At 59.8% G+C, this 53,986-nt stretch carries 39 protein-coding genes, 4 tRNA genes and 6 rRNA genes (1 of these 49 cut by a window edge); 28 read left to right on the top strand and 21 right to left on the bottom strand.

The annotated features are described in order from the left end of the window. Together B9Z34_RS06595 and B9Z34_RS06600 are read left to right on the top strand one after the other, a co-directional pair. On the top strand, positions 1 to 877 hold the 3' portion of the coding sequence (locus B9Z34_RS06595; RefSeq protein ID WP_108427313.1) for a phenylacetate--CoA ligase family protein. 386 nt of this gene lie to the left of the window's left edge; only the last 877 of its 1,263 coding nucleotides appear in the window; its start codon lies beyond the left edge, outside the window; its stop codon occupies positions 875 to 877. A gap of 160 nt (positions 878 to 1,037) precedes the next feature. Beyond that, complete coding sequence (locus tag B9Z34_RS06600; RefSeq protein WP_108427314.1) at positions 1,038 to 2,024, top strand: tripartite tricarboxylate transporter substrate-binding protein; 987 nt, start codon at positions 1,038 to 1,040, stop codon at positions 2,022 to 2,024. A 133-nt stretch (positions 2,025 to 2,157) separates the two neighbouring features. On the opposite strand, the gene B9Z34_RS06605 is transcribed toward B9Z34_RS06600, so the two are convergent. The 6 genes from B9Z34_RS06605 to B9Z34_RS06630 all read right to left on the bottom strand — a co-directional run bounded on the left by B9Z34_RS06605 (position 2,158) and on the right by B9Z34_RS06630 (position 7,249). Continuing rightward, positions 2,158 to 2,589, bottom strand: a complete 432-nt coding sequence (locus tag B9Z34_RS06605; protein WP_108427315.1) for a biopolymer transporter ExbD — start codon at positions 2,587 to 2,589, stop codon at positions 2,158 to 2,160. An 18-nt stretch (positions 2,590 to 2,607) separates the two neighbouring features. Beyond that, a complete protein-coding gene (locus B9Z34_RS06610) occupies positions 2,608 to 3,036 on the bottom strand; it encodes a biopolymer transporter ExbD (RefSeq protein ID WP_108427316.1) in 429 nt (142 codons plus the stop codon). Continuing rightward, entirely contained in the window at positions 3,036 to 3,857 is an 822-nt protein-coding gene (locus tag B9Z34_RS06615; RefSeq protein WP_108427317.1) for a MotA/TolQ/ExbB proton channel family protein, read from the bottom strand. Before B9Z34_RS06615 ends, B9Z34_RS06610 begins: the two co-directional genes overlap by 1 nt. Positions 3,858 to 3,921: 64 nt before the next feature. Further along, positions 3,922 to 4,620, bottom strand: a complete 699-nt coding sequence (locus B9Z34_RS14790; protein ID WP_108427318.1) for an energy transducer TonB — start codon at positions 4,618 to 4,620, stop codon at positions 3,922 to 3,924. A 95-nt stretch (positions 4,621 to 4,715) separates the two neighbouring features. Further along, complete coding sequence (locus B9Z34_RS06625) at positions 4,716 to 5,168, bottom strand: hypothetical protein (protein ID WP_108427319.1); 453 nt, start codon at positions 5,166 to 5,168, stop codon at positions 4,716 to 4,718. Further along, positions 5,165 to 7,249, bottom strand: coding sequence for an ATP-dependent helicase (locus B9Z34_RS06630; RefSeq protein WP_108427320.1), 2,085 nt, complete (start codon positions 7,247 to 7,249; stop codon positions 5,165 to 5,167). Before B9Z34_RS06630 ends, B9Z34_RS06625 begins: the two co-directional genes overlap by 4 nt. 182 nt (positions 7,250 to 7,431) lie before the next feature. On the opposite strand from B9Z34_RS06630, the gene B9Z34_RS06635 reads away from it, so the two are divergent. Then, complete coding sequence (locus B9Z34_RS06635; protein ID WP_108427321.1) at positions 7,432 to 8,400, top strand: AEC family transporter; 969 nt, start codon at positions 7,432 to 7,434, stop codon at positions 8,398 to 8,400. A gap of 14 nt (positions 8,401 to 8,414) precedes the next feature. On the opposite strand, the gene priA is transcribed toward B9Z34_RS06635, so the two are convergent. From priA to B9Z34_RS06650, 3 genes are all read right to left on the bottom strand, one after another. Beyond that, positions 8,415 to 10,520, bottom strand: coding sequence for a primosomal protein N' (gene priA / locus B9Z34_RS06640; protein WP_108427368.1), 2,106 nt, complete (start codon positions 10,518 to 10,520; stop codon positions 8,415 to 8,417). 396 nt (positions 10,521 to 10,916) lie between these two features. Further along, complete coding sequence (hemE, locus tag B9Z34_RS06645) at positions 10,917 to 12,029, bottom strand: uroporphyrinogen decarboxylase (protein ID WP_108427369.1); 1,113 nt, start codon at positions 12,027 to 12,029, stop codon at positions 10,917 to 10,919. Positions 12,030 to 12,223: 194 nt separating this feature from the next. Beyond that, the gene (locus tag B9Z34_RS06650) at positions 12,224 to 14,566 is read right to left on the bottom strand and encodes a protein-disulfide reductase DsbD family protein (protein WP_369907612.1); all 2,343 of its coding nucleotides are present in this window, start codon (positions 14,564 to 14,566) and stop codon (positions 12,224 to 12,226) included. An 83-nt stretch (positions 14,567 to 14,649) separates the two neighbouring features. On the opposite strand from B9Z34_RS06650, the gene B9Z34_RS06655 reads away from it, so the two are divergent. Next, complete coding sequence (locus tag B9Z34_RS06655) at positions 14,650 to 15,489, top strand: creatininase family protein (protein ID WP_108427371.1); 840 nt, start codon at positions 14,650 to 14,652, stop codon at positions 15,487 to 15,489. A 13-nt stretch (positions 15,490 to 15,502) separates the two neighbouring features. Here B9Z34_RS06655 and B9Z34_RS06660 read toward each other — a convergent pair whose 3' ends face one another. The 8 genes from B9Z34_RS06660 to B9Z34_RS06695 form a co-directional block, all read right to left on the bottom strand. Then, complete coding sequence (locus tag B9Z34_RS06660) at positions 15,503 to 16,666, bottom strand: hypothetical protein (RefSeq protein ID WP_108427322.1); 1,164 nt, start codon at positions 16,664 to 16,666, stop codon at positions 15,503 to 15,505. Between the two features lie 84 nt (positions 16,667 to 16,750). Beyond that, positions 16,751 to 17,425, bottom strand: coding sequence for a histidine phosphatase family protein (locus B9Z34_RS06665; protein WP_108427323.1), 675 nt, complete (start codon positions 17,423 to 17,425; stop codon positions 16,751 to 16,753). Between the two features lie 87 nt (positions 17,426 to 17,512). Next, on the bottom strand, positions 17,513 to 18,481 hold the full coding sequence (locus B9Z34_RS06670; RefSeq protein ID WP_108427324.1) for a threonine dehydratase: 969 nt from the start codon (positions 18,479 to 18,481) through the stop codon (positions 17,513 to 17,515). A gap of 34 nt (positions 18,482 to 18,515) precedes the next feature. Beyond that, positions 18,516 to 19,451, bottom strand: a complete 936-nt coding sequence (locus tag B9Z34_RS06675) for a PhzF family phenazine biosynthesis protein (protein WP_108427325.1) — start codon at positions 19,449 to 19,451, stop codon at positions 18,516 to 18,518. Between the two features lie 20 nt (positions 19,452 to 19,471). Continuing rightward, complete coding sequence (locus B9Z34_RS06680; RefSeq protein WP_108427326.1) at positions 19,472 to 20,656, bottom strand: PLP-dependent aminotransferase family protein; 1,185 nt, start codon at positions 20,654 to 20,656, stop codon at positions 19,472 to 19,474. Continuing rightward, on the bottom strand, positions 20,653 to 21,591 hold the full coding sequence (locus B9Z34_RS06685) for a DMT family transporter (protein ID WP_108427327.1): 939 nt from the start codon (positions 21,589 to 21,591) through the stop codon (positions 20,653 to 20,655). Before B9Z34_RS06685 ends, B9Z34_RS06680 begins: the two co-directional genes overlap by 4 nt. 48 nt (positions 21,592 to 21,639) lie before the next feature. Then, a complete protein-coding gene (locus B9Z34_RS06690; RefSeq protein WP_108427328.1) occupies positions 21,640 to 22,257 on the bottom strand; it encodes a LysE family translocator in 618 nt (205 codons plus the stop codon). Between the two features lie 63 nt (positions 22,258 to 22,320). Further along, on the bottom strand, positions 22,321 to 24,228 hold the full coding sequence (locus B9Z34_RS06695; protein WP_108427372.1) for an ATP-binding cassette domain-containing protein: 1,908 nt from the start codon (positions 24,226 to 24,228) through the stop codon (positions 22,321 to 22,323). 452 nt (positions 24,229 to 24,680) lie between these two features. Here B9Z34_RS06695 and B9Z34_RS06700 point away from each other — a divergent pair. The 18 genes from B9Z34_RS06700 (at position 24,681) to B9Z34_RS06785 (ending at position 44,555) form a co-directional block, all read left to right on the top strand. Further along, a 16S ribosomal RNA gene (locus B9Z34_RS06700) occupies positions 24,681 to 26,211 on the top strand. A 98-nt stretch (positions 26,212 to 26,309) separates the two neighbouring features. Next, positions 26,310 to 26,386 (top strand) — tRNA-Ile (locus B9Z34_RS06705). 46 nt (positions 26,387 to 26,432) lie between these two features. After that, positions 26,433 to 26,508, top strand: a tRNA-Ala gene (locus B9Z34_RS06710). 436 nt (positions 26,509 to 26,944) lie between these two features. Beyond that, positions 26,945 to 29,821, top strand: a 23S ribosomal RNA gene (locus B9Z34_RS06715). A gap of 160 nt (positions 29,822 to 29,981) precedes the next feature. Next, positions 29,982 to 30,094: ribosomal RNA gene (gene rrf, locus B9Z34_RS06720) — 5S ribosomal RNA — on the top strand. A gap of 328 nt (positions 30,095 to 30,422) precedes the next feature. Beyond that, positions 30,423 to 31,953: ribosomal RNA gene (locus B9Z34_RS06725) — 16S ribosomal RNA — on the top strand. 98 nt (positions 31,954 to 32,051) lie between these two features. Next, positions 32,052 to 32,128: transfer RNA gene (locus tag B9Z34_RS06730), tRNA-Ile, on the top strand. Between the two features lie 46 nt (positions 32,129 to 32,174). Then, positions 32,175 to 32,250: transfer RNA gene (locus B9Z34_RS06735), tRNA-Ala, on the top strand. A 436-nt stretch (positions 32,251 to 32,686) separates the two neighbouring features. After that, positions 32,687 to 35,563 (top strand): 23S ribosomal RNA (locus B9Z34_RS06740). A gap of 160 nt (positions 35,564 to 35,723) precedes the next feature. Beyond that, a 5S ribosomal RNA gene (gene rrf / locus B9Z34_RS06745) occupies positions 35,724 to 35,836 on the top strand. The 16S, 23S and 5S rRNA genes sit together here with 4 tRNA genes alongside, the layout of an rRNA operon. Before the next feature lie 210 nt (positions 35,837 to 36,046). Then, the gene (locus tag B9Z34_RS06750; RefSeq protein WP_108427329.1) at positions 36,047 to 38,380 is read left to right on the top strand and encodes a bifunctional salicylyl-CoA 5-hydroxylase/oxidoreductase; all 2,334 of its coding nucleotides are present in this window, start codon (positions 36,047 to 36,049) and stop codon (positions 38,378 to 38,380) included. 120 nt (positions 38,381 to 38,500) lie between these two features. After that, complete coding sequence (locus B9Z34_RS06755) at positions 38,501 to 39,292, top strand: SDR family NAD(P)-dependent oxidoreductase (protein WP_108427330.1); 792 nt, start codon at positions 38,501 to 38,503, stop codon at positions 39,290 to 39,292. Further along, the gene (locus B9Z34_RS06760) at positions 39,289 to 39,792 is read left to right on the top strand and encodes a MarR family winged helix-turn-helix transcriptional regulator (RefSeq protein ID WP_108427331.1); all 504 of its coding nucleotides are present in this window, start codon (positions 39,289 to 39,291) and stop codon (positions 39,790 to 39,792) included. Before B9Z34_RS06755 ends, B9Z34_RS06760 begins: the two co-directional genes overlap by 4 nt. A 14-nt stretch (positions 39,793 to 39,806) precedes the next feature. Beyond that, positions 39,807 to 40,667 (top strand): enoyl-CoA hydratase family protein, encoded by an 861-nt coding sequence (locus B9Z34_RS06765; RefSeq protein WP_108427332.1) that lies wholly within the window; start codon positions 39,807 to 39,809, stop codon positions 40,665 to 40,667. 3 nt (positions 40,668 to 40,670) lie between these two features. Next, positions 40,671 to 41,855: an acyl-CoA dehydrogenase family protein gene (locus tag B9Z34_RS06770; protein WP_108427333.1), complete on the top strand. Its 1,185-nt coding sequence runs from the start codon at positions 40,671 to 40,673 to the stop codon at positions 41,853 to 41,855. Between the two features lie 19 nt (positions 41,856 to 41,874). Then, entirely contained in the window at positions 41,875 to 43,527 is a 1,653-nt protein-coding gene (locus tag B9Z34_RS06775; protein WP_199220088.1) for an AMP-binding protein, read from the top strand. A gap of 10 nt (positions 43,528 to 43,537) precedes the next feature. Beyond that, positions 43,538 to 43,933: a RidA family protein gene (locus B9Z34_RS06780; protein ID WP_108427335.1), complete on the top strand. Its 396-nt coding sequence runs from the start codon at positions 43,538 to 43,540 to the stop codon at positions 43,931 to 43,933. 199 nt (positions 43,934 to 44,132) lie between these two features. After that, complete coding sequence (locus B9Z34_RS06785) at positions 44,133 to 44,555, top strand: hypothetical protein (RefSeq protein WP_108427336.1); 423 nt, start codon at positions 44,133 to 44,135, stop codon at positions 44,553 to 44,555. Here B9Z34_RS06785 and B9Z34_RS14465 read toward each other — a convergent pair. The 4 genes from B9Z34_RS14465 to B9Z34_RS06800 all read right to left on the bottom strand — a co-directional run bounded on the left by B9Z34_RS14465 (position 44,547) and on the right by B9Z34_RS06800 (position 46,747). After that, on the bottom strand, positions 44,547 to 45,329 hold the full coding sequence (locus B9Z34_RS14465) for a hypothetical protein (protein ID WP_158268705.1): 783 nt from the start codon (positions 45,327 to 45,329) through the stop codon (positions 44,547 to 44,549). The two genes, B9Z34_RS06785 and B9Z34_RS14465, sit on opposite strands and share 9 nt — an antisense overlap. 105 nt (positions 45,330 to 45,434) lie before the next feature. Continuing rightward, positions 45,435 to 45,728, bottom strand: coding sequence for a DNA-binding transcriptional regulator (locus tag B9Z34_RS06790; protein WP_108427337.1), 294 nt, complete (start codon positions 45,726 to 45,728; stop codon positions 45,435 to 45,437). A gap of 12 nt (positions 45,729 to 45,740) precedes the next feature. Further along, the gene (locus B9Z34_RS06795; protein ID WP_108427338.1) at positions 45,741 to 46,202 is read right to left on the bottom strand and encodes a MarR family winged helix-turn-helix transcriptional regulator; all 462 of its coding nucleotides are present in this window, start codon (positions 46,200 to 46,202) and stop codon (positions 45,741 to 45,743) included. Then, the gene (locus B9Z34_RS06800) at positions 46,199 to 46,747 is read right to left on the bottom strand and encodes a flavin reductase family protein (protein WP_108427339.1); all 549 of its coding nucleotides are present in this window, start codon (positions 46,745 to 46,747) and stop codon (positions 46,199 to 46,201) included. The genes B9Z34_RS06795 and B9Z34_RS06800 overlap by 4 nt, the downstream gene beginning before the upstream one ends. Positions 46,748 to 46,842: 95 nt before the next feature. Here B9Z34_RS06800 and B9Z34_RS06805 point away from each other — a divergent pair, with 95 nt between their 5' ends. The 6 genes from B9Z34_RS06805 to B9Z34_RS06830 all read left to right on the top strand — a co-directional run bounded on the left by B9Z34_RS06805 (position 46,843) and on the right by B9Z34_RS06830 (position 53,724). Next, entirely contained in the window at positions 46,843 to 47,928 is a 1,086-nt protein-coding gene (locus B9Z34_RS06805; protein WP_108427340.1) for a peptidase M29, read from the top strand. A gap of 145 nt (positions 47,929 to 48,073) precedes the next feature. Further along, complete coding sequence (locus B9Z34_RS06810) at positions 48,074 to 48,856, top strand: alpha/beta fold hydrolase (protein ID WP_108427341.1); 783 nt, start codon at positions 48,074 to 48,076, stop codon at positions 48,854 to 48,856. Positions 48,857 to 48,876: 20 nt separating this feature from the next. After that, a complete protein-coding gene (locus B9Z34_RS06815) occupies positions 48,877 to 50,121 on the top strand; it encodes an acyl-CoA dehydrogenase family protein (RefSeq protein WP_108427373.1) in 1,245 nt (414 codons plus the stop codon). After that, the gene (locus B9Z34_RS06820) at positions 50,121 to 51,659 is read left to right on the top strand and encodes a class I adenylate-forming enzyme family protein (RefSeq protein WP_108427342.1); all 1,539 of its coding nucleotides are present in this window, start codon (positions 50,121 to 50,123) and stop codon (positions 51,657 to 51,659) included. Before B9Z34_RS06815 ends, B9Z34_RS06820 begins: the two co-directional genes overlap by 1 nt. 83 nt (positions 51,660 to 51,742) lie before the next feature. Continuing rightward, the gene (locus B9Z34_RS06825; protein ID WP_108427343.1) at positions 51,743 to 52,753 is read left to right on the top strand and encodes a tripartite tricarboxylate transporter substrate binding protein; all 1,011 of its coding nucleotides are present in this window, start codon (positions 51,743 to 51,745) and stop codon (positions 52,751 to 52,753) included. Next, complete coding sequence (locus B9Z34_RS06830; RefSeq protein WP_108427344.1) at positions 52,753 to 53,724, top strand: alpha/beta fold hydrolase; 972 nt, start codon at positions 52,753 to 52,755, stop codon at positions 53,722 to 53,724. The genes B9Z34_RS06825 and B9Z34_RS06830 overlap by 1 nt, the downstream gene beginning before the upstream one ends. The last annotated feature ends 262 nt before the right edge of the window (positions 53,725 to 53,986 follow it).

Here is a 53,986-nt window from a genome sequence, read left to right on the forward strand (position 1 = left end):
TGAAGCTGGTGACTTGGTTCACAACTGTTTCAGTTACCACCTGACGCCAGGTGCATGGATCATGGAGAGCGGAGCCCATGCTCTCGGCTGTGCGGTGTTTCCCGGAGGTGTTGGTAACACGGAACAACAGCTTGCTGCCGTAGCTGATTTGCGTCCGGTCGCTTATGCCGGTACCCCTAGTTTTTTAAAAATTTTGCTTGAAAAAGCCCAAGAATCTGGTCACAAGTTGTCTTTTACCAAAGCGTTGGTGTCAGGTGAAGCTTGCCCGCCATCTTTGCGCGACTGGTTTACACAGCGGGGTGTGGCTGTTTTTCAGTGCTATGCCACGGCCGATGTGGGTTTGATTGCCTATGAAACCGCTTCGCGTGAAGGCCTGGTGCTGGACGAAGGCGTGATCGTCGAGATCGTGCGTCCTGGCACAGGGGACCCTGTGCCTGATGGTGAAGTAGGTGAAGTGGTCGTCACAGTCCTTAACCCCGATTACCCCATGATCCGTTTTGGCACAGGCGACCTGTCGGCCATCTTGCCCGGCACCTGCCCCACGGGCCGCACGGGTTTGCGCATCAAAGGCTGGATGGGCCGCGCCGACCAGACCACCAAGATCCGGGGCATGTTTGTGCACCCCGGTCAGGTGGCCGAAATCGTCAAGCGCTTCCCCGAGGTGCGCAAGGCCCGCCTGGTGGTGACCGGTGAGATGGCCAACGACCAGATGGCTTTGCATGTCGAGACCGATCACCTGAGCGATGAGGCGCTTAAGGCCCGGGTTTCTGAAGCGGTGCGTGATGTCACCAAACTCCGTGGCGAGGTGCATCTGGTCCAGTCCGGCAGCCTGGCCAACGATGGCAAAGTGATCGAAGACGCTCGCAGTTACCAGTGAGCCCCTGTTTTCAGGGTTTTGGCAACGCCATGTTGTGGCCGCGGGCGGCCCAATTCCTTAATGAAATCAAGGTCATACAAGGGTTAGCCGCTAAGTAGTTTCCGCGATTTCGTGACACTCTTGAAGTTTTAAACTGTACAGTCAATTTCAGGAGTGTTAGATGAAGCAATGGATCGCTCTGGCCGCTTTGGCCGCTGTGTCTGTGGGTGTTCAGGCCCAGACTTTCCCCGGTAACAAACCTGTCTCAATCGTGGTGCCGTTCACCGCAGGTGGCCCGACAGACCGGGTGGCACGCGACTTGGCCGAAGCCATGCGCAAGCAGATTCCCGGCAGCAACTTCGTGGTCGAAAACGCCGCGGGTGCAGGCGGCACGATTGGTGCCACCAAGGTGGCCAAAGCCAATCCCGATGGCCACACGCTGTTGCTGTTCCACATCGGCATGGCCGCCACACCCGCCCTGTACCGCAAGATTGCCTACAAGCCGCTGGAAGACTTCGAGTTTTTGGGCATGGTCAATGACGTGCCCATGACCTTGATCGGCAAACCACAGCTGCCCGCCAACACTTACCGCGATTTCGAGAACTACATCCGCGCCAATGCGGGCAAGTTGAACATCGCCCACGCAGGTCTGGGTTCCGCCTCGCACATCTGTGGGTTGCTGTGGCAATCCAATCTGCAGACCAAAGACGCAATGACCACCATCCCGTTTGGCGGCACCGCGCCCGCCATGACCGCCTTGATCGGTGGCCAGGTCGATGTCATGTGTGACCAGACCACCAACACCACCAGCCAGATCGAAGGCGGTCGCGTCAAGGCTTTTGCGGTCACCACCGCCAAGCCCCTGGCCAGTCACCCTGTGCTCAAGCATTACCCCAGCTTGCAGGAAATGGGTTTGAAGGGTTTCAACTTGACCATCTGGCATGGTTTGTATGCCCCCAAAGGCACGCCCGCAGCGATCACCAAGACCCTGAACGACGCTTTGAAGAAAGCGCTGAAAGACCCCGAATTCATCAAGAAGAACGAAGGCCTGGGCGCTTTGGTGGTGACCGACAAGCGTGTCGAGCCTGAAGAGCACAAGAAGTTTGTGGCCGCCGAGATGATCAAGATCAAGGCCGCGGTTGACGCGGCTGGCAAGTACGCCGACTGATCCGGGTTCTCTCCCCTTGAAAAGCCGCTCTCGAGCGGCTTTTTTCTTTGGGCGTGACATCCAGCGTGGTCATGCCCCACTCGATCGGGCATCCATGGCGGGTGAGCGGCGCTGCCAGCTTCTGGTGTGCCGGTTACGGGCTGGCGAAGCGTTCGGTGCCGACGATGCCCAGCTTGGTCAAGCCCAGCCGCTGGGCACTGGCCAGCACCGCTGCGGTGGCTTCGTATTTGGCTTGGGCATGTGAGCGGATGTGCAGCTCCGGTTGCGGCTGCACGGCGGCCGCTTCGGCGAGGCGGGTCTCCAAGGCTTGTCGGTCGCCCAGCAGCTGACCGTTCCAGCGCAGGCTGGCGTCAGCGTCGATGTCCAGCCGGATCACCACCGGATCTTGCTTTTTCGCCGCAGCAGCGGCCACAGGCATGTCCAAGTTGACCGCGTGCAACTGCGCCGGGATGGTGATGATCAGCATGATGATCAACACCAACATCACGTCGATCAGGGGCGTGGTGTTGATGTCCATCATCACGTCCGGTTCGTCGCTGTGGCTGGTGCCCAGATTCATGGCCATGGTGGTGTCCTAAGGGGGTCAGCGGGCCGGGTCGGTGATGAAGCCGACCTGGGTGATGCCCGCGCGTTGCACCGCGTACATGACGCGCCCCACCGATTCGAAAGCGCTTTGCGCATCGCCCCGGATTTGCACATCGGGCTGCGGCTTCATGGCGCCAAACTTTTTCAAGCGTTCGACCAGCTCGCCAGGCGTTTTGACGGGCGTGTCGTAGAGGTAGATTTGCCCTGCCTGGTTGACCGAGATGATCACGGTGTCGGGTTTGGCCTCGCGCACCACGTTCTGTTCTTTGGGCAGCTCCACCTTGATCGAGGTGGTCACCACCGGGATGGTGATCAGAAAAATGATCAAGAGCACCAGCATCACGTCCACCAAGGGCGTGGTGTTGATGGTGCCGATGACCTCGTCATCGTCCTGATTGCCCAGCGTGGGGCCGAGGTTCATGCCCATTATTTTTGGCCTGAGGCCAGCAGCACGGCGTGCAGGTCGGCACCGAAGGCGTTGACTTCATCCATCGCCGCTTTGTTGCGGCGCACCAGCCAGTTGTAGCCCAGCACGGCGGGCACGGCCACAGCCAGGCCAATGGCGGTCATGATCAGCGCCTCGCCCACGGGGCCCGCCACCTTGTCGATGCTGGCCTGGCCCGACATGCCGATCTTGACCAGGGCGTGGTAGATGCCCCAAACCGTGCCGAACAAGCCGACAAAAGGCGCAGTAGAGCCCACGGTGGCCAGCACGGCCAGGCCGTTTTGCAGGCGGTTTTGCACCGTGCCCATGGCCCGCTGCAGTGCCATCGTGACCCAGGTGTTGAAGTCCACATTGCCCAGCAGGCCTGGGTGTTTGCTGGCACCCTCCAGGCCTTTTTCGGCGATGAAGCGGAAGGGGCTGTCTGCTTCCAAAGCCTCGGCCGCTTGCCGCACAGAGCCCGCCGCCCAGAAGTTCGCTTGCGCGGTTTTGGCAAATCGGTGCAGCTTGGATTGTTCGGTGAACTTGGTGAAGATCACATACCAGCTGCCCATGCTCATGAGCACCAGAATCAGCAAGGTGCCCTTGGCCACTGCATCTCCCTGCGCCCACAGGGCACCCAGGCCATAGGGGTTGTCCTGGACCGAGCCGGCCTCGGCGGGTGCCAGGCTGGCGACGGCGGAGGTCGTGCTGCTGGTCGTGACGTTGGCGGGGCTGGCGTCGGGCGCTGCCACGCTGTGGCCGGTCATGAACAAGCTGGCGCACAAAACGGCACCCAGCAGGCGGTGTCTCAGGGCGTTGAACATGTTGAAATTTCCTTGGTGCTGTGTCATGGGGTGGTGTTCAGGGTGGCGGGCGGTGAGGGCGTCATCACTCCAGCCGCCAGGTGTATTTGATGCTGGCCCAGGCTTGTTCGGCCTTGCCATCGACCATGGCTGGCTTGAATTGGCATTTGGACAGACCGGCACGGGCCGCTTCGTCCAGGCGTTTGAAGCCCGAGCTTTTTTCGATCTCGGACTGGATGACCTTGCCATCGGCCCCGACCAGGAAACGCACGGTCACCGTGCCTTCTTCTTCCATGCGCCTGGAGGCGCTGGGGTATTCGGGCTTGTCGCATTGGGCCATGTTGACCCCGGCCGCCGTGCGCACAGGCGCACGCGCAGCGGGTGCGGGGTTGGTGGCGGGCGTTGCCGAGGGTGCTGCCAACGGGGAGGGCACGGCGGGGGACGGTGTGGGGCTGACCGCGGCGATGGCGTTGGCCGGGGCGGCCACGGGGGGCGTCACGGCAGGCGGCACATACGCGGGCGGCGGGGTCTGGGGCGGTGGGGTCTGGGGCGGTGGGGGTTTGGACGGCGCAGGTGGCGGCGGCTGGGGCGAGGGTGGCGTTGCCAGCTCGGGTTTCTTTTCTTCCAGCAACAGCGCTTGCACCACGTTGGGCATCTTTTGAATGACGGTGCGCGTTAAGCCCGCCTGGACGGCCCAAAACAACAAGGCATGCAGAACCACCACCCCAGCCAGACCGAGCAGCTTTCGCTTCGGCGGTGCTTGAAGGTAAGTGGACGCGTTCATCTGGTCAAAGGCCCTGAGAGTGGAGGTCTGTATTTTGCGTGAGAAAACAGTGGCCTTTGGACGGCGCAGGCCAATTCACCAGCGGGGGCTGGGGGTCAGGGCTGGCGGGTCAATACGAAGGGGCGGGTGTCCTGACCGGCTGTCGTTCTTTGGCCCTGAATTTGACGCCCACAAGCCGCTTGGGGCAGGTTGCCCAGCCAGGTGGCGGCGATTCGTTGGCCGTCGTGGGTCTCTTCCAGGGTGAACTCGCCGTCGTCCAGGTCGGCCACCACCGCGCGGGGTTTCGACGCCGTTGCGGTGATCCATTCGCCCCGCAAACTGCCCACGTGTTCAGGGTGGGGGCCCAAGGTCAAAGTCCCCAGGGGTTCACCTGTGATCTGTACGGTCCAGGTGCCGTGCAGCATGTCAGGGCTCATGTCCTGGGCACTGGGGCAGCCCGTGCGTGTGGGCAGCCCCTGGCAGGCACTCATGGTCAGGGTCAGGGCCAGCAGGCCGCACAGCCAGGCGGCTGGGGCGCATCGGTTCAAAAAGGCGTGTGTTCGGTTCATGCTTTGGCTTGCGCTGCCGCCGCTGCAGAGACTGCTGCGCGTTGGGCAAATTCGGCCCGCAGCGCCTTGAGTTTTTCGCGTGGGTCTTCTTGGGTGGTCTTTTCATCCAGCCGCATTTCGGCAATGAAGCGGCTGGGCAGGGCGGCCACGGTTTCGCGGCCTTTTTTGCGGCGTTTGGTCCAGCTGACAGCCAGGCTGCGCTGGGCGCGTGTGATGCCCACGTACATCAGGCGACGCTCTTCCTGCAGTCGCAGCAAGATGCCCTCCTGGCTGGCCCCTTCGGTGGTGTCGTCGTCGCCCAGTTTGAAGGGCAGCAGGCCTTCGTTCACACCGACCAGCACCACATGCGGCCATTCCAGACCCTTGGAGGCGTGCAGAGTCGACAGGGTCACCACGTTCTGGTCTTTCTCGCGCTCGCTCAGGGTGGAGATCAGCGAGATGGTCTGCGCCACCTCCAGCAGGTTCTTGGTTTCGGTGGTTTCAGTTCCGGTGGCGTCTTCGATCTCGCCACCGCAGCGCCCGGCCATCCAGTCGCAAAACTCCAGCACATTGGTCCAGCGGGCCGAGGCCACTTTTTCGTTGTCCTCGCCGTCGTACAGGTGCGACTCATAACCAATCTCTTGGAGCCACTCCAGCAGAAACGCCAGCGCCGCCTCTTTGCCCAGGGTCTGGCGCGCACGGTGTTCCAGGTCGTTGATGTAGCGGCCAAATTCGTGCAAGCCGGCCACGGCGCGGGCGTTCACGGCGCTGGGCAGGCTGCCCGCAAACAGGGCCTCGAACAGGCTCAGTTTGTACTGCGTGGCAAAAGTGCCCAGCTGACCCAGCGTCTGGTGGCCGATGCCGCGCTTGGGGCTGGTGATGGCGCGCAAAAACGCCGGGTCGTCGTCGTTGTTGATCCACAGGCGAAACCAGGCGCACAGGTCCTTGATCTCGGCCTTGTCAAAAAAGCTCTGCCCGCCCGAGACCTTGTAAGGAATGTTGGCGCGGCGCAGCGCCTGCTCAAACGGCCGGGCCATGTGGTTGGCCCGGTACAGGATGGCAAAGTCCTTGAACTCGCGGTGTTTGGAGGGGTTGATCTGCCCGCCACGAATCGACTGGATGCGGGCAATCGCCCGGTCGGCTTCGTGCTCTTCGTTCACAGCATCGATCACGCGCACCGGCTCGCCCTCACCCAGTTCCGAAAACAGCGTTTTGGGGAACAGCTTGGGGTTGGGCTGGATCACGTTGTTGGCCGCCCGCAAGATGGCGCTGGTGGAGCGGTAGTTCTGCTCCAGCTTGATGACCTTCAAATTTGGAAAATCCACGGGCAGACGTTTGAGGTTGTCCAGCGTCGCGCCGCGCCAGCCGTAGATCGACTGGTCGTCGTCGCCCACCGCCGTGAAGCGCGCCCGCTCCCCCACCAGGTGTTTCAGCACCTCGTATTGCGTGGCGTTGGTGTCCTGGTATTCGTCCACCAGCACATGGCCCATCTTGGCCTGCCAGCGCTCGCGCACCTCGGGGTAGTCGGCCAGCAGTTTCAGGGGCATGCCGATCAGGTCGTCGAAGTCCACGCTTTGGTAAGCGGTCAGCCGCTCTTCGTACAGCGCCATGATGCGGGCGATCACCCGGGCGTTGTCGTCTGGCGCTTGGGCCGCGGCCTGCTCGGCGTTCAGGCCCATGTTTTTCCACAGGCTGATGGTCCACTGCCACTGGCGGGCGGTGACGGCGTCGGTGGTGCCGCCGCAATCCTTGAGGATGCTGGTCACATCGTCCGCGTCCATGATGCTGAACTGCGGTTTCAGGCCCAACACATGGCCGTCCTCGCGCATGATGCGCACACCCAGGGCGTGGAAGGTGCAGACCGTCACGTCCTTGGCCGCCTTGCCAATCAAATCTTTGGCCCGCTCGCGCATCTCGGCAGCGGCCTTGTTGGTGAAGGTGATGGCGGCGATGCGTTTGGGCTCCAGCCCGGCTTCAATCAGGCGGCCGATCTTGTGCGTGATCACCCGCGTCTTGCCCGAACCCGCCCCGGCCAGCACCAGGCAAGGGCCGGAGACATAGTTCACGGCTTCGAGTTGGGCGTTGTTGAGTCCGGCTGACATGGGGAATGGGGCGATCGGGGCAAAGCGGGCCATCATAGCGGGCTTGGGCCGGGGCAGGTCTTGGGAGAGGGCGCGTCACACAGTTGCAGCGCGTGGTTCACGCCGCTTTGGGCGGGTCAACTTTGTCCGCACTGCGACTGTGCAGGCCGAGGGCCCTACTGGTTTACCCCGACAATCAGCCCATGCTTGAAATCCTGCGTGTCACTTTTCCTTTCTTCGCCTTGGTCTTGTGCGGCTATGGCGCTGCCCGGTTGAAGTTTTTGCCCCTCGAGGCTATTTCTGGTTTGAATGGTTTTGTGCTGTTTTTTGCACTGCCTTGCATGCTGTTCCGCTTTGGGGCCGACACGCCGATTGCCCAGTTGCTCGATGCCGGGGTGTTTTTCACGTATTTGTTTTGTGCCTTGCTGATCGTGGCGTTCAGCATCGCCATCAGCCTGAATGCGCACATCCGCTGGAACGACGCGTCTTTGGGTGCGCTGGTGGCGGCCTTTCCCAATACCGGCTTCATGGGCGTGCCCTTGCTGGTGGCGTTGCTGGGTGCGCAGGCGGTGGGGCCGGCCATCGTGACCATCGTGGTGGACCTGGTGATCACCTCTTCGCTGTGCGTGGCTTTGTCGCGCATGGACGCGGCCGGGCAGCATGGCGCGGCAGTGGCGGCCCGCAAGGCGTTGGCGGGGGTGCTGCGCAACCCCATGCCCTGGGCTATCAGCCTGGGCGCGGCGTTTTCATTCTGGAACCTGGAGTTGATCGGTCCGGTGAACAAAACCGTGAGCTTGCTGGCCGATGCAGCGTCGCCCGTGGCGCTGTTCACCATTGGGGCGGTGTTGGCCCGCTCGCAAATGCTGGCGCACGAGCGCCCTCATGGCGCTTTGCGCACGGTCGATTACCTGCCGATTTCACTCATCAAATTGGTGTTGCACCCGGTGTTGGTTTTGCTGGTGGGTTTGACGGCCATCCAGTGGGGCCTGCCGATCGAGCCCTTCGCCCTGCAGGTGATGGTGCTGGTGGCTGCCCTGCCCAGCGCCAGCAATGTGTCGCTGTTGGCCGAGCGCCTGGGCGCGGACAACGGCCGCATTGCCCGCATCATTTTGGTCACCACGGCGGTGGCGTTCTTGACGTTTTCGGGGGCGGTGGCGTTTTTCAAAAACTGAGCCGCCAGGGGCGATCAGATCGCCTGCGGGTCCACGTCCACCAGCCAGCGGATCACGCCTTTGTGTTCGGGTTGGCTGCGCACCTGATGCAGCACGCCGTGCAGGTGCCACAGCATTTTTTGCAGCGCCATGCGGTTGGGGCTCTCCAGCAGCATTTGGGCGCGTTCCACATCGGCCACACGCTGCATGCTCATGGGCACGGCGGGGTAAACGCTGACCTGCAAGACCAGGTCGGCGGTGGCCGGGTCGGCGCTCAGTTGGGCTTCCAGCGTTTCGCGGGCGGCGTTCAGCAGGGCTTGGGCGGCTTCCTGGGTGCGGGCGTCGGCGCGCAGCAGGGCCTGGTGGCTGATGGGCGGCAGGTCGGCGGCAGTGCGCTCGGCCAATTCGCTGGCGGCAAAGGCCGGGTAGTCGTGTTTTTTCAGGGCTTCAAACAGCGGGTGCGTGGGGTGAAAGGTCTGCACCCACATCTCGCTGGTGGCGCTTTGCGCGGCGTCGCGCCCGGCGCGTCCTGCCGCCTGCATGAGCAGCGCAAACAGCCGCTCTGGAGCCCGAAAGTCGCTTGAAAACAGCGCCGTGTCCGGGTTCACAGCGGCCACCAGCGTGATGCGCCTGAAGTCGTGTCCCTTGGCGATCATTTGCGTGCCCACCAGCACATCCACTTCGCCCGAATGCACCTGTGCCAGCTGGCTTTCCAGCGCGCCTTTGAGGCGGGTGCTGTCGGCGTCGATGCGGGCGATGCGCACGGGCGTGCCGTCGGGGCGCAACACATGCGCGAGCAATTCGCCCAGGTGTTCTTCGAGTTGTTCGGTGCCCCGGCCAATCGGCGCGATGTCGGCGTTGCCGCACTCGGGGCAGGCGCGGGGCACGCGCTCGGTCAGGCCGCAGTGGTGGCAGCGCAGGGTGCGGTCAATCTTGTGAAACACCCGGAATGCGCTGCAGTGCTTGCATTCGCTTTTCCAGCCGCAGTCGGCGCAGTGCAGCACCGGGGCATAGCCGCGGCGGTTGAGCAGCAGCATGCATTGCTCACCGCGCTCCACCCGCTCCTGGATGGCGGCCACCAAAGGCGCAGACAGCACCGTACGGCGGGGTTGTTTGTTCATGTCAACCCGGCGCACTTTGGGCAGCAGGCCGGTACCAATGCGGGAGGGCATCAGCAGTCGCTGGTATCGCCCGCCGGGGTCGCCCTCGGTGGCCGGGCGGCTGTGGTGCCAGCTCTCCAGCGATGGCGTGGCCGAGGCCAGCAGCACCTGGGCGTTTTGCAGGCGTCCCCGGTACACGGCCAGGTCGCGGGCCGAGTAGCGTGCGCCTTCTTGCTGCTTGTAGCTGGGGTCGTGTTCTTCGTCGACCACGATCAGCTTCAGGTGCGGCATGGACGCAAAAATCGCCATGCGCGTGCCCAGCACGATGCGGGCGTGGCCCGCGTGCGCAGCCAGCCAGGCTTTGAGGCGCTGGGCGGGCGTCATGCCGCTGTGCATGGCCACCACCGCCTCGGTCCCAAAACGGGCTTGTACCCGTTCTTCCAGCTGGGGCGTGAGGTTGATCTCGGGCACCATGAGCAGGGCCTGGGCCTGCGGGTCGGTGGTCAGCATGCGCTCTACCGCTTGCAAATACACCTCGGTCTTGCCGCTGCCAGTGCTGCCAAACAGCAAAAACGGCCCAGTGCCTTTGGCCATTTGGTCCAGCACGGTGCTTTGCTCGGGTGAGAGGGCCGGGCCCGGTATGGTTTGTATGGTGCGTTCGGTGTTTTGCTTTTTCAGGCGACGCGCCAGTTGTTCGCTGGTCAGGTCGCGCAGCTGGGGCGGCAGGGCCGACAGGGCCACCTCGCCCAGCGAGCGCTGGTAATACTGGGCCGAGAACTGCACCAATTGCCGCCAAGCCTCATCGAGTGGGGCCAGGCCTTCGAGCACGCTCAACACATCGCGCACGGCCGAGGCGGGCATGTCGGTGGGCGCGGCATCGCGCACGGCCCACACCACACCCAGCACCTCGCGTTGGCCCAAAGGCACGCGCACCAGCTGACCGGGCTGCAGCCCAAAGGGGCTGCGGTAGCTCAGCAGACCCCCCACCTGGCTGTGGGCCGGGGTCTGGACGGCAACGTCGATCCAGTGGTGGGTGCTCACATTGTTCACAGTGTTTTGGATGAAATTGCCAGAATTGGAAGTTAGCTGATTTCTTGAAACAAGATGTAAGTCATTGATTTTTCAGCATTTTGAGGGCGATCCAAAAAAACTGTGGATAACTTTGTTGAAAACCTGGTCGGGATGCGCTGGAAGCCTTGAAAATCAAGCCTTCCAACAAATTGCACATCCAATGTGCAAGATAAAAAACCCAATAAAATCAATGACTTGCGAAGTGGGTGATATACCCGATTTGCTGCTGCGCAGCAAACAAGAGGTCTTGACGCCAAGGTTTACTTTTGTGCATAAGTCAAGCGTCTGAAGCCATTTATTTTGCAAAAAAAGGGCTTGAATCGCTGTTTTTTTATGCTAAAGGCTCAACCTTGGCGCGTCCCCTGCTCAGTTTTGGCGCAATGTTCGCGAATGGCTGTGCACCGCCTCGACCAGCGCCGTCACATGCTCGGGTGGGGTGTACTGGCTGATGCCGTGGCCCAGGTTGAAGATGTGGGTGGGGCCGGTTTGGGTGGGGTCGGTGTGCGGCTTGCCAAAGCTGTCGAGCACCCGGTGCACCTCGGTCGCGATCTGCGCGGGCGGTGCAAACAGGATGTTCGGGTCGATGTTGCCTTGCAGCGCCTTGCCGGGGCCGCCGACTTGGCCGCCCACGAGCGCCCGTGCCCGGCCCAGGTTCATGGTCCAGTCCAGGCCCAGCACGTCGCAGTTGAGCCCCGCCATCTCGGGCAGCCACAGGCCGCCGCCCTTGGTGAACACGATGCTGGGGATGCGCTGGCCGTTGTGCTCGGTTTTGAGCTGGCTCAGCACCCGGGCGGTGTAGGCCAGGCTGAACTGCTGGAAAGCCCCATCGGCCAGCACGCCGCCCCAGCTGTCAAAGACCATGACGGCCTGGGCGCCCGCTTCGATTTGCGTGTTCAGGTACAGGGCCACGGCGTCGGCGTTGATTTCCAGAATGCGGTGCATCAAATCGGGGCGGCTGTACATCAGGGTTTTGACGTGGCGGTAGTCGTCCGAGCCTGCGCCCTCGACCATGTAGCACGCCAGTGTCCAGGGGCTGCCGGAAAAGCCGATCAAGGGCACGCGGCCGTTCAGCGCTTTGCGGATGCTGGTCACCGCGTCGAACACGTAGCGCAGCTTGTTCATGTCGGGCACGGCGAGTTCTGCCACGGCGGCTTCGCCCCGCACATTCTTGGCAAAGCGTGGGCCTTCGCCCTGGGCAAAAGACAAGCCCAAGCCCATGGCATCGGGCACGGTGAGGATGTCGCTGAACAGGATGGCGGCGTCCAGCGGGTAGCGCTCGAGTGGTTGCAGGGTGACTTCGGTGGCGTAGTCGACGTTGGTGGCCAGGCCCATGAAGCTGCCGGCCTTGGCGCGGGTGGCGCAGTACTCGGGCAGGTAGCGTCCAGCTTGGCGCATGAGCCAGACGGGAGTGTGGTCAGTGGCCTGGCGCAGGCAGGCGCGCAGGAAGGTGTCGTTTTGGAGGGGGGCGAGAGAGCTCATGCCCTTATTGTGGCAGGCCCAAGCGGGGCTCATTCGCGAGCACGGGCGAGCGCCCACATGAGGGGACAAGCCGCCTGGTTTGGTGTGTGGGCTGTTTTTTGGTGGGAGGCCGCCCCCGCGGCCGAATGCTGGCACGGCCACGGCAGACATTCACGATCAGAGGCAAGCGCCCAAATGACGCTAGTCAGGTCAGCTCAATGGGCAGCAAGCCCTTGCAAGGCGGTTTGGATTTCCGCCACGCTGGGCAGCTCGGACAAGAGCACGGGCGCACGGCCGGGGGCGTACAGCGCATAGACCGGCACGCCGCTGCGGCTCAGTGCGGTGAGTGCCTGCGTGATGGCCGGGTCGCGGCGCGTCCAGTCGGCGCGCATCAACACCACCTGCCTGGCCGCAAAGTCGGCCAACACGCGTTCATCGGCCAGCGTGGTTTTCTTGTTGTACTGGCAGGTCACGCACCAAGCGGCGGTGAAGTCCACAAACACCGGGCGGCCAGCGGCCAGTTGGGTCTGCATGTCTGCGGAGGACCAGGCCTGCCAGGTGGCTGCGCCAGGTGCTGCATTGGCGCTGTTGCCCGATGTGGCTGGGCTTGTTGCTGCAGGCGCTTCGCGCAAAGCCAAAGGCAGCCAGCTGCTGCCCAGCCACAGCAAGGTGGCCAGGGACAGACCGCTGATGACCCAGCGGGTGCGGCCTGCAAGGCCGAGCGCCCAGACCAAGCTGGCCACCGTCAGAAGCAAGGCCAGCAAACCACTGGCACCGTCAACGCCGGTTTGTTGCCCCAGCACCCACAGCAACCAGATAACGGTGGCGAACATCGGGAACGCCATGGCCTGACGGAAAGTCGCCATCCAGGGCCCGGGGCGCGGCAGGGCGCGGGCGATGCCCGGCCACCAGCTGGCTGCCAGATACGGCAGGGCCATGCCCACCCCCATGGCGGCAAACACGCTCAGCGCTTGCCAAACGGGCAACGCGATCGCCAGGCCCAACGACGCGCCCATGAAGGGCGCGGTGCAGGGCGACGCCACGGCCACGGCCAGCACGCCCGACAAACCAGCGTTCACCGTCGGGTGGCGGCTTTGCAATGAGGCCAGGCTGCTGGGCAGCATCTGCCCAAATTCAAAAACACCCGCCAGGTTCAGGCCCAGCAGGGTGAACAAGAGCGCCAAACCGGCCACCACAGGCGGCGACTGCAGCTGAAAGCCCCAGCCCAGTTGCTCGCCCGCAGCCCGCAGGGCGAGCATCAGGCCGCCCAGCAGCACAAAGGAAATGACCACACCCGCCGTGTAGGCCATGCCGGCAGCGCGGTGTGGGGTCTGCGAGGTGTGGCCTTGAGCAAAACCCAGCACCTTGATGGCCAGCACCGGAAACACGCAGGGCATGAGGTTGAGCAGCAAGCCGCCCACCAGTGCGCCCAGGATGGCCAGCGTCAGGCCCAAGGCGGTGGTGGCGGCCGCTGGCTTTTGTGTGGCGCGGGCGTTCTCGGCCAGTGCTTTGGCCAAAGCGGGCGATATCTCGGCGGGCGCAGCTGTTGTCAGCGCGGGCCAGGTGCCTTGCACGGGGGTGTCGATGTCAAAAGCAGGCGCTTGGGGCGCCGACTCTGGCCCCGCCGCGATCACCCAGCGCATCGACGTGGGGCTGTCGCCGCGCTCTGGCGACACCGGAATTTGCGCACGCCAGACCGCGCCTTGCCAGCTTTGCGTCCAGTCTTTGCCTTGTACGGCCGCGTTGTGCACCACGCTGGCCGTGACGGGGAAGGCGCTGAGCGTCTGGCCACGCCAGCTGGCAGGCAGGCCGTGCACGCGCAAGCTCAGTTGCTGGCCGTCTTCCGACAGCTGGGTTTGTCCCCCGGTGATCCAGCTGCCGCCTTGCTGCAGTTGAGGCAGGGCCTGGGGGCTGAGTTTTTGGCTGGCTTCAAACAAAGCCGCGTGCGCCTTTTGTGGCGCGGCAGAGGCCAGGTTCAGAGCGAAGCGCCCTTCTTGCGGGATGCATTCCTGGCGGCACACCAGCCACTCGGCTTGCAATTGGATCGGCAAACCACCCGTGGCCGGGAACTGGAATCCGGCTGCCATCGTGACCGGTACGGCCAGCAGGAGGCGGCCCTCGTAACCGTAGTTGGCCAAGGTGCCAATCGGGATTTTTTTGGGCAGGGGCCAGGCGATATCACCCGCCTGCAAACCTGCGGGCAGCTGCCATTGCAGCCGGGTGGGCAAGCCCGAGTCGCCCGGGTTTTGCCAATAGGTGTGCCAATGCGGCTGGTGCTCGATCTGCAGGCCCAGCCAAAATGTTTGTCCCGCCTGAATGCCTTGGGGGGCGTGCGCCAGCAATTCGGCCCGCACCTGCTCTGTGCTGACCACAGGGCTGGCGCTGGCCAACAAAGCGGCGGTGCCAGGCGTGCTGACAGCGGCCTTGGATGAAAAAAGGGCGCCCGTCTGCGCCAGGCTGGGCACGCAGGCCGTCATGAGGGCGAGCCAGACCAGCCAGGCGAGCTGGCGCCCAAGCGAGGCCAAACCACGGTCAAACACGGAAACTTTCACACCCATCCTTCTTTTTTGCGCCAAACCCTGGGGGCTTGGTCTTATGCGAGAGGCACTGTACACGCCCCGGCTCCATTAAGATGCCTGCCATGCAAAACCCTTCGCGTTTTTGGGCCGACTGGACCTCCACCGATTTTCAGGCCTTGGCAACGGGCCGTGCCATGGATCGCGTGATCGCCGTACTGCCCGTGGCTGCCACCGAGCAACATGGCCCGCACCTGCCGCTCTCGGTGGACACCGATCTGGTCAATGGCGTGGTGGCCGCTTGTTTGCCCCATTTGCCGACCGACTTGCCCGCTCTGTTCTTGCCCACCCAAACGGTGGGCCTGAGCCCCGAGCATGCCCGTTTTGCCGGCACCTTGACGCTCAAGGCCGAGACCGTGATCCGCTTGTGGACCGACATAGGCGAGTCGGTCGCGGCCAGCGGCGTGAAGAAACTGGTCTTGCTCAATGCGCACGGCGGGCAAATCAGCGTGATGGACATTGTGGCGCGGGACCTGCGGGCCCGGCTGGGCATGCTGGTCTACAGCGTGAGCTGGTTCAATCTGCCGCTGCGCGACGCACAGGGCGCTGATGTTAATGCGCTGTTCCCCCCCGAAGAGCACCGGTTTGGCGTGCACGCGGGGGACACCGAAACCTCGATGATGCTGGCGCTGCGGCCCGGTGCGGTGCGCATGGACCAGGCGCAGAACTTCCGCTCGACCTCGCAAGACCGCGCCGAGCGCTTTGAGATCCTGGGCAACGGCAAGAGCGCCAAGCTGGGCTGGCAGATGCAGGACTACAACCGCCAGGGCGCGGCGGGCAACGCGGCTGCGGCCACGGCGGAAAAAGGCCAGGCCTTGCTGGACGCCTCCGGGCGGGCGCTGGCGCAGCTGCTCGGTGAGATCGACCGGCTGCCGCCGGACACCTTGCGCGATCAGGTCGGCTGATCGGCGCTGCTTGTCACAGCCGGGGCAGCACCAGTTCGCAGTGGTCGCGGCTCACGCTGCGCGGGTACTCGCGGGTCGTGTCGATGCAGCCGCCTTCGGCGTAAACGCCTTTGGGGTCGCGCATGCGCAGCATGCGCTCCAGAACCTGCGAGCGGGCTTCAGGGTTGGCTTGGGTTTGCGCAACCAAGGCCTCGACCACCGTCTCGTCCATGTGCAAGTCCCCTTGGGCGTCGGCGTACACGCCATCTTTCCAGTGGAAGATTTCGATGGCTTTGGACTCCAGGGTGTAAGGCGTGTCGCGCTTCCAGAAGTTGCTGAACAAGCCGCCGCCCATGTAAAGAACCCAGGAGCCTTCGTAGCCGGTGACGTCTGAAGAGCGTTCGTCGGGGTTGCGAAACCATAAACGGTCACCCGGCACATAAAAGCGGGCTGGCAATGGGGCCTCCATGCTGCCGTACTCGATCAGGTAGACATCATGGAACTGACCCGATCGCACCGCGTGGACTTCATTGAGGCGTTGCAATTGGGCCAGCAGTTCGGGGTTGCCGGTTTGGAGCTCTTGCGCGATGCCCAGCAAGATCACGTATTCGGTCGCCCGGTAGCAAGAAAAATCGTAGAGCTTGCCCGTGGCATCGGGTTGGGTGGCCGCGATCAGGGCGTCGACCAAGCAGCGACCGGGTTGCAGGATGAAACCCGCGTCGTCCCCACCGTCTTGCCAAAATGCCTGAGGCCGCTCGGCCGCATCGGTTTTGAAAGCCAAGGCGGTTTTACGGGCGTCCAAAGCCATGTTGCGCCGCACCCGGATGTGCGAGGTGAGTGAGGCCAGGCTGGCGAATTGAAAACGGTGCGGGGAGCCCAGCAGGGCCACCCATATTTCACGCTCCAGCGCCCAGGCTTCGTCGGTTTGGGGGGTATGGCCCAATTTTTCTTGCAAGGCCAAAGTGTCGTGGCCGGGCATGCACTGCGCTCTGAAGTCGGGGCGCAGATTGCAAATCAGTGCGACGCGGTCGTCGTTCAGGGGCAAGACCAAGGTCTGAACAGCGCAAGCCAGTGCCCATTCGTCCAGCAAATGAACCAACTCGCGTGTCAGCCGGTCAGCGTCCTCGGCTTGGGTTGTGGTGAGTTGGATGCCACCCTCTTGCGATTGGAGGGTCAACCAAGCGGTTGAACTGTTCATGTCCCGATTTTGCCTGCTAAGCGAAGGGTTATTGCTTAGGGAATCTACCGGTGAGCCGCATCTTGTGCTTGGTTGATTTTTGCTTCAGGCGAAGGTGATCCAGCTTTGGTGCTCGTCGCTGTCCAGATGCGGCAAGGTGTTGTAAGTCAGCAGCATGTGGCGCTTGGGGTTGAACACGAATTCGGTCAGCGCCGTGTTGCGGATGCGCAGGTTCAGCTCGATGGTGGTCTCGGGCGGGGTGCCCAGCACGCGGCCTACGGCGGTCGAGATGGGGCCGCCGCTCGAGACAATCATCACGTCTCCGGTGTGTGATTGCCGCACATGGTTGAGCGCTGCCTCAATGCCGCCCACAAAGTCGGCATAGCTGGGCATGCCCTGCGGCTGGGTGCGTCCGGCCATCCAGGCCTGCAGGGCGTCGCGCAGCAGCCTGAAGTGGTGGCGGTACAGCTCGGGCGTGTCGGGTTTGGCCAGTGGTTCGGGGTGGATGGACTCGATGAGGGCGTGGCTGTCGTATTCGTTCAGGCCGGGCCACACCGATGGCGCGTGCGTCAAGCCCGCGCCTTCGGCAATGCCTTCCCAGGTTTGACGGTGGCGCTTCAGGCTGCCCATGAGCACCGCTTCGAGCGGTTTGTCCTGCAGCTTGGGGCGCAAATACTCGCCCAGGCGCACCGCCTGCTGGCGGCCTAAAGCGCTGAGTTGATCGTAGTCGTCGGCCCCGAACGAGGCTTGTCCGTGGCGGACCAGATAAAGAGTTCCCATGACTGGGGATTCTGTCCGGGGAGGTCTGCAGGCTTTGTCCCAAGAGCGACGGCCACCGTTTGGCGTCGTTGTCGGATGTCTGCCGGCTCAGAAGTGTTTTTTCAACACGTCGCAAAAAAGGGCGGTGTCCACATTCCCGCCGCACAGGGTGGTGCCGACCTGCAGGCCTTTCAGCTGGTCTCTGTCTGCCCACGCGGCGGCAAAGCTGGCGGCACCCGCGCCTTCGGCCAGGTTGTGGGTGTCGGTGTACAGGTCGCGCATGGCCTGCGCGACCTGGTCGTCGTTGACTTGCAACACGCGGTCCAATCCCGCTTGCAGGATGGCCAGCGCTTGCGGGTCGGCGCGGCGCACGGCCATGCCATCGGCCAGCAAGGTGCTGACCGGGGCTTCCACCACGCAACCCGCCGCCATCGAGTCGGCGTAGGTGGTGGCGTGGGCACTCACGACACCCACCACCTTGACGGCGTGCCCCAAGGCCTGTTTGGCCGCCAAGGCGGCGCAGGCGCCGGAGCCCAGCCCAATCGGCACATACAGCACGTCCAGTGCCGGTACTGCGCGCAAAAACTCGACCCATGCGGTTGCAACGCCCAGCACCAGTGCCGGGTGGTAGCTGGGCACCATGTGGGCCCCGCTTTGTGCGGCGAGCGCTTGGGCGTGTTCGCGGGCGTCCTGGAAGTCGTCACCGTGCTCCACCAAACGCGCGCCCAAGGCTTGCATGGCGGCGTTTTTCTCGCTGGAGTTTCCGCGCGGGACCACGATGGTGCACGCGACACTGTGCCGCGCTGCGGCGTAGGCAATGCTTTGGCCGTGGTTGCCCCGGGTGGCGCTGATGACCTCTGAGGGCAAACGCTGGGTGCTGCGCAAATGCTCGAAATACGTCAAGCCGCCCCGGACCTTGAACGCGCCCACGGGTGTGTGGTTTTCGTGCTTGACCCAGCAGTCGGTGCCCAGCCGTTGACTGAGCGTGGCCCAGCGGTATTGCGGCGTCGGGCTAAAGGCCGCGTACACGGTTTGGGCGGCGGCTTCGATCTGTGAAAGCGTGGGCAGGTCGGTCATGGTCTTTCCGGGGTCAAGCGCAGTCAAGTCCAAATCAAAGTGTGACGAGGCCTTGAATGCAGCCCACCACATGGCCACCCACCCAGACTTGGCTGCTGTCGTCTTGCGACAAAAACACCTGACCGGCACGGCCCAGCGCTGTGCCTTGGCGGGCGCTGTATTGCGCGGGCATGTGGCCCTCGGCCATCAACCATTGGGCCAGCGATGCGTTCAAGCTGCCGGTGACCGGGTCTTCGGCGATGCCCACCGGGGCGGCAAAGGCCCGCACTTCCAGATCGGTGGGGTCATTGGCGATGCGGGTGGACGGCGCAAAGGCGCGGGCCTCGCGGTTGGCGCGGCGGATCAGGCCGTTGGCTGGGTGGTTGGCGTTGGCTTCCCGCTTGGCCGCTACACCGACCTTGGTGTTCAGGCGCTTGAGCGCCGCGTGGTCAGGCTCTAGGGCGAGCAGGCTGTCCACCGAGTCGATCAACAGGCCCAGCCAGTGCGGGCCGTTGTTCAGGTCCTGCGCGGTCAGCACCTTGTCGGCGTGCAGGCCCAAAGCCGCCAGCACCTCGGCGAGTAAGGCTGGCGCAGGCGTCTGGCGCTGCAAGGGCGGCGCGGCAAAGGCCCAGTGGCCATCGACCGATTTCAAGCTCACCAGACCGACACCACATTCCTGCACCAGTTGGCCGCTTTGCCGCGGCTGGCCGCCTGCGCTCAGCCATGCGTGGGCCGTGCCCAGCGTCGGGTGACCCGCAAACGGCAGCTCAGCGCCGGGCGTGAAGATGCGCACCCGGTAGTCGGCACCGCCTGCAGCCCCTTCGGGCGTGGGCGGCAGTACAAAAGTGGTTTCGCTCAGCTGCGTCCAGCGGGCAAAGGCCTGCATCTGCGCATCGCTCAGGCCCTCGCCGTCCAGCACCACGGCGAGCGGGTTGCCCAGAAAGGCCGTGTCAGTGAAGACGTCGACTTGTTGGAAGGCGCGGGTTTTCATGGCAAGGTCCTGCGTGATGGTCAGAGCGATTCGCGGATGGCGGCCGCCAGCGCGGCCATGCCCGTGTTGATCTGGTCGACGGTGGCGGTCACAAACGACAGGCGCAGCGTGCTTTCGTTGGCGTCCTGCGCATAAAAGGCAAAGCCCGGCACAAAGGCCACGCCTTTGGCCACGGCTTTTTCCAGCAGGGGCACGGCTTTGAGACCCTGGGGCAGTTGCACCCACAGGAACATGCCGCCCACCGGGCGGTTCCACGTCAGCCCCAGCCCGGCCATTTCGCGGTCGAGCGCGGCGAGCATGGCTTCGCATTGCTGTTTGTAAAGCGCACGGATGGTGGGCACATGGCGCTCGATGAAGCCGTCCTTGAGCACTTCGGCCACCACCCGCTGGTTGAAGCTCGGCGTGTGCAGGTCGGCCGCTTGCTTGGCTTGCAGCAGCTTGGGGTAGAGCGTTTTGGGGGCGACCAAATAACCCAAGCGCAGGCCGGGGGCCAGGATTTTGGAGAAAGAGCCGAGGTACACGCTGCCCTCGGGGTGGCGTGAGCTCAGCGAGGGCGCGGGCGGCGCGTCAAACCACAGGTCGCCGTAGGGGTTGTCTTCGATGATCGGCAAGCCTGTCTCGAAGGCCACTTGGGCCACGGCGGCGCGGCGCGCTTCGGTCATGGTGCGGCCTGTGGGGTTCTGGAAGTTGGGCAGCAGGTAAACAAAACGGGCCTTGTCGGTGCCGGTGCCGACTTTGGCCCGCAGGTCGTCGGCATCCACGCCATGGTCATCGCTGTTCACGCCCACGGCCACCGGCTCCATGGGGGTGAAAGCCTGCAGTGCACCCAGGTAGGTGGGGGTCTCGACCAAAATGCGGCTGCCTGCGTCGATCAGGATTTTGGCCACCAGGTCCAGTCCTTGCTGGCTGCCAGTGGTGATCAGCACCTGGTCGGGGCTGACGTGCATGCCTTGCTTGAGCAGGTCTTGCGCCACCCATTCGCGCAGCGGCGCATAGCCTTCGCTGGCGGCGTATTGCAAGGCGGCTTTGCCGTCATCTTTGAGCACGCGCTCACTGGCTTCCCGCATGGCGTCGATCGGGAAGGTCTGGGGCGAGGGCAGGCCGCCCGCAAAGCTGATGATGCCGGGCTTCTCGGTCACTTTCAGGATCTCGCGGATCACCGAGGGGTTCATTTTGTCGGCGCGTTGGGCCAGCTTCCAGTTCATGTTGTTTCCTTCAGAGGTTGTTGGGGAGGCCGGGGACCGGCCGTGCGCCGCCCCATGAAGACCGTGAGCACCACCAGCAGGGCAAAGCCCAGCGTCATCGCATCCAGGGATTCTCCCAGCAATGGCACGGAGGTCAGGATGGTGATGAACGGTTGCAGCAGTTGCAGCTGGCTCACGCGCAGGGGGCCACCCAGCGACAGGCCGCGAAACCAGGCAAAAAAGCCCGCCCACATGGAGAACACGCCGACATACATCAGGCCCCACCACGAAACGGGCACTACCGCATGTTCGGGCCAGGTCAGCCAGGCCCCGGGCAGGGTGATGGGCAAGGCCATGACACAGACCCAGCTGATGACTTTTTCAGCGCCCAGGCTGGCCGTGACTTGGGCTCCGGCCACATAGCCCAGTGAGGCAGCCACCACCGCGCCCAGCAACAAGGTGTCCGCCCAAGTCAGGCCAAAGCCGTGCCCCATCTGTGCGGCGCGAAGCAGGCTGTAGACCGCGACCAGGGCGCTGCCCAAAGCGGCAAACACCCAAAACCCCAGGCGGGCGCGTTGGTGCATGAGCCAGGCGGCGGCTGCCGCCGTGGCCAGCGGCAACAAGGCGGTGATGACGGCTGCATGGCTGGCCGTGACGTGGCGCAGCGCCCAGCCCAGCAAAAGCGGGTAGCCGATCACGTTGCCCGCCAGCGACAAGTACAAGGGGCCGCGTTGCGCAGCCGAGGGCCAAGGCGCACGCACGGCCAAGAGGTAGATGGCCGACAGCACCCCCGCCAGCGCGGCCCGTGCCCAGGTCACAAACCAGGGTGACAACTGGGGCGCGTCTGCCGTTCCGGTGGCCAGGCGCGTCATGGGCAGGGTCAATGCAAAGATGATCACGCCCAGCAACCCGAGCCAAAGCCCCAGGTTCTCGCGGTGTTGGGGGGCGTCGTTCATGCGGTGATCGGGCGCGAGCGTGCTGCTGTGCGGTTGCTGCGTTTGCTGTCAACCTGCGCTTTGGCGCAAGCCGTTTAAAATCCACAAGGCCGTGGCCACCAGCGCCACCGACATGCAGCGGTTGAACATCAGCAAGCGGCGGCCGTGCGCCAGCCAGTGCCGCAGCATCGAGCCCGCCATCGCGTAGGTCAGGTTGCTGAAAAAACCATAGGCCACCATGATGGGCAGCAGCACCAGCGTGCGGGCCGTGGCGTCTTCGCGCCCGGCCACCCAACCCGCCACGATGGCCAAGGCCAGCATCCAGGCCTTGATGTTGAGAAACTGCAGGCCCACGCCTTGCACAAAGCCCACTTGCAGTTTGGCGCTGTCGGCCTGCTGCAAACTGCCGCTTTGCCACAAGCGCGAGGCCAGCCACAGCAAATAACCCGTGCCCAGCGTCACGATGCCCCAGCGCAAAGGCGGAAAAGCCACCACCAAACCGCCCAAACCCGTGGCACACAGCACGAACAGAATGCCCCAGCCCACCGGTACCGCGCAGACAAAGCGCATGGCACGGCGCAGGCCGTGGTTGGCGGCCATGGCGGTCGACAAGGTGGTGTTGGGTCCGGGGGTGAAACTGCTCACGGTGGCGAGCACCAGCAGGGCGCTGAGTTCTGAAGGGGTCATGGCTTTGAATGTAGAGCCAAAAGGCAACAAGTCAGGTCGCCATTTGGACTCCCAAGCGTGCCTTCAGCGGGCCGACAGCACTTCCCAACGTTCCATGGCCGCCAACAGCACCTCGTCAATCTCGGCATCGCGCTTGAACAGTTGCTGTGCCAAGCCCGGGTCACGTTGGTAAATGCTGCCGTCCGCCAGTTGTGCGCGGGCCTTCGCCTGTTCTTTTTCCAGCGCTTCGATTTTGGCGGGTAACTCGGCCAGTTCGCGTTGTTCTTTGTAACTGAGTTTGCTGCGGGCAGCTGCTGCGGGTGGGGCAGCCGTTGTGACAGGAGTGACGGCAACCACGGGTGTCGAGCCACTGCGTTGCGCGGCCTGTGCCCGAATGGCCTGTGCGCGTTGCGATTGCACCAGCCAGTCTTGCACCGAGCCTTCGTACTCGCGCCACAGGCCCGGTTGGTCGGGGGCGCTTTCGCAGGCGATGATGCCGGTGACCACGTTGTCCATGAAGGCCCGGTCGTGGCTGACCAGGAACACGGTGCCTTCATACGTCTGCAGTAGCTCTTCCAGCAATTCCAGGGTTTCGATGTCCAGGTCGTTGGTCGGTTCGTCCAGCACCAGCACGTTGGCCGGGCGTGCAAACAAACGCGCCAGCAGCAAGCGGTTGCGCTCGCCACCTGACAAGGAGCGCACGGGCGATGTCCCGCGTGCGGGTGAGAACAAAAAGTCGCCCAGGTAGCTCTTGACATGCTGGCGCTTGTTACCGATCTCGATCCATTCGCTGCCGGGGCTGATGAAGTCTTCCAGCGTGGCGTCCAGGTCCAGCGCATCGCGCATCTGGTCAAAGTAGGCCACTTCCAGCTTGGTGCCACGACGCACTTCGCCGCTGTCGGCTTCGAGTTCACCCAGAATCAGTTTGAGCAGCGTGGTCTTGCCCGCGCCGTTGGGGCCCAGCAGGCCGATCTTGTCGCCGCGCAACAAGGTGCCGGTGAACTTGTGGATGATGGTGCGCACCGAGCCATCGGGCTGGGTGAAACTCTTGCTCACATCCGTCAACTCGGCCACCAGTTTGCCGCTGGGCACACCCGAGGCGACTTCCATTTTCACGTTGCCCACTTTTTCACGACGGGCGGCGCGTTCACTGCGCAGGTTTTGCAGGCGGGTGATGCGGCTTTGGCTGCGGGTGCGGCGTGCTTCCACCCCTTTGCGAATCCAGATCTCTTCCTGGGCCAGCAGTTTGTCGGCCTTGGCCTGGATCACGGCTTCTTGGGCGAGTTGCTCTTCTTTTTGAATTTGGTAGGCGGCATAGTTGCCGGGGTAAGGGCGCAACTTGCCCCGGTCCAGCTCGACGATGCGCGTGGCGATGCGGTCCAAGAAGGCACGGTCATGGGTGATGGCGATCACGCTGCCCTTGAAGTCAATCAGCAGATCCTCCAGCCAGGTGATGGCGTTCAGGTCCAGGTGGTTAGTGGGCTCGTCTAATAAAAGCACATCAGGACGGGTCACCAAGGCCTGCGCCAGAGCCACGCGCTTGCGCATGCCCCCCGACAGCGATTGCACAACGGCGTTGGGGTCCAGCTTCAGGCGTTGCAGGGTTTCGTCCAGGCGTTGTTCCCAGCCCCAACCGTCACGTGACTCGATCAGCCCCTGCAGGGTGTCCAGATCCCCCCGGCTATGGGTGTAATCGTCGATCCATTGCATCACCTCGGCCAATCCCTCGCGAACCGACTCAAAAATGGTGTGTTCGGGGACCAGAACAGGTTCTTGTGCGACGTAGGCGATGCGAACACCCTGTTGCACGTGCAGTGTGCCGTCATCTGGGCGTTCCATGCCCGCCAAAATTTTGAGCAGGGACGATTTGCCCGTGCCGTTGCGACCAATCAAGCCGATGCGCTCCGATGTCTCCAGGGAGAAGTCTGCGTGATCGAGGAGTGCAACATGGCCAAAGGCCAGAGAAGCGTTCAAGAGGGTGAGTAAAGCCATGGGCCCATTATCCGGGCGGTGCTTGCAAAAAATGCCCAGCGGCACCAAAAAACTCACCGCAGACGAAAAAGCTGTGTCATAATCGAGGGCTTCGCTGCACACAACTGGTGCCTTCAAATGAAGAGCAGCAAGTGCAGCGAAGAGGTTGATGAGGTGATCTGGTCAAGCGCCAGAAAATTTTCAAAAACTTGACGCAGCGCCAAAAACTGTGTCATAATTCAAGGCTTCGCTGATCGCGGCGAGGCAAGCAAAGCGGCTCTGAGCTGCTTGGGTTCTTTAAAAATATACAGCCGATAAGCGTGGGCGTTTGATGGTGATTGCCAAGTTCTTCGGAACTTAGCTTTAATTAGCTAACAAACGCTCATGAAGTAAAAAAGATGTGGATATCAGAGATGATGTTCGCGTCGATTCCAATTTATGAGTTGCTCGAAAGAGCAAAAAAAATCAAGATCGAACTATAGAGTTTGATCCTGGCTCAGATTGAACGCTGGCGGAATGCTTTACACATGCAAGTCGAACGGTAGAGGGGGCAACCCCTCGAGAGTGGCGAACGGGTGAGTAATATATCGGAACGTGCCCAGTCGTGGGGGATAACGTAGCGAAAGTTACGCTAATACCGCATACGATCTACGGATGAAAGCGGGGGATCGCAAGACCTCGCGCGATTGGAGCGGCCGATATCAGATTAGGTAGTTGGTGGGGTAAAGGCTCACCAAGCCAACGATCTGTAGCTGGTCTGAGAGGACGACCAGCCACACTGGAACTGAGACACGGTCCAGACTCCTACGGGAGGCAGCAGTGGGGAATTTTGGACAATGGACGCAAGTCTGATCCAGCCATTCCGCGTGCAGGATGAAGGCCCTCGGGTTGTAAACTGCTTTTGTACGGAACGAAAAGGTCTCTCCTAATACGAGGGGCTCATGACGGTACCGTAAGAATAAGCACCGGCTAACTACGTGCCAGCAGCCGCGGTAATACGTAGGGTGCAAGCGTTAATCGGAATTACTGGGCGTAAAGCGTGCGCAGGCGGTTATGTAAGACAGAGGTGAAATCCCCGGGCTCAACCTGGGAACGGCCTTTGTGACTGCATAGCTAGAGTACGGTAGAGGGGGATGGAATTCCGCGTGTAGCAGTGAAATGCGTAGATATGCGGAGGAACACCGATGGCGAAGGCAATCCCCTGGACCTGTACTGACGCTCATGCACGAAAGCGTGGGGAGCAAACAGGATTAGATACCCTGGTAGTCCACGCCCTAAACGATGTCAACTGGTTGTTGGGTCTTCACTGACTCAGTAACGAAGCTAACGCGTGAAGTTGACCGCCTGGGGAGTACGGCCGCAAGGTTGAAACTCAAAGGAATTGACGGGGACCCGCACAAGCGGTGGATGATGTGGTTTAATTCGATGCAACGCGAAAAACCTTACCCACCTTTGACATGTACGGAAGTCGCTAGAGATAGCTTCGTGCTCGAAAGAGAACCGTAACACAGGTGCTGCATGGCTGTCGTCAGCTCGTGTCGTGAGATGTTGGGTTAAGTCCCGCAACGAGCGCAACCCTTGTCATTAGTTGCTACATTCAGTTGGGCACTCTAATGAGACTGCCGGTGACAAACCGGAGGAAGGTGGGGATGACGTCAAGTCCTCATGGCCCTTATAGGTGGGGCTACACACGTCATACAATGGCTGGTACAAAGGGTTGCCAACCCGCGAGGGGGAGCTAATCCCATAAAACCAGTCGTAGTCCGGATCGCAGTCTGCAACTCGACTGCGTGAAGTCGGAATCGCTAGTAATCGTGGATCAGAATGTCACGGTGAATACGTTCCCGGGTCTTGTACACACCGCCCGTCACACCATGGGAGCGGGTCTCGCCAGAAGTAGTTAGCCTAACCGCAAGGAGGGCGATTACCACGGCGGGGTTCGTGACTGGGGTGAAGTCGTAACAAGGTAGCCGTATCGGAAGGTGCGGCTGGATCACCTCCTTTCTGGAAACTGCAATCTAAATTGAACGCTCACACTTATCGGTTGTTGGAAGGTTGTCGCTGACGGCTTGGGCTTTGCTTGGGTTATTGGTGACCGGCTTGGGTCTGTAGCTCAGTTGGTTAGAGCACTGTGTTGATAACGCAGGGGTCGTTGGTTCGAGACCAACCAGACCCACCAATCCTTCTGAGGACAAGCGCTGCAAGGCGCAAGAGGGTAAGACACCGGGGGATTAGCTCAGCTGGGAGAGCACCTGCTTTGCAAGCAGGGGGTCGTCGGTTCGATCCCGTCATCCTCCACCATCACTTATCGAATGTCTGGGGTCTGTATGGATCTCGCAGATTGTTCATTCAAAACAAAAGCTGCTTTGCAAGAAGTTTGTAAAGGCTGTTTTTGTGTTGATTGATATTGATCGATTGACAAGTGTCGCAAGACACACGGCTGTTCTTTAAAAATTCATAGAGTCGAATCAGAGTTGCCAGGGGAAACCGCACATTCGTAAAGGTTTAGTGCGGACCGTGCCCCTGGTGACAATTTTTTGATTGCGTCAAAACGAATATTCAACGGTGCCGAAAGGCAGTTGAAATTCAGTAATGACGAATTGTTCTTTTAATGTTGGATAGAAATATCCGGTGTTGAAGGGATATTCACATTACGGCATAACGCGTCAGGTGAAAGACCTGACAGACAGTCCTTGAAATAACGATGGGTTCTCGACAAGAGAGTTCAAAGTTATAGGGTCAAGTGACTAAGAGCATGTGGTGGATGCCTTGGCAATGATAGGCGACGAAAGACGTGAAAGCCTGCGATAAGCTTCGGGGAGCTGGCAAATAAGCTTTGATCCGGAGATTTCTGAATGGGGAAACCCACCCTTCGGGGTATCGCATGATGAATACATAGTCATGCGAGGCGAACCGGGTGAACTGAAACATCTCAGTAGCTCGAGGAAAAGACATCAACCGAGATTCCGAAAGTAGTGGCGAGCGAAATCGGAAGAGCCTGTTAGTGATAGCGCAATTGTTAGCAAAGCGGCATGGAAAGGCCGACCATAGAGGGTGATAGTCCCGTATGCGAAAACAAATGTGTGGTACTGAGCTAACGACAAGTAGGGCGGGACACGAGAAATCCTGTCTGAATATGGGGGGACCATCCTCCAAGGCTAAATACTCATCATTGACCGATAGTGAACAAGTACCGTGAGGGAAAGGCGAAAAGAACCCCGGGAGGGGAGTGAAATAGATCCTGAAACCGCATGCTTACAAAAAGTAGGAGCCCGCAAGGGTGACTGCGTACCTTTTGTATAATGGGTCAGCGACTTACATTCAGTGGCAAGGTTAACCGAATAGGGAAGCCGTAGAGAAATCGAGTCCGAATAGGGCGATCAGTCGCTGGGTGTAGACCCGAAACCAAGTGATCTATCCATGGGCAGGATGAAGGTGCCGTAACAGGTACTGGAGGTCCGAACCGACTAATGTTGCAAAATTAGCGGATGACCTGTGGATAGGGGTGAAAGGCTAAACAAACTTGGAAATAGCTGGTTCTCTCCGAAAACTATTTAGGTAGTGCCTCAAGTATTACCTGCGGGGGTAGAGCACTGTTTTGGCTAGGGGGTCATGGCGACTTACCAAACCAAGGCAAACTCCGAATACCGCAGAGTACAGCTTGGGAGACAGAGCACCGGGTGCTAACGTCCGGACTCAAGAGGGAAACAACCCAGACCGCCAGCTAAGGTCCCTAAAATTGGCTAAGTGGGAAACGAAGTGGGAAGGCTAAAACAGTCAGGATGTTGGCTTAGAAGCAGCCATCATTTAAAGAAAGCGTAATAGCTCACTGATCGAGTCGTCCTGCGCGGAAGATGTAACGGGGCTAAGCCAGTTACCGAAGCTGCGGATTTGCAATTTATTGCAAGTGGTAGGAGAGCGTTCTGTAGGCCTGTGAAGGTGTGTTGTAAAGCATGCTGGAGGTATCAGAAGTGCGAATGCTGACATGAGTAGCGTTAAAGGGGGTGAAAAGCCCCCTCGCCGTAAGCGCAAGGTTTTCTACGCAACGTTCATCGGCGTAGAGTGAGTCGGCCCCTAAGGCGAGGCAGAGATGCGTAGCTGATGGGAAACAGGTCAATATTCCTGTACCGATGACAAGTGCGATGTGGGGACGGAGAAGGTTAGCTCAGCCAACTGTTGGATATGTTGGTTCAAGCCTGTAGTCGTGCTCGGTAGGCAAATCCGCCGGGCTTAGATGAGGGGTGATAACGAGGGTGCTTGCACCTGAAGTGAGTGATACCCTGCTTCCAGGAAAAGCCACTAAGCTTCAGCTTGTCATTGACCGTACCGCAAACCGACACTGGTGCGCGAGATGAGTATTCTAAGGCGCTTGAGAGAACTCAGGAGAAGGAACTCGGCAAATTGATACCGTAACTTCGGGAGAAGGTATGCCCCAAGTAGGTGAACTCGAACAGAGGGAGCCCAACGGGGTTGCAAAAAATCGGTGGCTGCGACTGTTTAATAAAAACACAGCACTCTGCAAACACGAAAGTGGACGTATAGGGTGTGACGCCTGCCCGGTGCTGGAAGATTAAATGATGGGGTGCAAGCTCTTGATTGAAGTCCCAGTAAACGGCGGCCGTAACTATAACGGTCCTAAGGTAGCGAAATTCCTTGTCGGGTAAGTTCCGACCTGCACGAATGGCGTAACGATGGCCACACTGTCTCCTCCTGAGACTCAGCGAAGTTGAAATGTTTGTGATGATGCAATCTCCCCGCGGAAAGACGGAAAGACCCCATGAACCTTTACTGTAGCTTTGTATTGGACTTTGAACAGATCTGTGTAGGATAGGTGGGAGGCTTTGAAGTGAGGACGCTAGTTCTCATGGAGCCGACGTTGAAATACCACCCTGGTGTGTTTGAGGTTCTAACCTAGGTCCATTATCTGGATCGGGGACAGTGCATGGTAGGCAGTTTGACTGGGGCGGTCTCCTCCCAAAGCGTAACGGAGGAGTTCGAAGGTACGCTAGTTACGGTCGGACATCGTGATAATAGTGCAATGGCATAAGCGTGCTTAACTGCGAGACTGACAAGTCGAGCAGATACGAAAGTAGGACATAGTGATCCGGTGGTTCTGTATGGAAGGGCCATCGCTCAACGGATAAAAGGTACTCTGGGGATAACAGGCTGATACCGCCCAAGAGTTCATATCGACGGCGGTGTTTGGCACCTCGATGTCGGCTCATCTCATCCTGGGGCTGTAGCCGGTCCCAAGGGTATGGCTGTTCGCCATTTAAAGAGGTACGTGAGCTGGGTTTAAAACGTCGTGAGACAGTTTGGTCCCTATCTTCCGTGGGCGCTGCAGATTTGAGGAAGCCTGCTCCTAGTACGAGAGGACCGGAGTGGACACACCTCTGGTGTATCGGTTGTCACGCCAGTGGCATTGCCGAGTAGCTAAGTGTGGAAGAGATAACCGCTGAAAGCATCTAAGCGGGAAACTCGTTTCAAGATGAGATCTGCCGGGGCCTTGAGCCCCCTAAAGAGTCGTTCAAGACCAGGACGTTGATAGGTCGGGTGTGGAAGCGCAGTAATGCGTTAAGCTAACCGATACTAATTGCTCGTGCGGCTTGACCCTATAACTTTGATCACACATCGAAGGGTGTGCATTGGTCAAGGCTGTTATGCCAAGTTGACGCATTCAAAAAAGGCTGAAAGGCCGGGCTGAAAAGTCCAAATCTGATTCGAAACTCTATGAATTCGTTGTCTTGACGTGGTCAAGATGACAACAAGTTATGCCTGATGACCATAGCAAGTTGGTCCCACTCCTTCCCATCTCGAACAGGACAGTGAAACGACTTAGCGCCGATGATAGTGCGGATTCCCGTGTGAAAGTAGGACATCGTCAGGCTTCTAACAGCCCAAAACGCCTCACCGTCCGGTGGGGCGTTTTCTTTAGAAGACATTCAAATTCTTCTAAAGAAAGCGCAAAAGCGTGATACAATAGAAGGCTTCGCTGATCGCGGCGAGGCAAGCAAAGCGGCTCTGAGCTGCTTGGGTTCTTTAAAAATATACAGCCGATAAGCGTGGGCGTTTGATGGTGATTGCCAAGTTCTTCGGAACTTAGCTTTAATTAGCTAACAAACGCTCATGAAGTAAAAAAGATGTGGATATCAGAGATGATGTTCGCGTCGATTCCAATTTATGAGTTGCTCGAAAGAGCAAAAAAAATCAAGATCGAACTATAGAGTTTGATCCTGGCTCAGATTGAACGCTGGCGGAATGCTTTACACATGCAAGTCGAACGGTAGAGGGGGCAACCCCTCGAGAGTGGCGAACGGGTGAGTAATATATCGGAACGTGCCCAGTCGTGGGGGATAACGTAGCGAAAGTTACGCTAATACCGCATACGATCTACGGATGAAAGCGGGGGATCGCAAGACCTCGCGCGATTGGAGCGGCCGATATCAGATTAGGTAGTTGGTGGGGTAAAGGCTCACCAAGCCAACGATCTGTAGCTGGTCTGAGAGGACGACCAGCCACACTGGAACTGAGACACGGTCCAGACTCCTACGGGAGGCAGCAGTGGGGAATTTTGGACAATGGACGCAAGTCTGATCCAGCCATTCCGCGTGCAGGATGAAGGCCCTCGGGTTGTAAACTGCTTTTGTACGGAACGAAAAGGTCTCTCCTAATACGAGGGGCTCATGACGGTACCGTAAGAATAAGCACCGGCTAACTACGTGCCAGCAGCCGCGGTAATACGTAGGGTGCAAGCGTTAATCGGAATTACTGGGCGTAAAGCGTGCGCAGGCGGTTATGTAAGACAGAGGTGAAATCCCCGGGCTCAACCTGGGAACGGCCTTTGTGACTGCATAGCTAGAGTACGGTAGAGGGGGATGGAATTCCGCGTGTAGCAGTGAAATGCGTAGATATGCGGAGGAACACCGATGGCGAAGGCAATCCCCTGGACCTGTACTGACGCTCATGCACGAAAGCGTGGGGAGCAAACAGGATTAGATACCCTGGTAGTCCACGCCCTAAACGATGTCAACTGGTTGTTGGGTCTTCACTGACTCAGTAACGAAGCTAACGCGTGAAGTTGACCGCCTGGGGAGTACGGCCGCAAGGTTGAAACTCAAAGGAATTGACGGGGACCCGCACAAGCGGTGGATGATGTGGTTTAATTCGATGCAACGCGAAAAACCTTACCCACCTTTGACATGTACGGAAGTCGCTAGAGATAGCTTCGTGCTCGAAAGAGAACCGTAACACAGGTGCTGCATGGCTGTCGTCAGCTCGTGTCGTGAGATGTTGGGTTAAGTCCCGCAACGAGCGCAACCCTTGTCATTAGTTGCTACATTCAGTTGGGCACTCTAATGAGACTGCCGGTGACAAACCGGAGGAAGGTGGGGATGACGTCAAGTCCTCATGGCCCTTATAGGTGGGGCTACACACGTCATACAATGGCTGGTACAAAGGGTTGCCAACCCGCGAGGGGGAGCTAATCCCATAAAACCAGTCGTAGTCCGGATCGCAGTCTGCAACTCGACTGCGTGAAGTCGGAATCGCTAGTAATCGTGGATCAGAATGTCACGGTGAATACGTTCCCGGGTCTTGTACACACCGCCCGTCACACCATGGGAGCGGGTCTCGCCAGAAGTAGTTAGCCTAACCGCAAGGAGGGCGATTACCACGGCGGGGTTCGTGACTGGGGTGAAGTCGTAACAAGGTAGCCGTATCGGAAGGTGCGGCTGGATCACCTCCTTTCTGGAAACTGCAATCTAAATTGAACGCTCACACTTATCGGTTGTTGGAAGGTTGTCGCTGACGGCTTGGGCTTTGCTTGGGTTATTGGTGACCGGCTTGGGTCTGTAGCTCAGTTGGTTAGAGCACTGTGTTGATAACGCAGGGGTCGTTGGTTCGAGACCAACCAGACCCACCAATCCTTCTGAGGACAAGCGCTGCAAGGCGCAAGAGGGTAAGACACCGGGGGATTAGCTCAGCTGGGAGAGCACCTGCTTTGCAAGCAGGGGGTCGTCGGTTCGATCCCGTCATCCTCCACCATCACTTATCGAATGTCTGGGGTCTGTATGGATCTCGCAGATTGTTCATTCAAAACAAAAGCTGCTTTGCAAGAAGTTTGTAAAGGCTGTTTTTGTGTTGATTGATATTGATCGATTGACAAGTGTCGCAAGACACACGGCTGTTCTTTAAAAATTCATAGAGTCGAATCAGAGTTGCCAGGGGAAACCGCACATTCGTAAAGGTTTAGTGCGGACCGTGCCCCTGGTGACAATTTTTTGATTGCGTCAAAACGAATATTCAACGGTGCCGAAAGGCAGTTGAAATTCAGTAATGACGAATTGTTCTTTTAATGTTGGATAGAAATATCCGGTGTTGAAGGGATATTCACATTACGGCATAACGCGTCAGGTGAAAGACCTGACAGACAGTCCTTGAAATAACGATGGGTTCTCGACAAGAGAGTTCAAAGTTATAGGGTCAAGTGACTAAGAGCATGTGGTGGATGCCTTGGCAATGATAGGCGACGAAAGACGTGAAAGCCTGCGATAAGCTTCGGGGAGCTGGCAAATAAGCTTTGATCCGGAGATTTCTGAATGGGGAAACCCACCCTTCGGGGTATCGCATGATGAATACATAGTCATGCGAGGCGAACCGGGTGAACTGAAACATCTCAGTAGCTCGAGGAAAAGACATCAACCGAGATTCCGAAAGTAGTGGCGAGCGAAATCGGAAGAGCCTGTTAGTGATAGCGCAATTGTTAGCAAAGCGGCATGGAAAGGCCGACCATAGAGGGTGATAGTCCCGTATGCGAAAACAAATGTGTGGTACTGAGCTAACGACAAGTAGGGCGGGACACGAGAAATCCTGTCTGAATATGGGGGGACCATCCTCCAAGGCTAAATACTCATCATTGACCGATAGTGAACAAGTACCGTGAGGGAAAGGCGAAAAGAACCCCGGGAGGGGAGTGAAATAGATCCTGAAACCGCATGCTTACAAAAAGTAGGAGCCCGCAAGGGTGACTGCGTACCTTTTGTATAATGGGTCAGCGACTTACATTCAGTGGCAAGGTTAACCGAATAGGGAAGCCGTAGAGAAATCGAGTCCGAATAGGGCGATCAGTCGCTGGGTGTAGACCCGAAACCAAGTGATCTATCCATGGGCAGGATGAAGGTGCCGTAACAGGTACTGGAGGTCCGAACCGACTAATGTTGCAAAATTAGCGGATGACCTGTGGATAGGGGTGAAAGGCTAAACAAACTTGGAAATAGCTGGTTCTCTCCGAAAACTATTTAGGTAGTGCCTCAAGTATTACCTGCGGGGGTAGAGCACTGTTTTGGCTAGGGGGTCATGGCGACTTACCAAACCAAGGCAAACTCCGAATACCGCAGAGTACAGCTTGGGAGACAGAGCACCGGGTGCTAACGTCCGGACTCAAGAGGGAAACAACCCAGACCGCCAGCTAAGGTCCCTAAAATTGGCTAAGTGGGAAACGAAGTGGGAAGGCTAAAACAGTCAGGATGTTGGCTTAGAAGCAGCCATCATTTAAAGAAAGCGTAATAGCTCACTGATCGAGTCGTCCTGCGCGGAAGATGTAACGGGGCTAAGCCAGTTACCGAAGCTGCGGATTTGCAATTTATTGCAAGTGGTAGGAGAGCGTTCTGTAGGCCTGTGAAGGTGTGTTGTAAAGCATGCTGGAGGTATCAGAAGTGCGAATGCTGACATGAGTAGCGTTAAAGGGGGTGAAAAGCCCCCTCGCCGTAAGCGCAAGGTTTTCTACGCAACGTTCATCGGCGTAGAGTGAGTCGGCCCCTAAGGCGAGGCAGAGATGCGTAGCTGATGGGAAACAGGTCAATATTCCTGTACCGATGACAAGTGCGATGTGGGGACGGAGAAGGTTAGCTCAGCCAACTGTTGGATATGTTGGTTCAAGCCTGTAGTCGTGCTCGGTAGGCAAATCCGCCGGGCTTAGATGAGGGGTGATAACGAGGGTGCTTGCACCTGAAGTGAGTGATACCCTGCTTCCAGGAAAAGCCACTAAGCTTCAGCTTGTCATTGACCGTACCGCAAACCGACACTGGTGCGCGAGATGAGTATTCTAAGGCGCTTGAGAGAACTCAGGAGAAGGAACTCGGCAAATTGATACCGTAACTTCGGGAGAAGGTATGCCCCAAGTAGGTGAACTCGAACAGAGGGAGCCCAACGGGGTTGCAAAAAATCGGTGGCTGCGACTGTTTAATAAAAACACAGCACTCTGCAAACACGAAAGTGGACGTATAGGGTGTGACGCCTGCCCGGTGCTGGAAGATTAAATGATGGGGTGCAAGCTCTTGATTGAAGTCCCAGTAAACGGCGGCCGTAACTATAACGGTCCTAAGGTAGCGAAATTCCTTGTCGGGTAAGTTCCGACCTGCACGAATGGCGTAACGATGGCCACACTGTCTCCTCCTGAGACTCAGCGAAGTTGAAATGTTTGTGATGATGCAATCTCCCCGCGGAAAGACGGAAAGACCCCATGAACCTTTACTGTAGCTTTGTATTGGACTTTGAACAGATCTGTGTAGGATAGGTGGGAGGCTTTGAAGTGAGGACGCTAGTTCTCATGGAGCCGACGTTGAAATACCACCCTGGTGTGTTTGAGGTTCTAACCTAGGTCCATTATCTGGATCGGGGACAGTGCATGGTAGGCAGTTTGACTGGGGCGGTCTCCTCCCAAAGCGTAACGGAGGAGTTCGAAGGTACGCTAGTTACGGTCGGACATCGTGATAATAGTGCAATGGCATAAGCGTGCTTAACTGCGAGACTGACAAGTCGAGCAGATACGAAAGTAGGACATAGTGATCCGGTGGTTCTGTATGGAAGGGCCATCGCTCAACGGATAAAAGGTACTCTGGGGATAACAGGCTGATACCGCCCAAGAGTTCATATCGACGGCGGTGTTTGGCACCTCGATGTCGGCTCATCTCATCCTGGGGCTGTAGCCGGTCCCAAGGGTATGGCTGTTCGCCATTTAAAGAGGTACGTGAGCTGGGTTTAAAACGTCGTGAGACAGTTTGGTCCCTATCTTCCGTGGGCGCTGCAGATTTGAGGAAGCCTGCTCCTAGTACGAGAGGACCGGAGTGGACACACCTCTGGTGTATCGGTTGTCACGCCAGTGGCATTGCCGAGTAGCTAAGTGTGGAAGAGATAACCGCTGAAAGCATCTAAGCGGGAAACTCGTTTCAAGATGAGATCTGCCGGGGCCTTGAGCCCCCTAAAGAGTCGTTCAAGACCAGGACGTTGATAGGTCGGGTGTGGAAGCGCAGTAATGCGTTAAGCTAACCGATACTAATTGCTCGTGCGGCTTGACCCTATAACTTTGATCACACATCGAAGGGTGTGCATTGGTCAAGGCTGTTATGCCAAGTTGACGCATTCAAAAAAGGCTGAAAGGCCGGGCTGAAAAGTCCAAATCTGATTCGAAACTCTATGAATTCGTTGTCTTGACGTGGTCAAGATGACAACAAGTTATGCCTGATGACCATAGCAAGTTGGTCCCACTCCTTCCCATCTCGAACAGGACAGTGAAACGACTTAGCGCCGATGATAGTGCGGATTCCCGTGTGAAAGTAGGACATCGTCAGGCTTCTAACAGCCCAAAACGCCTCACCGTCCGGTGGGGCGTTTTGCTTTGTGTGATGGGGTTCCTCATCCACCTGCAACTTTTCCACTTTTTCATTGATTTGCAAGGGTTTTTACCTGATTGACCGCGAGTTGATTTGCTCAAATACTTGAAGTATCAAATATATGGACCTGAATCAATGAGTTTGTATGGTCTAAAGCAAAGAGAGTGAACATGAAAATCGTGTGCATTGGCGGTGGTCCTTCCGGCTTGTACTTCGCGTTGCTGATGAAAAAACTCGGCCCGCACCACGACATCACGGTGGTGGAGCGCAACAAGCCCTATGACACCTTTGGTTGGGGTGTGGTGTTTTCCGACCAGACGCTCGAAAACATGCGCCAGTGGGACCTTGAAACCGCCAACGAGGTGCAGCAGGCCTTCAACCACTGGGACGATATCGAGTTGCACTTCAAGGACCGCGTGATCCGCTCTGGCGGTCACGGTTTTGTGGGCATCGGCCGCAAGAAGCTGCTCAACATCCTGCAAGCGCGATGCGAGGAATTGGGGGTGAAGCTGCTGTTTGAGCAGGACGTGCAATCCGATCTTGACTTCCCCGATGCTGACCTGATCATCGCCAGCGACGGCATCAACTCGCGTGTGCGCAGCCGCATGCCCGAGGTCTTTCAGCCCGACATTGTGACGCGGCCTAACCGCTACATCTGGCTGGGCACCAACCGCCTGTACGACGCTTTCACCTTCTTGTTCGAGAAGACCGAACACGGCTGGTTTCAGGCGCACGTGTACAAATTCGACAACCAGACATCGACCTTCATCGTCGAGTGCCCTGAGCACGTCTGGCTGGCCCACGGTCTGGACAAGGCCGATCAGGATGCCTCGATTGCCTTTTGTGAAAAGCTCTTTGCTAAGAACCTGCAGGGCGAAAAGCTGATGACCAATGCCCGCCACCTGCGCGGATCGGCGTGGCTCAATTTCCAGCGCGTGAAGTGCGCCAACTGGTCGACCTTCAACGGCAACAGCCATGTGGTGCTGATGGGCGACGCGGTGCACACCGCGCATTTCGCGATCGGCTCGGGCACCAAGCTCGCGCTTGAAGACGCGATCGAGCTGGTTCGCCAGTTCAAGACCGTGGGCGACACGGCCGACCGCATTCCCGAGGTGCTGCAGAAGTACCAGGCCGTGCGGGAGATCGACGTGATCCGCCTGCAGAACGCGGCCTGGAACGCGATGGAGTGGTTCGAGGTCTGCGGCGAGCGCTACTGCGACCAGCTCGAACCCGAGCAGTTCATGTACTCCATGCTCACCCGAAGCCAGCGCATCAGCCACGAGAATTTGCGTCTGCGTGACAAGGCCTGGCTTGAAGGCTATGAGGCCTGGTTTGCAGGCCGTACCGCAACCCCGGGCATTCGCCCACCGATGTTCACGCCCTATACCCAACGCTCGGTCACGCTCAAGAACCGCGTGGTGGTATCGCCCATGGCGCAATACATGGCGGTGGACGGCCGCGTGGGCGACGACCACCTTGTGCACTTGGGCGCACGCGCCATGGGCGGTGCAGGGCTGGTGATGGTCGAGATGACTGCGCCCAGCGCCGACGGCCGCATCACGCACGGTTGCCCGGGCCTGTGGAATGACCAGCAGACCAGCGACTTTGCAAGAATAGTGGACTGGGTGCACGCCAAGTCAGACGCCAAGATCGGACTGCAGATCGGACACGCCGGGCCCAAAGGCTCCACCTGCCGTCCCTGGCAAGGCGCGGGCATGGACCAGCCTGTGCCCGCAGACGATGCAGAAGGCAACTGGCCTCTGATCGCTGCGTCAGCCATCCCGTATCTGCCCCATGGCGATGTTCCACGTGCCATGACGCTTGCCGACATGGAGCGCGTCACGGCTGACTTCGTGGCCTGCACGCAGCGCGCTGCCCAAGCAGGCTTTGACTGGCTGGAACTGCACTGTGCACACGGATATCTCTTGTCGAGTTTCATCAGTCCATTGACCAATCAGCGAACCGACGAGTACGGCGGTTCGCTCGCCAACCGTCTGCGTTACCCGGTAGAAGTGTTTGCCGCCGTGCGTGCAGCCTGGCCCAAACATCTGCCGATGTCGGTGCGCATCTCGGCGCACGACTGGGTCGAAGGTGGCATCACTCCGAGCGATGCGGTCGAGATCGCACGCGCCTTCAAGGCTGCAGGCGCCGATATGATCGACTGCTCGTCGGGCCAGGTCAGTGCGCAGCAAAAGCCCACTTATGGCCGCATGTACCAGACCCCGTTTGCCGACCGCATCCGCCAGGAAGCGGGCATCTCCACCATCGCGGTGGGCGCCATCAGCGAAGCCGACCACGTCAACAGCATCCTGGCCGCAGGGCGCGCCGACCTGTGCGCCGTGGCACGCCCGCATCTGGCCAACCCGGCCTGGACCCTGACCGAAGCGGCGCGCATCGGCTTCAAGGACATCGTCTGGCCGCGTGGCTACGTGTCGGGCAAGCCGCAGCTCGAAGCAGGTTTTGCCCGCGAGCGTGCCATGCAGACCGCGAGCAAAGGAGACTGAGATGTTGAATTCACATGGGGGGACTTCAACTTCCTTGCAATTTGAATTTGTGGGAGCGACTCCCTCGTCGCGAATGGGCGGCCGTCGCGGCGAGGGCGCCGCTCCTACAGAGGTGAAAGCATGCTGAGCAACCGCCACGCCCTCATCACAGGCGCGGGCGCAGGCATTGGCGCTGCCATCGCGTCGCAGCTCGCGCAAGCGGGTTGCCGCTTGACCCTGTGTGGTCGCTCGCAAGATAAGCTGCAGGCGCAAGCCGAGGCGCTGCGTGCGCAAGTACCCGACGTGGCGGTGATGATCGCGCCCATGGATGTGGCCGATGAACACGCCGTGCAAGCGGCTGTTCAGCAAGCGCAAGCCCGCTTGGGTCCGGTCAACATCCTGGTCAACAACGCGGGTCAGGCACACAGTGCGCCCTTTGCCAAAACCGATGCCGCGCTGTGGCAGCAGATGCTGAATGTCAACCTCACGGGCACTTACCACTGCATCCAGGCGGTGCTGCCGGGCATGCTAGAAGCAGCAGCGAACGGAACACCGGGACGCATCGTGAACATCGCCAGCACAGCGGGCCTCAAGGGCTACGCCTATGTGAGTGCCTATGTAGCCGCCAAGCACGGCGTGGTGGGTCTGACCAAGGCCTTGGCGCTGGAGTTGGCCCGCAAGGGTGTGACGGTGAACGCGATTTGCCCGGGTTACACAGAGACCGACATCGTGCGCGAAGCGGTGCAGAACATCGTGAACAAAACCGGCAAGAGCGAAGTTGAAGCCCGCCAGGCACTGGCCGCCAGCAACCCGCAGCAGCGCCTGGTTCAACCGCAGGAAGTGGCGCAAAGCGTTTTGTGGCTGTGCGCAGCGGGCAGCGACGCGATCAACGGCCAGGCCATTGCGATTGACGGCGGGGAGCTGGCAGGATGAGCGCTCGACCTGACATTGACATGGAGGTGCGTGCCCACGCCGACCACCACGCCTCGCTGCGCCTGTGGCTGCGCCTGTTGTCGGCCACCATCCGCATCGAAGACACGATCCGCCAGCGCCTGCGTGAGCAGTTTGGCATCACGCTGCCGCGCTTTGACTTGATGGCGCAGCTGGAGCGCGAACCGCGAGGCCTGTCGATGAGCGAGCTGTCGCGCCGCATGATGGTCACGGGCGGCAACGTCACAGCCATAGTCGACCAGCTGGAAAAAGAACAACTCGTGCAACGCCAACCCCAGCCCGGAGACCGACGTGCGTTTGCGGTGCACCTGACGCCTGCTGGTCGCGAGGCTTTTGCCGCCATGGCCAGTGCCCACGAAAGCTGGGTGGTCGAGTTGCTGTCGCCCTTGCCCGCACAGCAGCAAGAGCAACTTCACCAATTGCTGGGCACCCTGAAGACGGGTCAACCCAGCCCACCCCCCATCCACCCACACACGGAATGAACCGAGGAGAACCCATGAGCACACGCTACCTGCCAGGGCAGCCGCACCAGCTGCCCCGCCACAACCAAGCCATGGCGGCTTATCAACCAGAACACTTCTTGTTGTCCGTCAAAGACGGTGTAGCCACAGTGAGCCTGAACCGCCCCGAGCGCAAGAACCCGCTGTCTTTCGACTCTTACGCCGAGCTACGTGATTTTTTCCGCGCCTTGCCCTACGCACCCGACATCCACGCTGTGGTCATCACGGGCGAGGGCGGCAACTTCTGCTCGGGTGGCGATGTGCACGAGATCATTGGCCCGCTCACGAAGCTGGACATGCCCGGCCTCCTGGCCTTCACCCGCATGACGGGCGACTTGGTCAAGGCCATGCGTGCTTGCCCGCAGCCCATCATCGCCGCCATCGACGGCGTGTGCGCGGGCGCAGGGGCCATCTTGGCCATGGCGTCTGACCTGCGCTACGGCACCGAGCGTAGCAAGACTTATTTCCTGTTCAACAAGGTGGGCCTGGCCGGTTGCGACATGGGCGCCTGCGCGCTCTTGCCGCGCATCATCGGCCAAGGGCGCGCCAGCGAGCTGCTCTTCACCGGGCGTGGCCTGGGTGCGCTGGAGGCCGAGCGCTGGGGTTTTTACAACCGCGTGTGCGATGCAGGCACTGTGCTGGCCGATGCACAGGCCATGGCCGCACAGCTGGTGGCAGGCCCCACCTTTGCCAACGGCATCACCAAGAAGATGCTTCAGCAGGAATGGAACATGGGCGTGGACGAAGCCATCGAGGCCGAAGCCCAGGCCCAGGCCATCTGCATGGCCACGAACGACTTCCACCGGGCATACCACGCCTTTGTGGGCAAGCAAACGCCAGTGTTCGAGGGGGATTGAGCCATGTCCGACCACACAGCGTCACACCCAGCAGAACTCGACTGGCCCTTCTTTGACGACAGCCACCGCGACTTCAAAGTGCGGCTGGACGCCTGGTGCAACGAACACCTGGCACACGCACACCACGACGAAAGCCGCGACGCGGTGGACGCTGAATGCATCCGTCTGGTGCGCCTGCTGGGCAGCGGCGGCTGGCTCAAGCATGCCGTCTCGGGCACGGCCTACGGCGCAGCGTCTGACGCCATCGATACCCGACAACTGTGCCTGCTGCGCGAAACGCTGGCTTTCCACAACGGTTTGTCGGACTTCGCGTTTGCCATGCAGGGCTTGGGCACGGGCGCCATCAGCCTCATGGGCACAGCCGACCAAAAGCAGCGTTACCTGCCGCGTGTGGCGTCGGGCCAGGCCCTGAGCGCCTTTGCCTTGAGCGAGCCCGATGCAGGCTCGGACGTGGCCGCCATGCAGTGCAGTGCCACGGCTACGGCAGACGGCTATGTGCTCAACGGTCGCAAGACCTGGATCAGCAATGGGGGCATCGCCGATTTTTATGTGGTGTTCGCCCGCACAGGCGAAGCGCCCGGCGCACGCGGCATCACGGCTTTCATTGTCGATGCCGACATGCCCGGTCTGTCGATTGAAGAGCGCATCGACGTGGTGGCGCCCCACCCGTTGGCCACGCTCAAGTTTGATAACTGCAAAGTCGCTGCCAAGCAGCGCATTGGCGAAGCGGGCCAGGGCTTCAAGGTCGCCATGGCCACGCTCGATGTGTTTCGTACCTCGGTGGCGGCGGCCGCTTTGGGTTTTGGGCGGCGTGCGCTGCACGAGTCCATCGCCTGGGCACGGTCACGCCAGATGTTTGGCCAAACCTTGGGCGACTTTCAGATCACGCAAACCAAGATCGCGCAGATGGCGACGATGCTGGACGCGGCCACGCTCTTGACCTACCGCGCCGCTTGGTTGCGTGACCAAGGCGGGCGTATCACCCGCGAAGCGGCCATGGCCAAGATGACCGCCACCGAAAACGCCCAGCAGATCATCGACATGGCGGTGCAGATGCACGGAGGCATGGGCGTCAAAAAGGGCGTGATGGTGGAGTCGCTGTACCGCGAGATCCGAGCGCTGCGCATTTACGAAGGCGCGACCGAAGTGCAGCAGCTGATCATCGGCAAAGATTTGCTGAAAGGTTGACATGAGCGACTGGAACCAACTGCTGCCCAGCAGCCACACCGACACTTTTGCGCGTGACCGGCTGCCACCCCAAGACCAATGGCCCGTGTTCATCGCAGATCGACCCGAGCTGGCTTACCCCGACGTCCTCAACTGCGCGGTGGAATTGGTAGACCGCCATGTGCAAGCGGGTCGGGGTGAGCGCATCGCGCTGCATGGCGTGAGCGATTTTTCCAGCAGCTCAGCTGACTTCAGCTGGACGTATGCGCAGTTGCAAGACAAGAGCAACCGCATCGCCCAGGTGCTGACACAAGACATGGGCCTCGTGCCCGGCAACCGCATTTTGCTGCGCGGTGGCAACAGCCCCATGATGGCCGCTTGCTTGCTGGGCGCGATCAAGGCGGGTCTTGTCGCCGTGCCCACCATGCCGCTGCTGCGTGCGGGCGAGCTGGCCCAGATCATCGACAAGGCCCAGGTCAGCGCCGCGCTGTGCGACAGCCTGCTGGCCGACGAACTGCAGCACTGCATGACGCCCGGCCACGCCAGCCACATGGCCAGCTTGCAGCAGCTGGTGCAGTTCCGCAGCGATGCCCCTGATGGCCTGGAGCATCGGATGCAGCGGCAGAGCGACGCGTACACCGCCCACCCCACCAGCCGCGATGACGTGTGCCTGATCGCGTTCACCAGCGGCACCACGGGCAAGCCCAAGGGCACCATGCACTTTCACCGCGATGTGCTGGCCATGTGCGATTTGTTTCCGCGTCACATCTTGCAGATGGACGAAACCGATGTGGTCTGCGGCACGCCGCCCATCGCCTTCACATTCGGCTTGGGTGGTCTGCTGGCGTTTCCGCTGCGCTATGGCGCAAGCACTGTGCTGCTCGAAAAGCACACGCCCGAGACCTTGATGCAGACCATTGCCAAGTACCGCGCCACGCAGTGCTATACCGCGCCCACCATGTACCGCCAAATAGCAACGCTGGCCAAAGGTGTTGACCTGACGAGCCTCAAACACCCCGTCTCGGCAGGCGAGGCCTTGCCCGACGCCACCCGCCAGCTGTGGAAGCAGGCCACGGGCATCGAGATGACCGACGGCATTGGCGGCACCGAAGTGATCCACATCTACATCTCGAGCGCGGGCGCGCAGGTGCGCCCCGGCAGCATTGGCCAAGTGGTGCCCGGCTATGTGGCACAGATCGTGGATGACGACATGCAGCCCGTGCCGCCCGGCACCTTGGGGCGGCTCGCGGTGCGCGGCCCCACGGGCTGCAAATACCTGGCCGACCCGCGCCAGCAAGACTATGTGAAAGACGGCTGGAACCTGCCCGGCGACACCTTCGTCATGGACTTGGACGGGTACTTCAGCTACCAGGCGCGCAACGACGACATGATCATCTCGGCGGGCTACAACATCGCAGGCCCCGAGGTGGAAGGCGCTTTGCTGCAACACCTGGCCGTGGCCGAATGCGGCGTGGTCGGCATGCCCGACGAAGACCGTGGCCACATCGTGCAGGCCTATGTGGTGCTCAAGCCCGGCCACACGGGCGATGCGGCCATGGAAAAAGCCCTGCAAGAGCACGTTAAGCAAACCATCGCCCCGTTCAAGTACCCGCGCAAAGTGGTCTTTTTGGACGCCTTGCCCCGCACCGAAACCGGCAAACTGCAGCGCTTCAAGCTGCGTCAAATTTCTTAAGGAGCCCTCCATGTTCAACGTCTTGCAACCCGAAGGCTGGGCCCCCGCCAAAGGCTATGCCAATGGCATCGAAGCACGCGGCCGCATGGTGTTCGTCGCAGGCATGATCGGCTGGAACGGCCAGGCCCAATTCGAGACCGACGACTTTGTGGCCCAGTGCCGGCAGGCCCTGCAAAACATTGTCGATACGTTGGCCTGCGCAGGTGCAGGCCCACAGCACATGGCCCGCATGACCTGGTACGTCAAGGACAAGAAGGAATACCTGGCACGCGGCAGAGAGCTGGGCAAGGTCTATCAGGAAGTCATCGGCAGAAACTACCCGACCATGACGCTGGTGCAAGTGGCTGATTTGGTGGAAGACCGGGCGCTGGTGGAGATTGAGGTCACGGCGGTGGTGCCGGACTGACTGGGTTCGCGGCTTGTGTGATGGCTACGGCTGTGCAGATCGATGGGTAAGGTCAGCGGAGGGTTTAGTTTGGGAGTTGTTGTTGTCGCTAATTTAATTTTTTAAAATAATATGATAATTGCTATTAAAAATTTTTGGCTTGGTAAATAATTGCCATATTTCCACTGTGATTTTTTGCAGTATATATTGGGAGAATTCAATGTCCTCAGTCCTGAAAAAATATAAGAAGATTTCCTATCAAAAACTTTCTGCCAGCATGAAGGAGTCATACAATTTTCAAAAAGCATCGGCCGTCCTTGCTGATTACGGCTTTGTAACGAATCTTCTGCCATATGATTGGATGGGCGCTGACTTTTTGGCGCAACATCTTGATGGTGACTGGCTAAAGATTCAGCTTAAAGGGCGTATTACGATAGACCCAAAGTATGAAAATAAAGAAATTTTCATTATGTTTGAAGATAAAAAAACAAATTGCTGGTACCTATATCCGCACGATAAACTAGTCGACTACTGCAGAAAAAATCATCCCACCAAAGCCTTTTCAGCCAAAGGCTTTAGTCGTGGGGTAGGGACTGCGTGGATTGTAAAGTGGCTTGAAGCATATAAAATAATTTCAGTCTAAACCGATATCATCTTTTAATTCGGCGGCCCATATTGATAGAAATTTTCGATCTGGAATTTTTTTAGTGTATTTTTGCCAATACATTTTAATTGCTTGTGATCTACCCTGAACGTCCTTGTATGTTGGGTCATATCGATTCCAAGTGAATAAATATTTTGGAATTCCTGCTGAATTTTCCATCACGATTCTTTCAAATATTCCACCTTGTTGTTCAAACAACGTCCAATTTCTTCCGAAGCCAATATCGGCACCAGCGATGACAATTGCAGTTGGACAAATTTTATTTGAGTTGTACAGAGCATGATATGTGGCTACGCCCTCGCCAAAGACATATAATAAAGAGAATCGGTCTGGGCCATGCGATGGATTTGTTTTTGACCGCCTTTTCATTACTGTCCAAATAGAAAATGGTGCTTGCCCGCTATTGGCAATTGACTTATTACGATTTATCAATTCGGGAATTGAGTCATCTGGGCGTGCGCCATAGAAATCGGTGACTGTAGGGTAGATGGTTGGCCTTGTGTATTCTGATAATTCATCTTTTTTGATTTCTCGTATAAAAACTGGTTCATAACCTCCAAATCTAGAGATTTTTCTTAAGATAGTTTCTTTGTCACAGTAGTAATCTACATACACAAAACTATGTGAAAAGCCCCCATAGGCTTCGATAGGACTCCCATCAAAACCACAGCCAGGGTAATAAATAGAACCAGTTAGTACGGCTTGACGGTCAAAGTGTGATTCTTCGTCAACCTCCGCCAGCCAGAGTGGCATAGGATTAGGCGACAGTTGCTTTCGTCTCATGCAAGTTTGATTGTTCTAAAGTAAAGAGAAATCAATGGCTTATGTTGAACTTGCTAGAGCATTGTTCGGATCGTTTTACTGCAATGCTTGCAACATCGCTGAGGGATTGCGATCAATCACGTTGAGCAACACCAGCGATGCGCAGCTTGGCGAGCGGTCGCCACGCTCCCAATGGCGCAGTGTTGCTACTGAAAAACCAAAGCGTGCAGCAAACTGTTCTTGTGTCAGGCTCAGTCGCTGTCGCAGGTCCGACACATTGACGGCCTGAGGCTGGTACAGCTTCACGCCAGTGGTTTCTGTGTCTTTGGTCTTGGCATGTGCAATGGCCTCAGTCAAGCCTTGTTTGATGATCTTGAATGCGTTGGTCATGTGTGTTTACTTTCACGATTCGACCACATTTTCGCCAGCATGTGTATGCGCCGCAATCAAGCTCTCCAACATAAGCTTAAGTTGATGCGCCTGTTCCGCCCCCAAGGCAGACACCACTTGCGCTTCGTGCGCTTTGGCTTGCTTCAGTAGCGGCTGCACTTTGCGCCGACCTGCGGCCGTGAGGCTCACCAGGCTTTGGCGTTTGTCATGTGCAGCGTCGCAACGCGTGACCCACCCGGCGTCTTGCATGCGGCCCACCAGCTTGGTCACGGTGGGTTGTTTGGCCAGCACGATGCTGGCGAGTTCGTTGATGCTCAAACTGTCTTTTCCCGACAGGCTCGCCATGACGCGCCACTCCATCAGGCTCAGGCCGTTGGCCTCAACCACGGCGTGGAATTCGCTCGAAATCAAATGGCTGGCGCGTGCCAGCAAGTAGGCCAGGTAGTCGTCGACAAAGCCTGCTGAGTTGCTCATGCCAGTGGCGTGGTGGTGCTGAACTGACCGCCCTGGTAAACGAGCGGGGCCGAACCATCGCTGAACCCGCAGCGTTCCACTTCGCCCACAAAAATCACATGGTCGCCTTCTTCGTGGCGGTTGCGGTTGTGGCATTCAAACCAGGCCAGCGCGCCTTTCAAAATGGGTAACCCAGCTTGCCCCAGGGTGTAGGCGGTGTCGGCAAAGCGGTCGCCTTTCCCGTAGGCAAAGCGGTTGCACAAGTCGAGCTGGTCTGCGGCCAGCACATTCACCACATAATGCGTGCCCGCATGGAACAGCGGCAAGCTGCTGGCCCGGTGGCCCAAGCTCCACAGCACGAGCGGCGGCGTGAGCGACACCGAATTGAACGAGCTGGCGGTGATGCCCACAAAGCTGCTGCTGGCCGAATCGCCCTTGTGTGCACCTGATGCGAACGTGGTGATGACGGTCACTCCCGTGGCAAAGCGCGACAGTGCTTGTTTGAAATGCGGCGTTTCAAAGTCTGGACTCAGCGCTTTGATGTGAGATGGGGGAGCTTGGTGCATGGGTGGATGATAGTTGAATTGCATGAATTTTCATATAAACTGACCATTCATGTCTGCAGGAGAACCGTTCAGAGCTGCAGGCCAAGGAGACAAGCATGCTGGTGGAACGAATCGAAAACAGGTGGCTCGCGGCGTTTACCCGCACCTTCACGCTGTGCAAGGTGCAGCCTGGCGAAGTGGTCGCCATTTTGGCCGAAACCCAATCACGCCGGGTCAACGTGGACTTGGCCCGCCTCGCGCTGGAGGCCATGGGTGCCCGCGTGTTCGAGGTGACGCTGACAACGCCCGCACTCACCGCCCCCGCCCCGGTGCGATCCACAGGTGCCAGCGATGCGATTGGCCAGCTCGGCCCCGTGGTGGCGGCTCTCGCCCGCGCCGACATGGTGGTGGACTGCACCGTGGAAGGTCTGCTGCACGCGCCCGAGTTGCCCTCCATCATGAAAGGCGTGGACGGCCACCTGCCGCGCCTGCTCATGGTGTCCAACGAGCACCCTGAAATTTTAGAGCGCACCGTGCCTGATCCGGCGCTCGAAGGCGTGGTGCGAGCTGCGATGAAGAAGCTGCGTAGCGCACAACACATGCACGTCACGTCTGCCGCAGGCACCGACTTGCGCGTGAACCTGAAACACGGCGACAAACAAGCGGTGGTGGGCGGTGTGTGGGGCTTTTGCCCCAAGCCGGGCATGGTCTCGCACTGGCCTGCGGGGCTGGCGCTGGCATTCCCGGCCGCAGGCAGTGTCAACGGCACGCTGGTCATGGCCCCGGGCGATGTGAATCTGACCTTCAAAAGCTATTTGCGCGACACGATCCGCCTGACCATCGAGAACGACAGTGTGGTCACCATCGAGGGGCAGGGCGTCGATGTGGACATGATGCGTGGCTACTGGAAAGCCTGGGAAGACGCCGAAGGCCACCGCGCCGCTTATGCCGTCTCGCATGTGGGCTTTGGCCTGAACCCGGCAGCGCGTTGGGACGCCATGGCGTTTTACGACAAGCGCGACTGCAACGGCACCGAGCTGCGTGCCTTTGCGGGTAACTTTTTGTATTCGACCGGGGCCAACGAGGTGGCGGGCCGCCACACGCTGGGCCACTTTGACTTGCCCATGCGCGGCTGCACCATTAAGCTCGACGACACGGTGGTGGTCGATGCGGGAGTGGTTCAAACGGATGCGCTTTCATGATGCTGCAGGCACCCGCTTTCCTGAATCCATGTGGGAGCGAGCCCCCGCTCGCGAATGCAGGGCGGAGCCACGTTCAACATTCGGCCGCAGGGGCGGCCTCCCACATCAAACCTGCAACGCGGAAGATTTTCAGGCAGTACTTTTCATGAATACGCCCGCCTTCACCGACGTGGGCTTGCCCACACAACCCGCCGTGGTGTTCTTGCACGGCGTGGGCGGGGGTCGACACGGCTGGGCAGCGCAGCAAGCGCATGTGGCCGCTCTGGGTTGGCGCAGCCTGGCTTGGGACATGCCCGGTTATGGCGACAGCCCCACGGTCACCCCCTATGACTTCGCGCACCTGGCGCAAGCCCTGTGGCAGATGCTGGACGCAGCAGGCATCGACCAAGCGGTGTTGGTGGGCCACAGCATGGGCGCCATGGTCGCCCTGCAAGCCTGGACGCAAAAGCCTGAGCGCATCCGTGGCCTGCTGCTGGCCGCTAGCAGTCCGGCTTTTGGCAACAGCGATGGTGATTTTCAAAAGCAGTTTCTGGCACAGCGTCTGGCCCTTTTGGAAGCGGGCAAAACCATGGGCGACATCGCCGACAAGCTGATCTCCACCATGGCCGCGCCTGGTGGCGATGCGCTCAAGCTCAAGTCGGCACACCAAAGCATGTCGGCCGTGCCGCCCGCCACTTACCGCGCCGCCCTGCATGCGCTGGTGCAGTTTGAGCAACGCGCCGCTTTACCCACCCTTACCGTGCCCGTGCTGTGCCTGGCCGCAGGGCATGACCGCACCGCACCGCCCACCGTGGTGCAGCGCATGGCGCAGAAAATTCCAGGTGCGCGCTACGCCTGCCTGGCCGGGGCAGGGCATTTGCTGCATTACGAACAGCCCGAGGCGTTCAACGCCGAACTCGAAAAATTCCTGAAGGACGTGAAACCATGAGCGACGTGCAAGACAAAACGATGCCGCACACCATGCCCATCTGTGGCGACGACTACCCCCTGACCGAGAAGCAGCAAAAGCTGATGGCCTTGGCCCGTCAGCTGGGCCGCGAGAAGTTCGCCCCCCGCGCTGCGCAACTGGACCGTGACGCGCAGTTCCCGTTTGCCAACTACAACGACATGCGTGACTCGGGCCTGCTGGCGCTTTGCGTGCCCGAAGCGCACGGCGGCCAGGGGGCCGATTACGCGACGTATGCCATGGTCTCGGCCGAGATTGGTCGCTATTGCGGCGCCACCGCGCTCACCTTCAACATGCACGTCTGCACCATGCTCTGGAGCGGCTTGTTGTCTGAAGACCTGGAGATGACGCCAGAGCATCGCGCCAGCCACCGCCAGCACCAGGCCACCCACTTTGCCCGGGTGGTGAAAGACGGTGCGATTTACGCGCAGCCGTTCTCGGAAGGCGGTGCAGCAGCGTCAGGCGCTCAGCCCTTCGGCACCCTCGCTGTCAAAGTCGATGGCGGCTGGAAGATCAACGGCAAAAAAATCTTTGCATCCTTGTCCGACGCTGCCGATTACTTTGGCGTGCTGTGCACCGAGAAAAAGGAAGGTTCAGACCTTTCGCGCCGTGACACCCTGTACCTGGCCATACCCCGCACGGCACCGGGCCTCACCATCGAAGGCGATTGGGACCCGCTGGGCATGCGCGCCACCGTGTCGCGCAACCTCATCTTCAAAGACGTGTTCGTGCCCGACGACGCGGCGCTGATGCCGCAAGGTCTGTACTTTCAGGCCGCCAGCCGCTGGCCGCACATGTTCATGACGCTCTCGCCCACCTACATGGGCATCGCGCAAGCGGCGTACGACTTCACCGTGGCCTATTTGCGTGGCGAGATTCCCGGCACGGGCCCCGTCAAGCGCCGCCAGTTCGCCACCAAGCAAATCGCCGTGGCCGAGATGTTTGTCAAACTCGAACAAACCCGCAACCTCTTCTTGCGCGCCATTGAAGACGCCAAGGTCGACCCGAGCAAGTCGACCCGCCTGCGCGCCTATGCCGCGCAGTACACCATCATGGAGAACGCGCAAGACATCGCCCGCTTGGCGATCCGCACCTGCGGCGGCCAGTCCATGCTCAAAAGCCTGCCGCTCGAGCGCCTGTACCGCGATGCACGCTGCGGCTCGCTCATGCTGCCCTGGACGGCCGAGCTGTGCATGGACCGCATCGGGCGCGAAGCGCTGTACGAACCCGGCGAAAAAGACGAGTGATGTGGGGCGACGAAACCAGCCCCATCGCGGCCCGTTTTGCACAGCTGGCGCAGGACTGCGGCACGCATCCCGCCATGACCTTCCGAGGCGACGAGCGCAAAACAGGCGGCACCTTCGCCTATGACTTTGCCAAGTTCTGGCGACGTGTGCAGCGGGTCACCGCGCACCTGCAGTCGACCTGGGGCGTGCAGCCGGGCGACCGCGTGGCCTGGCTCGGTTTTAACCACGAACTGCAACTCGTCACGCTGGTGGCCTGCGCCCGTTTGGGTGCGATTTTTTTGCCGCTGAATTTTCGCCTGGCCGTGCCCGAGCTGCAGCAGGTCATGGGAGACGCCCAGCCGCGCTTGCTGGTGTACGACACCCACCATGCCGATACAGTCCATGCGTTGCAAGGCGAGGGCCTGCAGCACACCCACCAGGACAGCCTGATCGCCACCGCCTCGCCTCGGGCCTTGCCGTTGCCCGACGTGCATGGCGAGCTGCCGCTGCTGCTGGTCTACACCTCGGGCACTACGGGCGTGCCCAAGGGGGCGGTGCACACGCAAGCGGCGCTGCTGGCCAACGCGCGAGCCAGTGCCTGGGCGCACGACTTTGTGCCGGGCGACAAGGTGCTGTCCACCTTGCCCATGTTCCATGTGGGTGGCCTGTGCATCCAGACCCTGCCCGCCTTGCTGTCGGGCATCGAGGTGGTGCTGCACCCGCGCTTTGACCCGGCGGCCTGGCTGGGTGAAATGAACACCAGCCGCCCGACGCTGTCGCTCTTGGTGCCCGCCACCATGCGCGCCGTGTTTGAACACCCACGCTGGGCCGACACCTCGCTCGCCTGCCTGCGCGGTGTGATGACCGGCTCGTCCACTGTGCCCGTGGCTTACCTCGAAACGCTGCACGAACGCGGTGTGCCCGTGGGCCAGGTCTATGGCACCACCGAGACCGGCCCGGTGTCCATCGTGCTGCGCCTGCCCGAGGCCATGGCCCGCGTGGGTGATTCGGGCTGGCCGCACCCGGAGGCGCAAGTCAAACTCATCGACGATCAAGGGCAGGAAGTCGGCCCCGGAGAGACGGGCGAAGTCTGCATCCGCGCTGCCAACCTGATGTGCGGTTACTGGCGTACCGACGGAGAGCTCAGCTCAGGCCTGCAGGACGGCTGGTTCCATTCGGGCGATCTGGGTCAGCGTGCCGAAGACGGCTGCATCACCATCGTGGGCCGCAGCAAAGACATGATCATCTCGGGCGGCGAGAACATCTACCCGGCCGAAATCGAAAACCAGCTCGTCACCCTGCCCGGCGTGGCCGAAAGCGCCGTGGTCGGCCTGCCCGATGCGCGCTGGGGCGAAGTGCCTGTGGCCGTGCTGGTGCGCTCGCCCGACGCCGCAGGGCAGGCATTGGACGCAGAGGCGGTGCTGGCGCATTTGCAGTCGCGCATTGCACGCTTCAAATTGCCCCGCCGTGTGGTGTTCATGGACAGTCTGCCCAAAAGCGCTTTGGGCAAGGTGCTTAAGCCGCAGCTGCAGGCCCAATTGACTAGAACAAACCCTTAAATCAACCGGCTTTCTTCGCCTGAGTGACAGTGTTCGCGCAGGCGAGTGGCATCATGCTTTGCATCTGTTGCAAGGAGACAAGCATGGTCCATTTTCCAAAGTCATTCACGCGTCGTCCAGTGTTGGGCATGGCCGCGGCACTGTTGTTGTCGGCGGCCCCTGCCAGCTGGGCGCAAACCGCTTGGCCTAACAAGCCGGTCAAGATCGTGGTGCCTTTTGCACCCGGCGGCACCACCGACATTTTGGCCCGCGCCATCGCGCCGGACCTGGCCAAGGCCTTTGGCCAGCAATTCGTGATCGAAAACAAAGGCGGAGCCGGGGGCAACCTGGGGGCCGAACAAGTGGCCAAGTCGGCGGGCGATGGTTACACCCTGCTCATGGGCACGGTGGGCACGCACGGCATCAACCGCGCCTTGTACAGCAAGCTGCCCTATGACCCCTTCAAGGACTTTGTGCCCATCACCCTGGTGGCGGGTGTGCCTAATGTGATGGTGGTCAACGCCGAAAAAGCCGCCGCCAACAAGATCAACAACGTCAAGGATTTCATCCAGTACGCCAAAGCCAACCCCGGCAAGCTGAACATGGCCTCCAGCGGCAATGGCACGTCCATCCATCTGGCGGGCGAGCTGTTCAAGTCGCAAACCGGCACTTTCATGGCGCACATCCCTTACCGGGGTTCCGGTCCCGCCTTGCTCGATTTGGTGGGCGGCAGCATGGACGTGATGTTCGACAACCTGCCCTCGGCCATGCAACTCATCAAGGCGGGCAAACTCAAGGCCTTGGCCGTGACCAGCAGCCAGCGTTCGGCAGCACTGCCCGACTTGCCGACCGTCGAAGAAGCGGGTGGCCTCAAAGGCTTTGAAGCCAGCAGCTGGTTCGGTTTGCTGGCCCCCGCAGGCACGCCTGCCGACGTGGTCAGCCGCATCCAGCAAGAAGTAGCCAAGTCGCTCGCCACCCCGGCCATGAAAGAACGCCTCGCCACCTTGGGTGCGATCCCCAGCGGCAACACGCCCGCGCAGTTTGCCGCGCTGATTGACGCTGAGCACAAAAAGTGGGCCGAGGTGGTCAAAGCCTCGGGTGCCAAGGTCGACTGATGGCCTGGTTTGAAGGCTTCGAGCGGCAAACGCGCACAGTGGCGGGCTTGCCCGTCTGCTTTCGGCAATCGGCCAACTGGACAGCGCAATCTCATCTGCCCGTGCTGGTCTTGCTGCACGGCTTTCCGCAAACCCATGTCATGTGGCACCGCGTCGCGCAAAACCTGCGTGGCCGTTACCGCTTGGTGATGCCCGACTTGCGGGGCTATGGCGATTCGTCGCACGCCGTGGGCGACGCCGAGCATGCCCACTACAGCAAACGCGCCATGGCGCAAGAAGTGGTGGGCCTGCTCGACGCCTTGGGTGTGGGCGATTTTTTCCTGTGCGGTCACGACCGGGGCGGGCGCGTGGCGCACCGTTTGGCGCTGGACCATGCATCGCGTGTGCGCAAGTTGTGCGTGATCGACATCGCGCCCACTTTCGACATGTACGGCGGTCTGTGGGGCAAAAAACCGGAGGTCTCTGGCCCGGTGGCCGACCCGTACTTTGCCTTTGCGCAGGCCTATTACCACTGGTTCCACCTGACGCAACCCGCGCCCTTGCCCGAGTTCATGATCGGCGGCAACCCCAAGGCCTATTTGCACGCCAAGCTGGGCGGCTGGGGCAGCGAGGGCTTGGGCTACATCGAGCCTGAAGCCTTGGCCGAATACGAACGCGCCTTTTGCAACCCCGCACTCAACGACAAGGGCTGGCCTGCCGCTATCCACAGCGCAGCCGAAGACTACCGCGCCAGTGCAGGCATCGACCTGCAGCACGACCGTGAAAGCCGAGAGCGCGGTGACAAAATCGCCTGCGACACCTTGGTCCTGTGGGGCAGCCGGGGCGTGGTCAACCGCATGTTCAAACCGGTTGAGCTGTGGCAGGCGCAATGCGCGGTGCGTGTCAGTGGCCAGGTCATGCCCTCCGGGCATTTCATCCCTGAAGAATTGCCCGAAGCCACCAGCGACGCGCTGGCGCAGTGGATGGTGTGACGGCTGGTCCCGTCACTTTCCGTTCTCTGTCGCCCCCGACTTGGTTTAGCTCTGTCACCCTCGTCATAGCCTAGTGCTGTCACCCTCGACTTGATCGGGGGTCCATGCTTTCGCCAGCCATGGATACCCGCGAAGGCGCATATGCGCTAACTTAAAATATCAATTTGAGATATGCTCTTCTCCATTGCGTATGGAAGGAGAAGGCCATGGAGTGCTCGGTGCAGCCGTCGGAATTTGTTCGCCTCGATGAGGACTGGCAGCT

The organism is Limnohabitans sp. Hippo3, assembly GCF_003063665.1.
Taxonomy (GTDB): domain Bacteria; phylum Pseudomonadota; class Gammaproteobacteria; order Burkholderiales; family Burkholderiaceae_C; genus Limnohabitans_A.

Bases quoted from the DNA above. Each gene is read 5' to 3' on its own strand.
- B9Z34_RS06600 (WP_108427314.1), top strand. From the start codon at position 1,038: ATGAAGCAATGGATCGCTCTGGCCGCTTTGGCCGCTGTGTCTGTGGGT.
- B9Z34_RS06605 (WP_108427315.1), bottom strand. From the start codon at position 2,589: ATGGCCATGAATCTGGGCACCAGCCACAGCGACGAACCGGACGTGATG.
- B9Z34_RS06610 (WP_108427316.1), bottom strand. From the start codon at position 3,036: ATGGGCATGAACCTCGGCCCCACGCTGGGCAATCAGGACGATGACGAG.
- B9Z34_RS06615 (WP_108427317.1), bottom strand. From the start codon at position 3,857: ATGTTCAACGCCCTGAGACACCGCCTGCTGGGTGCCGTTTTGTGCGCC.
- B9Z34_RS14790 (WP_108427318.1), bottom strand. From the start codon at position 4,620: ATGAACGCGTCCACTTACCTTCAAGCACCGCCGAAGCGAAAGCTGCTC.
- B9Z34_RS06625 (WP_108427319.1), bottom strand. From the start codon at position 5,168: ATGAACCGAACACACGCCTTTTTGAACCGATGCGCCCCAGCCGCCTGG.
- B9Z34_RS06630 (WP_108427320.1), bottom strand. From the start codon at position 7,249: ATGTCAGCCGGACTCAACAACGCCCAACTCGAAGCCGTGAACTATGTC.
- B9Z34_RS06635 (WP_108427321.1), top strand. From the start codon at position 7,432: ATGCTTGAAATCCTGCGTGTCACTTTTCCTTTCTTCGCCTTGGTCTTG.
- hemE (WP_108427369.1), bottom strand. From the start codon at position 12,029: ATGAGCTCTCTCGCCCCCCTCCAAAACGACACCTTCCTGCGCGCCTGC.
- B9Z34_RS06650 (WP_369907612.1), bottom strand. From the start codon at position 14,566: ATGGGTGTGAAAGTTTCCGTGTTTGACCGTGGTTTGGCCTCGCTTGGG.
- B9Z34_RS06655 (WP_108427371.1), top strand. From the start codon at position 14,650: ATGCAAAACCCTTCGCGTTTTTGGGCCGACTGGACCTCCACCGATTTT.
- B9Z34_RS06660 (WP_108427322.1), bottom strand. From the start codon at position 16,666: ATGAACAGTTCAACCGCTTGGTTGACCCTCCAATCGCAAGAGGGTGGC.
- B9Z34_RS06665 (WP_108427323.1), bottom strand. From the start codon at position 17,425: ATGGGAACTCTTTATCTGGTCCGCCACGGACAAGCCTCGTTCGGGGCC.
- B9Z34_RS06670 (WP_108427324.1), bottom strand. From the start codon at position 18,481: ATGACCGACCTGCCCACGCTTTCACAGATCGAAGCCGCCGCCCAAACC.
- B9Z34_RS06675 (WP_108427325.1), bottom strand. From the start codon at position 19,451: ATGAAAACCCGCGCCTTCCAACAAGTCGACGTCTTCACTGACACGGCC.
- B9Z34_RS06680 (WP_108427326.1), bottom strand. From the start codon at position 20,656: ATGAACTGGAAGCTGGCCCAACGCGCCGACAAAATGAACCCCTCGGTG.
- B9Z34_RS06685 (WP_108427327.1), bottom strand. From the start codon at position 21,591: ATGAACGACGCCCCCCAACACCGCGAGAACCTGGGGCTTTGGCTCGGG.
- B9Z34_RS06690 (WP_108427328.1), bottom strand. From the start codon at position 22,257: ATGACCCCTTCAGAACTCAGCGCCCTGCTGGTGCTCGCCACCGTGAGC.
- B9Z34_RS06695 (WP_108427372.1), bottom strand. From the start codon at position 24,228: ATGGCTTTACTCACCCTCTTGAACGCTTCTCTGGCCTTTGGCCATGTT.
- B9Z34_RS06750 (WP_108427329.1), top strand. From the start codon at position 36,047: ATGAAAATCGTGTGCATTGGCGGTGGTCCTTCCGGCTTGTACTTCGCG.
- B9Z34_RS06755 (WP_108427330.1), top strand. From the start codon at position 38,501: ATGCTGAGCAACCGCCACGCCCTCATCACAGGCGCGGGCGCAGGCATT.
- B9Z34_RS06760 (WP_108427331.1), top strand. From the start codon at position 39,289: ATGAGCGCTCGACCTGACATTGACATGGAGGTGCGTGCCCACGCCGAC.
- B9Z34_RS06765 (WP_108427332.1), top strand. From the start codon at position 39,807: ATGAGCACACGCTACCTGCCAGGGCAGCCGCACCAGCTGCCCCGCCAC.
- B9Z34_RS06770 (WP_108427333.1), top strand. From the start codon at position 40,671: ATGTCCGACCACACAGCGTCACACCCAGCAGAACTCGACTGGCCCTTC.
- B9Z34_RS06780 (WP_108427335.1), top strand. From the start codon at position 43,538: ATGTTCAACGTCTTGCAACCCGAAGGCTGGGCCCCCGCCAAAGGCTAT.
- B9Z34_RS06785 (WP_108427336.1), top strand. From the start codon at position 44,133: ATGTCCTCAGTCCTGAAAAAATATAAGAAGATTTCCTATCAAAAACTT.
- B9Z34_RS14465 (WP_158268705.1), bottom strand. From the start codon at position 45,329: ATGCCACTCTGGCTGGCGGAGGTTGACGAAGAATCACACTTTGACCGT.
- B9Z34_RS06790 (WP_108427337.1), bottom strand. From the start codon at position 45,728: ATGACCAACGCATTCAAGATCATCAAACAAGGCTTGACTGAGGCCATT.
- B9Z34_RS06795 (WP_108427338.1), bottom strand. From the start codon at position 46,202: ATGAGCAACTCAGCAGGCTTTGTCGACGACTACCTGGCCTACTTGCTG.
- B9Z34_RS06800 (WP_108427339.1), bottom strand. From the start codon at position 46,747: ATGCACCAAGCTCCCCCATCTCACATCAAAGCGCTGAGTCCAGACTTT.
- B9Z34_RS06805 (WP_108427340.1), top strand. From the start codon at position 46,843: ATGCTGGTGGAACGAATCGAAAACAGGTGGCTCGCGGCGTTTACCCGC.
- B9Z34_RS06810 (WP_108427341.1), top strand. From the start codon at position 48,074: ATGAATACGCCCGCCTTCACCGACGTGGGCTTGCCCACACAACCCGCC.
- B9Z34_RS06815 (WP_108427373.1), top strand. From the start codon at position 48,877: ATGCCGCACACCATGCCCATCTGTGGCGACGACTACCCCCTGACCGAG.
- B9Z34_RS06820 (WP_108427342.1), top strand. From the start codon at position 50,121: ATGTGGGGCGACGAAACCAGCCCCATCGCGGCCCGTTTTGCACAGCTG.
- B9Z34_RS06825 (WP_108427343.1), top strand. From the start codon at position 51,743: ATGGTCCATTTTCCAAAGTCATTCACGCGTCGTCCAGTGTTGGGCATG.
- B9Z34_RS06830 (WP_108427344.1), top strand. From the start codon at position 52,753: ATGGCCTGGTTTGAAGGCTTCGAGCGGCAAACGCGCACAGTGGCGGGC.